The 57,671-nt window shown below is 69.5% G+C and carries 47 protein-coding genes, 1 tRNA gene and 1 pseudogene (2 of these 49 cut by a window edge); 13 read left to right on the forward strand and 36 right to left on the reverse strand.

Features of this window, described 5'->3' with window-relative positions; genetic code table 11:
• Window positions 1-306: the 5' portion of a gluconokinase gene (locus tag KV396_RS01175; protein ID WP_247956578.1), read on the reverse strand. It extends 189 nt beyond the left edge of the window; 306 of the gene's 495 nt are visible here — the first part of the coding sequence; it begins with the start codon at window positions 304-306; its stop codon lies off the left edge, out of view.
• Between the two features lie 40 nt (window positions 307-346).
• Window positions 347-1,375, reverse strand: a complete 1,029-nt coding sequence (locus KV396_RS01180) for a D-2-hydroxyacid dehydrogenase (protein ID WP_407665555.1) — start codon at window positions 1,373-1,375, stop codon at window positions 347-349.
• A gap of 186 nt (window positions 1,376-1,561) precedes the next feature.
• Here KV396_RS01180 and gndA point away from each other — a divergent pair, with 186 nt between their 5' ends.
• Window positions 1,562-3,016: an NADP-dependent phosphogluconate dehydrogenase gene (gene gndA, locus KV396_RS01185; protein ID WP_282185362.1), complete on the forward strand. Its 1,455-nt coding sequence runs from the start codon at window positions 1,562-1,564 to the stop codon at window positions 3,014-3,016.
• 59 nt (window positions 3,017-3,075) lie between these two features.
• On the opposite strand, the gene KV396_RS01190 is transcribed toward gndA, so the two are convergent.
• Complete coding sequence (locus tag KV396_RS01190; protein WP_247956579.1) at window positions 3,076-3,801, reverse strand: ABC transporter ATP-binding protein; 726 nt, start codon at window positions 3,799-3,801, stop codon at window positions 3,076-3,078.
• Window positions 3,802-3,842: 41 nt separating this feature from the next.
• The gene (locus KV396_RS01195; RefSeq protein ID WP_247956580.1) at window positions 3,843-5,330 is read right to left on the reverse strand and encodes an ABC transporter permease; all 1,488 of its coding nucleotides are present in this window, start codon (window positions 5,328-5,330) and stop codon (window positions 3,843-3,845) included.
• Window positions 5,331-5,517: 187 nt separating this feature from the next.
• Here KV396_RS01195 and KV396_RS01200 point away from each other — a divergent pair, with 187 nt between their 5' ends.
• Both KV396_RS01200 and KV396_RS01205 read left to right on the forward strand, forming a co-directional pair.
• Entirely contained in the window at window positions 5,518-6,246 is a 729-nt protein-coding gene (locus KV396_RS01200) for a response regulator transcription factor (RefSeq protein ID WP_247624850.1), read from the forward strand.
• 26 nt (window positions 6,247-6,272) lie between these two features.
• Window positions 6,273-7,769, forward strand: a complete 1,497-nt coding sequence (locus KV396_RS01205) for a sensor histidine kinase (RefSeq protein ID WP_247957547.1) — start codon at window positions 6,273-6,275, stop codon at window positions 7,767-7,769.
• Window positions 7,770-7,915: 146 nt separating this feature from the next.
• Here the strand turns inward: KV396_RS01205 and KV396_RS01210 are convergent, their stop codons facing one another.
• The 7 genes from KV396_RS01210 to KV396_RS01240 all read right to left on the reverse strand — a co-directional run bounded on the left by KV396_RS01210 (window position 7,916) and on the right by KV396_RS01240 (window position 14,615).
• The gene (locus KV396_RS01210) at window positions 7,916-8,734 is read right to left on the reverse strand and encodes a type IV toxin-antitoxin system AbiEi family antitoxin domain-containing protein (RefSeq protein WP_247956581.1); all 819 of its coding nucleotides are present in this window, start codon (window positions 8,732-8,734) and stop codon (window positions 7,916-7,918) included.
• Between the two features lie 231 nt (window positions 8,735-8,965).
• Window positions 8,966-10,540 carry a flavodoxin reductase gene (locus KV396_RS01215; protein ID WP_247634306.1) on the reverse strand — a complete coding sequence of 525 codons (1,575 nt, stop codon included), beginning with the start codon at window positions 10,538-10,540 and terminating at the stop codon, window positions 8,966-8,968.
• A gap of 15 nt (window positions 10,541-10,555) precedes the next feature.
• Window positions 10,556-11,437, reverse strand: coding sequence for an FAD:protein FMN transferase (locus KV396_RS01220; RefSeq protein ID WP_247634305.1), 882 nt, complete (start codon window positions 11,435-11,437; stop codon window positions 10,556-10,558).
• Window positions 11,438-11,486: 49 nt separating this feature from the next.
• Window positions 11,487-11,966 carry an FMN-binding protein gene (locus KV396_RS01225; protein ID WP_247956582.1) on the reverse strand — a complete coding sequence of 160 codons (480 nt, stop codon included), beginning with the start codon at window positions 11,964-11,966 and terminating at the stop codon, window positions 11,487-11,489.
• Window positions 11,967-12,069: 103 nt separating this feature from the next.
• Complete coding sequence (locus KV396_RS01230; RefSeq protein WP_247624857.1) at window positions 12,070-13,104, reverse strand: ribose-phosphate diphosphokinase; 1,035 nt, start codon at window positions 13,102-13,104, stop codon at window positions 12,070-12,072.
• 7 nt (window positions 13,105-13,111) lie between these two features.
• Window positions 13,112-14,542 (reverse strand): bifunctional UDP-N-acetylglucosamine diphosphorylase/glucosamine-1-phosphate N-acetyltransferase GlmU, encoded by a 1,431-nt coding sequence (gene glmU, locus KV396_RS01235; RefSeq protein ID WP_247956583.1) that lies wholly within the window; start codon window positions 14,540-14,542, stop codon window positions 13,112-13,114.
• A 1-nt stretch (window position 14,543) separates the two neighbouring features.
• Window positions 14,544-14,615, reverse strand: a tRNA-Gln gene (locus tag KV396_RS01240).
• Between the two features lie 82 nt (window positions 14,616-14,697).
• On the opposite strand from KV396_RS01240, the gene KV396_RS01245 reads away from it, so the two are divergent.
• The 3 genes from KV396_RS01245 to KV396_RS01255 are packed head-to-tail and all read left to right on the forward strand — an operon-like array spanning window position 14,698 to window position 16,680.
• Window positions 14,698-15,204 carry a GNAT family N-acetyltransferase gene (locus KV396_RS01245; RefSeq protein WP_247956584.1) on the forward strand — a complete coding sequence of 169 codons (507 nt, stop codon included), beginning with the start codon at window positions 14,698-14,700 and terminating at the stop codon, window positions 15,202-15,204.
• Window positions 15,201-15,695, forward strand: coding sequence for a MarR family winged helix-turn-helix transcriptional regulator (locus tag KV396_RS01250; RefSeq protein WP_247624860.1), 495 nt, complete (start codon window positions 15,201-15,203; stop codon window positions 15,693-15,695). The genes KV396_RS01245 and KV396_RS01250 overlap by 4 nt, the downstream gene beginning before the upstream one ends.
• Before the next feature lie 13 nt (window positions 15,696-15,708).
• A complete protein-coding gene (locus tag KV396_RS01255) occupies window positions 15,709-16,680 on the forward strand; it encodes a pseudouridine synthase (RefSeq protein ID WP_247956585.1) in 972 nt (323 codons plus the stop codon).
• Window positions 16,681-16,689: 9 nt separating this feature from the next.
• Here the strand turns inward: KV396_RS01255 and KV396_RS01260 are convergent, their stop codons facing one another.
• The 6 genes from KV396_RS01260 to KV396_RS01285 all read right to left on the reverse strand — a co-directional run bounded on the left by KV396_RS01260 (window position 16,690) and on the right by KV396_RS01285 (window position 25,006).
• Window positions 16,690-17,349: a methionine ABC transporter permease gene (locus tag KV396_RS01260; RefSeq protein WP_247624862.1), complete on the reverse strand. Its 660-nt coding sequence runs from the start codon at window positions 17,347-17,349 to the stop codon at window positions 16,690-16,692.
• On the reverse strand, window positions 17,349-18,392 hold the full coding sequence (locus tag KV396_RS01265; RefSeq protein ID WP_247634301.1) for a methionine ABC transporter ATP-binding protein: 1,044 nt from the start codon (window positions 18,390-18,392) through the stop codon (window positions 17,349-17,351). Before KV396_RS01265 ends, KV396_RS01260 begins: the two co-directional genes overlap by 1 nt.
• A 98-nt stretch (window positions 18,393-18,490) precedes the next feature.
• Window positions 18,491-19,396, reverse strand: coding sequence for a MetQ/NlpA family ABC transporter substrate-binding protein (locus tag KV396_RS01270; protein ID WP_247956586.1), 906 nt, complete (start codon window positions 19,394-19,396; stop codon window positions 18,491-18,493).
• A gap of 146 nt (window positions 19,397-19,542) precedes the next feature.
• A complete protein-coding gene (locus KV396_RS01275; RefSeq protein ID WP_247956587.1) occupies window positions 19,543-21,291 on the reverse strand; it encodes a Na+/H+ antiporter in 1,749 nt (582 codons plus the stop codon).
• A 167-nt stretch (window positions 21,292-21,458) separates the two neighbouring features.
• Complete coding sequence (locus KV396_RS01280; protein WP_247956588.1) at window positions 21,459-23,282, reverse strand: ABC-F family ATP-binding cassette domain-containing protein; 1,824 nt, start codon at window positions 23,280-23,282, stop codon at window positions 21,459-21,461.
• Between the two features lie 32 nt (window positions 23,283-23,314).
• Window positions 23,315-25,006, reverse strand: coding sequence for an alpha/beta hydrolase-fold protein (locus KV396_RS01285; protein ID WP_247956589.1), 1,692 nt, complete (start codon window positions 25,004-25,006; stop codon window positions 23,315-23,317).
• Window positions 25,007-25,206: 200 nt separating this feature from the next.
• On the opposite strand from KV396_RS01285, the gene KV396_RS01290 reads away from it, so the two are divergent.
• Window positions 25,207-26,616, forward strand: coding sequence for an HNH endonuclease signature motif containing protein (locus KV396_RS01290; RefSeq protein WP_247956590.1), 1,410 nt, complete (start codon window positions 25,207-25,209; stop codon window positions 26,614-26,616).
• On the opposite strand, the gene KV396_RS01295 is transcribed toward KV396_RS01290, so the two are convergent.
• Genes KV396_RS01295 through KV396_RS01305 form a run of 3 tightly spaced genes read right to left on the reverse strand, consistent with a single transcriptional unit; the run spans window position 26,562 to window position 29,447 of the window.
• Complete coding sequence (locus KV396_RS01295; RefSeq protein WP_247956591.1) at window positions 26,562-26,999, reverse strand: hypothetical protein; 438 nt, start codon at window positions 26,997-26,999, stop codon at window positions 26,562-26,564. The genes KV396_RS01290 and KV396_RS01295 overlap by 55 nt on opposite strands.
• 52 nt (window positions 27,000-27,051) lie before the next feature.
• Window positions 27,052-28,362, reverse strand: coding sequence for a glycoside hydrolase 5 family protein (locus KV396_RS01300; protein WP_247956592.1), 1,311 nt, complete (start codon window positions 28,360-28,362; stop codon window positions 27,052-27,054).
• A gap of 50 nt (window positions 28,363-28,412) precedes the next feature.
• A complete protein-coding gene (locus KV396_RS01305) occupies window positions 28,413-29,447 on the reverse strand; it encodes a LacI family DNA-binding transcriptional regulator (RefSeq protein WP_247956593.1) in 1,035 nt (344 codons plus the stop codon).
• Between the two features lie 128 nt (window positions 29,448-29,575).
• Here KV396_RS01305 and KV396_RS01310 point away from each other — a divergent pair, with 128 nt between their 5' ends.
• From KV396_RS01310 to KV396_RS01330, 5 genes are read left to right on the forward strand one after another with little or no spacing between them, the layout of a single operon-like run.
• Entirely contained in the window at window positions 29,576-30,859 is a 1,284-nt protein-coding gene (locus tag KV396_RS01310; protein ID WP_247956594.1) for an ABC transporter substrate-binding protein, read from the forward strand.
• 17 nt (window positions 30,860-30,876) lie between these two features.
• Window positions 30,877-31,809 (forward strand): carbohydrate ABC transporter permease, encoded by a 933-nt coding sequence (locus KV396_RS01315; RefSeq protein WP_247624873.1) that lies wholly within the window; start codon window positions 30,877-30,879, stop codon window positions 31,807-31,809.
• A 19-nt stretch (window positions 31,810-31,828) separates the two neighbouring features.
• A complete protein-coding gene (locus tag KV396_RS01320) occupies window positions 31,829-32,680 on the forward strand; it encodes a carbohydrate ABC transporter permease (RefSeq protein ID WP_247634290.1) in 852 nt (283 codons plus the stop codon).
• On the forward strand, window positions 32,677-34,995 hold the full coding sequence (locus tag KV396_RS01325) for a glycoside hydrolase family 3 protein (RefSeq protein ID WP_247956595.1): 2,319 nt from the start codon (window positions 32,677-32,679) through the stop codon (window positions 34,993-34,995). The genes KV396_RS01320 and KV396_RS01325 overlap by 4 nt, the downstream gene beginning before the upstream one ends.
• Complete coding sequence (locus KV396_RS01330) at window positions 34,983-36,269, forward strand: glycoside hydrolase family 125 protein (protein WP_247956596.1); 1,287 nt, start codon at window positions 34,983-34,985, stop codon at window positions 36,267-36,269. Before KV396_RS01325 ends, KV396_RS01330 begins: the two co-directional genes overlap by 13 nt.
• A gap of 84 nt (window positions 36,270-36,353) precedes the next feature.
• Here the strand turns inward: KV396_RS01330 and KV396_RS01335 are convergent, their stop codons facing one another.
• The 7 genes and pseudogenes from KV396_RS01335 to rsmA all read right to left on the reverse strand — a co-directional run bounded on the left by KV396_RS01335 (window position 36,354) and on the right by rsmA (window position 44,564).
• On the reverse strand, window positions 36,354-37,472 hold the full coding sequence (locus KV396_RS01335; protein WP_247634287.1) for a substrate-binding domain-containing protein: 1,119 nt from the start codon (window positions 37,470-37,472) through the stop codon (window positions 36,354-36,356).
• Between the two features lie 59 nt (window positions 37,473-37,531).
• A complete protein-coding gene (mmsB, locus tag KV396_RS01340; RefSeq protein ID WP_247634286.1) occupies window positions 37,532-38,887 on the reverse strand; it encodes a multiple monosaccharide ABC transporter permease in 1,356 nt (451 codons plus the stop codon).
• A pseudogene (gene mmsA / locus KV396_RS01345) lies at window positions 38,884-40,365 on the reverse strand (multiple monosaccharide ABC transporter ATP-binding protein); the annotation flags it as partial. The pseudogene mmsA and the gene mmsB, both read right to left, overlap by 4 nt.
• A gap of 192 nt (window positions 40,366-40,557) precedes the next feature.
• Window positions 40,558-41,589 (reverse strand): LacI family DNA-binding transcriptional regulator, encoded by a 1,032-nt coding sequence (locus tag KV396_RS01350; RefSeq protein WP_247624880.1) that lies wholly within the window; start codon window positions 41,587-41,589, stop codon window positions 40,558-40,560.
• Between the two features lie 113 nt (window positions 41,590-41,702).
• The gene (locus KV396_RS01355) at window positions 41,703-42,635 is read right to left on the reverse strand and encodes a 4-(cytidine 5'-diphospho)-2-C-methyl-D-erythritol kinase (protein ID WP_247634285.1); all 933 of its coding nucleotides are present in this window, start codon (window positions 42,633-42,635) and stop codon (window positions 41,703-41,705) included.
• Window positions 42,636-42,639: 4 nt separating this feature from the next.
• Window positions 42,640-43,707, reverse strand: a complete 1,068-nt coding sequence (gene mgrA / locus KV396_RS01360) for an L-glyceraldehyde 3-phosphate reductase (RefSeq protein ID WP_282185363.1) — start codon at window positions 43,705-43,707, stop codon at window positions 42,640-42,642.
• Window positions 43,704-44,564, reverse strand: coding sequence for a 16S rRNA (adenine(1518)-N(6)/adenine(1519)-N(6))-dimethyltransferase RsmA (gene rsmA, locus KV396_RS01365; protein ID WP_247634284.1), 861 nt, complete (start codon window positions 44,562-44,564; stop codon window positions 43,704-43,706). The genes mgrA and rsmA overlap by 4 nt, the downstream gene beginning before the upstream one ends.
• Before the next feature lie 55 nt (window positions 44,565-44,619).
• On the opposite strand from rsmA, the gene KV396_RS01370 reads away from it, so the two are divergent.
• A complete protein-coding gene (locus tag KV396_RS01370; RefSeq protein WP_247956597.1) occupies window positions 44,620-45,903 on the forward strand; it encodes an MFS transporter in 1,284 nt (427 codons plus the stop codon).
• On the opposite strand, the gene KV396_RS01375 is transcribed toward KV396_RS01370, so the two are convergent.
• From KV396_RS01375 to KV396_RS01415, 9 genes are all read right to left on the reverse strand, one after another.
• Window positions 45,882-46,754 carry a TatD family hydrolase gene (locus KV396_RS01375; protein ID WP_247956598.1) on the reverse strand — a complete coding sequence of 291 codons (873 nt, stop codon included), beginning with the start codon at window positions 46,752-46,754 and terminating at the stop codon, window positions 45,882-45,884. The genes KV396_RS01370 and KV396_RS01375 overlap by 22 nt on opposite strands.
• A gap of 37 nt (window positions 46,755-46,791) precedes the next feature.
• On the reverse strand, window positions 46,792-48,369 hold the full coding sequence (gene metG, locus KV396_RS01380; RefSeq protein ID WP_247956599.1) for a methionine--tRNA ligase: 1,578 nt from the start codon (window positions 48,367-48,369) through the stop codon (window positions 46,792-46,794).
• 30 nt (window positions 48,370-48,399) lie between these two features.
• A complete protein-coding gene (locus KV396_RS01385) occupies window positions 48,400-49,980 on the reverse strand; it encodes a molybdopterin-dependent oxidoreductase (RefSeq protein ID WP_247957548.1) in 1,581 nt (526 codons plus the stop codon).
• 63 nt (window positions 49,981-50,043) lie between these two features.
• On the reverse strand, window positions 50,044-51,213 hold the full coding sequence (locus tag KV396_RS01390; protein ID WP_247956600.1) for a glycoside hydrolase family 1 protein: 1,170 nt from the start codon (window positions 51,211-51,213) through the stop codon (window positions 50,044-50,046).
• 33 nt (window positions 51,214-51,246) lie between these two features.
• The gene (locus KV396_RS01395; protein ID WP_247634279.1) at window positions 51,247-52,971 is read right to left on the reverse strand and encodes an ABC transporter ATP-binding protein; all 1,725 of its coding nucleotides are present in this window, start codon (window positions 52,969-52,971) and stop codon (window positions 51,247-51,249) included.
• On the reverse strand, window positions 52,968-53,882 hold the full coding sequence (locus tag KV396_RS01400) for an ABC transporter permease (RefSeq protein WP_247956601.1): 915 nt from the start codon (window positions 53,880-53,882) through the stop codon (window positions 52,968-52,970). The genes KV396_RS01395 and KV396_RS01400 overlap by 4 nt, the downstream gene beginning before the upstream one ends.
• Window positions 53,879-54,859 (reverse strand): ABC transporter permease, encoded by a 981-nt coding sequence (locus KV396_RS01405; protein WP_247634278.1) that lies wholly within the window; start codon window positions 54,857-54,859, stop codon window positions 53,879-53,881. Before KV396_RS01405 ends, KV396_RS01400 begins: the two co-directional genes overlap by 4 nt.
• Window positions 54,856-56,529: an ABC transporter substrate-binding protein gene (locus KV396_RS01410; RefSeq protein ID WP_247956602.1), complete on the reverse strand. Its 1,674-nt coding sequence runs from the start codon at window positions 56,527-56,529 to the stop codon at window positions 54,856-54,858. Before KV396_RS01410 ends, KV396_RS01405 begins: the two co-directional genes overlap by 4 nt.
• 99 nt (window positions 56,530-56,628) lie before the next feature.
• Window positions 56,629-57,671, reverse strand: partial view of a LacI family DNA-binding transcriptional regulator gene (locus tag KV396_RS01415; RefSeq protein WP_247956603.1) — the 3' portion only. The gene runs 58 nt beyond the window's last position; 1,043 of the gene's 1,101 nt are visible here — the last part of the coding sequence; its start codon lies beyond the right edge, outside the window; its stop codon occupies window positions 56,629-56,631.

The following is a 57,671-nucleotide window of genomic DNA, read 5'->3' on the forward strand; positions in this document are numbered from 1 at the left end:
GACGGTCAGCTCCGCGAAGAACGCATCGGACGACTCCGCCCTGATCGCATCGCGGTAGATGCGACGCAGCGCCGAGCACGCGATGACGATCCGATCGTCGGCCTGGAGCGCCCGTCCCACGACGCCGAGCCACGGCATCCGATCGTCGTCATCGAGCGGGATGCCGGCGGCCATCTTGTCGACGTTCGTGATCGGGTGCAGGTCGTCGGCATCGATGAACCGGGCCCCGATGCTCTCGGCGAGCGCGAGGCCGACGGTCGACTTGCCGCAGCCACTCGGCCCCATCACGATGATTCGCACGGTCATCGAACTCCTCCTCCGTCGAACGCGCTCAAGAGAGTTCCGCTCAGTAGAACTCGACGGTGTCGACGACCGCACGCAGCGGTCGACCGTCGAGCAGCCGGGAGGCGTTGTCGGCGAAGCGGCGCGCGATGCGCTCCTCCTCGTTCGCGTTGATCGCCGCCGTGTGCGGGCTCACAAGGACCCGGGGATGACTCCACAGCGGTGACTGATCGGCGAGCGGCTCCTGCTCGAACACGTCGAGGCCGGCGAACGCCACGCGCCCGTCGTCGAGAGCCGTCAGGAGCGCGGCCTCGTCGACGACCGTGCCGCGACCGACGTTGGTGAGGATCAGTCCCGGCTTCACGGCGGCGAGCACGTCGGCGCCGATCAGGTGGTGGGTCTGCTCGGTGCCCGGCAGGGTCACGACGATCGCGTCGACGTGGGCCACGGCATCCGTCAGCTCGGAGAGCGGGATCAGACGGTCGACGCCATCCACCGGCTCGCCCGAACGGGTCGTGCCCCACACGGTCGCGCCGAGCGCGTGGAAGCGGCGCGCGCACTCCGCTCCGATGCCGCCGAGGCCGACGACCAGCACGGTCATCTCGTCGAGCTGACGCATCTGCCAGCGATCCGGCCAGATGCGGCTGCGCTGGTCGGCGAGGAGCCGCGGAAGCCCCTTCGCCCCGGCGAGCACCGCGAAGACCGAGAACTCGGCCAGCGTGCCGCCGTGCACGCCCGCGCTCGTGGTGAAGACGACGCGATCGAGTTCGGCGCGGTCGAGGCCCGCGGCCTTGACCGACGCCCCTCCGCCCGCCGCCGTCGTCATCACCCAGCGCAGGGCGGCATTCGCACGCACGGTGCGGGCGAGCGCCGCCGCGTCCACGTCGGGGATGCCGAAGAGGACATCGGCGGAGTCGACCATCGCGTCGAAGGCCGTCTGCTGCTCGGCGGTGCGGACGTGGTCCGGATCCCCCGACCAGTCGGCGGGCCAGCGCGCGGGATGCACGAGCGAGTGGTCGCGCACGACCTCCAGCCGGGGCTCGAGTTCTTCGATCAGTCGGCACTGCTCCTCGGGCAACGGCACCGTTACCACCGCTCGCAGTCTGGGTCCGCTGTGCACCACGCTGATTCCTCCTCGAAGACGCCGTCTGCATCCAGCGTAGAGGCCCCCGGAGCGGCGCCCTGCCGGTCGCTGACGCAAACCGAGACACACGCGCACGGGTCCCCGGTGACAGCGATACGCTGAGAACAACCCTTCTTCACGATCGAGGAGCCTTCTGTGCCCGAAGCATCAGCCAACATCGGAGTCGTCGGACTCGCCGTCATGGGGTCGAACCTCGCCCGCAACCTCGCCAGCCGCGAGGGCAACACGGTGGCGATCTTCAACCGCAGCTACGAGAAGACCCAGAGCCTTCTCGACGCGCACCCCGAGGCCGGTTTCATCCCGGCGCAGTCCTACCAGGAGTTCGCCGACTCGCTGCAGAAGCCGCGCACGGCGATCATCATGGTCAAGGCCGGTGGCCCGACGGATGCCGTGATCGACTCGCTCGTCGAGGTCTTCGAGCCCGGCGACATCATCGTCGACGGCGGCAACGCGTACTTCCCCGACACGATCCGTCGCGAGAAGGCCGTGCGCGAGACCGGTATCAACTTCGTCGGCGCCGGCATCTCCGGTGGCGAGGAGGGCGCCCTCACGGGCCCCTCGATCATGCCCGGCGGCTCGGACGAGTCGTGGGTCACCCTCGGCCCGATCCTGAAGTCCATCGCGGCGATCGCCGAGGGCGAGCCCTGCGTGACGCACGTCGGCCACGACGGTGCCGGTCACTTCGTGAAGATGGTGCACAACGGCATCGAGTACGCCGACATGCAGCTCATCGCCGAGGCCTACGACCTCATCCGTCGCGGCACGGGCAAGAGCCCCTCCGAGATCGCCGACATCTTCGCCGAGTGGAACAAGGGCGAGCTCGAGTCGTACCTGATCGAGATCACCGCCGAGGTGCTCCGCCAGGTCGACGCCGAGACCGGTAAGCCGCTCGTCGACGTCATCCTCGACCAGGCAGGCGCCAAGGGCACCGGGGCATGGACCGTGCAGACGGCCCTCTCGCTCGGCGTTCCCGTCTCGGGCATCGCCGAGGCGACCTTCGCCCGTTCGCTCTCGTCGCACCCCGAGCAGCGCGCGGTCGCCGGCGCCCTCCCGGGCCCCGACGAGGAGTTCACCGTCTCGGCCGAGAACACCGAGCAGTTCATCGAGGACGTGCGCCTCGCGCTGTACGCGTCGAAGATCGTCGCGTATTCGCAGGGCTTCGACGAGATCCGTGCCGGCGCCGCCGAGTACGACTGGAACATCGACCTCGGGGCGATCTCGAAGATCTGGCGCGGCGGCTGCATCATCCGCGCACAGTTCCTGAACCGCATCGCCGACGCCTACGCCGAGACCCCCGAGCTGCCGGTGCTCATGACCGCACCGTACTTCGCCGAGGCGCTCACGCGCGGCCAGTCCGCCTGGCGCCGTGTCGTCGTGACCGCCGCGCAGGCCGGCATCCCGGCTCCGGCGTTCTCGTCGTCGCTGTCGTACTACGACGGCATCCGCGCCGACCGGCTGCCCGCCGCCCTCGTGCAGGGTCAGCGCGACTTCTTCGGCGCCCACACGTACAAGCGCATCGACAAGGAAGGCACCTTCCACACGCAGTGGTCGGGCGACCGCACCGAGATCGAGGCAGAGGACACCCACTGACCTCGCGCTGACGCACACGAAGGGCCCCGGCATCACGCCGGGGCCCTTCGTGCGTCCGCCTACTTCGTGATGTCCTGCACGGTGCCCTTCGAAAGCCGCAACCGGCGGGTGGCGCGGCGGGCGACGGCCGAGTCGTGCGTCACGACGATCATCGTGATGCCCTCGGCGCAGAGCCCTTCGAGAAGCGCGAGGATCTCATCGCGCATGCTCTCGTCGAGGTTGCCCGTCGGCTCATCGGCCAGCAGCACGCGCGGGCGCTTGACGATCGCCCGCGCGATCGCGACCCGCTGCTGCTGACCGCCCGAGAGCTCGGTGGGCAGGTGATCACCGCGGTCGGCGAGGCCCACGTGCGCGAGCGCCTCGGTCACGCGACGGCGCCGCTCGACCCGGTCGAGCGAGGCCGGTTCGAGCGCCATGTCGACGTTCTCGGCGGCCGTGAGCGTGGGGATCAGGTTGAATCCTTGGAACACGAACCCGATCTCCTCGGCGCGGATGCGGCTGAGCTCCTTCGGCGAGGCCGAGGCGAGCTCGGTGCCTCCGAGGGTCAGGGAGCCGGAGGACGGGCGGTCGAGCGCGCCGAGCAGCTGGAGCAGCGTGGACTTCCCTCCGCCGGTCGGCCCCTGGATCGTGACGAACTCGCCGGTGCCGATCTCGAGATCGACGCCGGTCAGCGCCTTGACTGTCCGCCCCTTCTGGGCGTAGGTGCGCGTGACGCCGGTGGCGCGGTACAGCGGCACCGCGGCATCCGTCTCCGAAGCGGTGGCGGTGGTGTCGGTGTTGGTCATCTTCTTCTCCTGGTCTGTCGTGGGTGTCGTGGGCGGCGCGATCACGCGACCGACCGCAGAGCCTCGGCCGGGCTGAGGCGGGCGGCGCGCCAGCCGCCGAAGGCACCGGCGACGAGGCCCCCGAGCACCGCGAGACCGACCGCGGCGACGAGCACCCACGGGGTGAAGGGGGCCTGCAGCACGATGTCGGCCGCCTGCGTGGTCTGGAACATCCCTCCCCCGCCCGTCGGACCGCCGCCCATACCGCCGGGGCCGCCCTGCGCACCCTCGGTGGCCGCGGCGCCCGCCGCGACGGTCGGCCGGATGACGTTGATCACGATGATCCCGGCGATGCCGATCACGAGGCCGACCGCTCCCCCGATGAGGCCCTGCACAATGGATTCCCCGGCCACCTGGCGCACGACGCGCCCGTTCGACCATCCGATCGCCTTCAGGGTGCCGAACTCCCGGGTGCGGCGCCCGACGCCCGAGAGGGTCAGCAGGACCGACAGCAGCACGGCGACCGCCAGCACGATGATCGAGAGCCACGTGCCGAGGTTGGTGATGAGCGACGTCGCGCTCGACAACGAGCCCGAGACGCTCGACGCGAGCTCGGCCTGCGAGGTGACGGTCGCATCGGGCAGCTCGTCGGTGAGCGCCGCCTGGACGGCGTCGATCGACGACGCCGAGTCGGCCTGAACGTAGACGGTGGAGATCACGTCGCCGGCGCCCGAGAGCTCCTGCGCGGTGTCGAGGGGCAGGTAGACGTTCGCCGCGGTGTCGGCCGCATCCGAGGTGGAGGTGAGGATGCCGACCACCTCGACGTCCGACCCCGCGACGTCGATCGTGTCGCCGACGGCGATGTCGTTCGTGGTCGCGTAGGTGCTGTCGACGAGGGCGACGAGCGCGCCGCTGTCGTCGGCGTCGAGCGCGCGTCCGTCGCCGACCTCGACCGAGGCGAGCGGTCCGATCGCCGTCGCCGCCGGGTCGATACCGAGGACGGTGTAGGAGTCGACGCCGAACGCGCCGCCGCCCGCCCCATCGGATCCACCCTGCGGAGGAGCCTGGCCCTCTGCGGGCATCTGTCCCTGCTGGCCCTGCGTCGCGCCGTCCTGTTGTCCGAAACCACCGCTGGGGAGTTCGCCCGAGAAGGTGGAGTTGGTGAGGCTGAGTGCGCCCGTCGCGGCCGAGACGCCCTCGGTCGAGGCGACGGTGTCGAGCACCGAGGCCTCCAGCGTGCCGCGCATGAAATCGGTGCTCAGCGTGGACTGGTTGAGGGTAGTCGTATCGCCCTCGGTCTCGCCGGAGTCGGCGTCGAACTCGAAGCGCGGGCCACCGCCCTCCCCGGGCTCCACCGCAGCTCCGGTGACGGTCAGATCGGTGCCGACGCCGTACACGGACTCGAGGGCCTGCGCCTGCGCGTCGCGCACGCCCGCCGTGAGGGCGTTGACGATGATCACGAGTCCGATCGCGATGGCGAGGCCGATCGCGACGATCGTCGTCTGCTTCTTGCGGCCCGCGAGTTCGCGCCGCAGATATGTTCCGTACATCTCTCTCCTTCTGCCGCGGAGGTCGCGGTGCCAGAGACGACGTTAGGAACGCGGTCTATGCGGATTCGAAGGCGAGGTGATGAAGGGGCTATGGATGAAGAGGCCGGGGGTGACGGCATCCGATCTTCACAGGCTATGCATAGCGCGCTCCATAGAAACCCCATAGGAGTTTCCGCAGAATGAGTGCATGACCAGTGATCTCCCCGACCTGCGCCGCCCCGACGGCACCCCGCTGCGCATCCTCGCGGTGGACGACGAGCAGATGCTCACCGACCTGCTCGCGATGGCCCTGCGCATGGAGGGCTGGGAGGTGCGCACCGCGTCATCCGGCATGGAGGCGCTCCAGGTCGCCCGCGAGTTCGAGCCGGACGCCCTCGTGCTCGACATCATGATGCCTGACCTCGACGGGATGGCCGTGCTGCGGCGCCTGCGCGAATCCGGGAGCCTGGTACCCGTGCTCTTCCTCACCGCGAAGGATGCCGTCGGCGACCGCGTCGCGGGCCTCACCGCCGGCGGCGACGACTACGTGACGAAGCCCTTCAGCCTCGAAGAGGTGATCGCCCGCCTGCGCGCGATCATCCGCCGCACCGGCCACGCGATGGCCGACGACGGACAGTCGATCCTGCGGGTCGCCGATCTCACCCTCAACGAGGACAGCCACGAGGTCGTGCGCGATGGCACCGAGATCGAGCTCACCGCGACCGAGTTCGAGCTGCTGCGGTACCTCATGCGGAATGAGCGTCGCGTGCTCTCGAAGGCGCAGATCCTCGACCGGGTGTGGAGCTACGACTTCGGCGGCAAGTCGTCGGTGGTCGAGCTCTACATCTCGTACCTGCGCAAGAAGATCGACGCCGGACGCACTCCCCTGCTGCACACCGTGCGCGGCGTCGGCTACATGATCAAGGCTCCGCAGTGACCCAGACGAGGATGACGCGTCGGCCGATGAGCCTGCAGACGCGGCTGATGACCGCCGTCATCGGGTTCGTCTCGCTCATCCTCGTGATCGTGGCCGTGATCACCAGCGCGACGCTGGGGAGCACTCTCGAACGACAGCTCGACGAGCGGATCTACGGCTATGCGGATTCGGTGTCGCGGATCATCAAGCAGGTCTCGCCCGACCTCGTCACCGCCCAGAACATCATCGGACGCGGTGGCGGCGAACCCGGGCTCCTGGTGGCGATCCAGAACCCGGCGACCGGAATCGACGGTGTCGTGGTGCCGAGTTCGACGGACGATTTCGAGGGTGGGACGGATGCCCTCACCTCGGCGCAGCTCGTGCAGATCGCCGATGCGCTCAACGGCCAGCACGTCGCGAACGTCACGATCGAGGGCCTCGGTTCGTACCGGGTGACGGCGTCGACGGCACCCTCCGGCGTCGTGGTCGTGACCGGTCTCCCCCGCGAGGCCATCCAGAATCAGCTCACCGCGCTGCTCACGGTGATCGCGCTCGCGACCATCGGCGGGCTCATCCTGCTCGCCCTCACGACCGCGATCACGATCCGGGTGGGACTGCGACCGCTCCGGGCGGTCGCCGCGACCGCCACCCGCGTGGCCAACCAGCCCCTCGATCGCGGGGAGGTGTCGATCACCGAACGGATCCCCGCGTCTCAGGCCGATCCGCGCACCGAGGCGGGGCTCGTCGGCGCATCGCTGAACAAGCTGCTCGATCATGTCGACACCTCGCTCGCCGCTCGCCAGAAGAACGAGGAGCGGATGCGGCGCTTCGTCGCCGACGCCAGCCACGAGTTGCGGACTCCCCTCGCCTCGATCCGCGGATACTCCGAACTGTCGCTGCGCGCTCTCGGGCAGGCGCACGGACCGGAGGCGATCGAGGGCACGACCACGTCTCTGGAGCGCATCCAGGCCCAGTCGCTGCGGATGACGCGTCTGGTCGAGGACCTGCTGCTGCTGGCACGACTCGACGAGGGGCGCGAGTTGGTCTACGGCACCGTGGACCTCACGCAGCTCGCACTCGAGAGTCTGGCCGATGCCCGGCCGACGGCCGTCGATCACCACTGGAACATCGAGGTGCCCGGTGAGCCCGTCGTCGTCGTCGGCGACAGCGGGCGTATGCACCAGGTCGTCGCGAATCTGCTCGCCAACGCGCGGACGCACACCCCCGCCGGCACGACGATCACCCTGTCGGTCGCGCAGGAGGACGATGAGGCCGTGCTGCGCGTGCACGACGACGGTCCCGGCATCGATCCGGTCGTGCGAGACGAGCTCTTCGCCCGCTTCGCGCGGGGCGACAGCTCGCGGGCCCGCCAGACGGGAGGCACGGGTCTGGGGCTCGCGATCGCGAAGGCCATCGTCGAGGGGCACGGCGGCTTCATCTCCGTCGCCAGCGAGCCCGGAGACACGACGTTCACGGTGCGTCTGCCCCGGAACCCCGCGGTTGCGGCGGCCGAGGGTGAGACGTCGGAGGCGAGCGAGGCGTAGAGGCGGGCGTCGGGGTCTCACGGCGTCGGGGCCGCTCGGCGTCGGGGCCGCTCGTCTGCACGGAGAAGTCACGTCTGCACGGAACATCCGCCGTGTGCTCCGTGCAGACGTGCGTCGGCCGTGCAGATGAGCGGGGCCACGCAACGTCAGGACGCCCGGGTGAGTGCGGCGATGATCGCCGCCTCGACCACGCGCCAGTCGTGCACGACCTGGGCGTAGTCGAAACGCAGCGTCTCGAATCCTCGCGCGGATGCGGCGGCATCGCGCTGCAGATCGCGATGCCGCTGCGCGGGGTCGCCGTGATGCTCAGCCCCGTCGGTTTCGAGGATGAGTCGCCCGCCGACGACGAAGTCGACCCGCCCCACACCCTCGATCTTCACCTGGCAATCCAGGCGGATGCCGAGGTGGTGCAGCCGCAACCGGAGGAGCGACTCGAGGCCGCTGCCTGCGTCGTACCGAGCGAGGTCGATGAGCCATCGCGCGGACGCCGGCAGCCGCGCTCGCAACAGTCTGGCAGACCCGATCTTGCGCTGTCGCATCGCCGATTCGAGAGCGACGAAGAACGCCTCCGCCCCGCGACAGGCGTAAACATGCACCAGCGCGTCTTCGAGCGGCGCCAGTCCAAGAACTGTCGCCCCCTCGAACCAATGGCTGACACAGTCGCATCCGGTGTGATGGACGCGTCCGTTCTCTCCGAGCCACACATGCAGGTCCGGATCATCATCGGGCACCCAGATCCCGTGCATCCGCAGCGCCGCCGTGCAGGTGAGCGCTCCTCCGTGAGCAGCAGCGGCGACGAGTTCCGGGGCGGTGCGATCAGTCGCGAACACCCCTCGCCGCACGCGCACGACAGTCCCGTCGCGCACGGCTCGCGCAACGTGGAACCGTGTCAGACCGAAACGCTGCAGGAAGGTGCCGCGGGCGATGCCGCCACTGTGGTTGATCACATGTGCAGGCGAGAGCATCCGACCATCGTCACCGATCTGGACGAGCAGCGAAGTGCTCTCCCGCCGCGTGCGCGAAGAACTCTCGTAGCTGCTCCGTAGTGCAGAAAGAGTGCACGCATCACACCTGCACGGAGTGCGCACGTCTGCACGGTGAAAACCGGCATCCACCCGTGCGGACGTGTTTCCTCCGTGCAGGTGCGCACGTGCGGCGGGCTGCAGTCGGCTGAGGCGGCGCGCACCGCGCGCGAGTCAGTACCCGGCGAAGGCGTCGGTGGTCAGGGCACGGGCGCGCTGGAGAGCGGGCGCGAGGTCGGCGATCAGGCGAGGCGGACCCGAGATGAACGCATGACGATCGGCGATGTCGGGCACGAAGCGGTCGAGACCGTCGGCGTCGAGGCGGACGCCGTGCGCCCAGGTCCAGTGCGGCGGGAGGTCGTGCGGCTGGTCTCGGGTGAACACGATCACGCGCGCTCCGGTCGCGGCGAGCTCGTCGCGGAACGCGAGCTCGGCGGCCTCCGCCGCGACGTACACGAGCACGACGTCGCGCTCGATGCCCTGGGCCTGCAGCTGCCGGAGCTGCGAGACGAACGGCGTGACGCCGATGCCGGCGGCCACCATCAGCACGGGGCTCTCGCCGCGCGGGAGCAGGAAGTCGCCCCAGGTGCCGGTGACCGCGAGCGTCGTGCCCGGTTCGGCGGCGGCGAGGGCGCGCTTGTACGACGACGGATGCTGCTGGTCGCCGTTCTTGTACGCGATGCGCAGCGTCGGAAGGTCGGCCGGAGCGGAGACGATGCTGAACTCGCGGCGGGTTCCCCGTGCGTCCGGGCGGTGATGCGGCACGTCGAGTTCGAGGTACTGCCCGGGGAGGAACGACACCTTCCCCTTCGCGCGGAACGTCAGCTCCTGCGCGGTGGGTGTGACGAACCGGCGCTTCTCGAGCACCAGGCGCACCGAGCCGCGCACCGCGAACGCGAAGGCCACCAGGTTACCGATGAGGAGCGCCCGTTCCTGGCCGAGCGTGAACAGCCCGGCGATCGAGATCGGCCAGCCGGCCAGCACGCCCACGACCGCGGCGACCGAGAACTGCTGCCAACGCCGCGGCGGCAGCGTCAGCGGCTCGGAGAGCATGAATGCCCCGAGGAAGAGGAACGGCGACTGCAGCAGCGCGAACGAGAACGCGGTGCCGAGATCGGCGTCGAGGCCGGCCTGCTGGGCCTGTACGAACTGGCGCAGCACCGACGTAGCGAGAGCGATCACGAGGAACAGCAGCACGATCCGCACCTTCTCGGTGCGCCACAGCACGGCGAGACCGAGCAGCACGACCGGGATCGTGAGCGACGGGGTGCCGACCCACCACGATGCCGAGGTGCCGAGCCACGAGAACGCCCCGAACGACCCCACGATCGAGACGACGGCGGCACCGAACGCGGCGGGGTTGAGGATGTGGCGTCCGCGCCAGGCGATCAGGTACTTCGACAGGCTCGCCACGGCGCCCGCGATCGCGAGACCGAGGATCGCCTGCACCTCGACGCCCGGGCGCAGGACGAAGAGCAGGATCAGCGCGGTCACGACCGACGACTCGATACGCCACGGCAGGCGGAGCAGACGCTGCACCAGCGCATCCACGCCCGAGATCACGACGGCGAGCACCAGGAACGACACCACGATCTCGATCGGCGTGGGCGAGACGATGACCCCGAGCGCCGACAGGCCGAGGGCGATGACGGCGAGGGCGATGAGCGCGAACAGCACCAGCCGGTACATCGACAGGGCCCCGAGGAGGGCGAGCACGCGCTGCCGTGCGGCGGTGAAGGAACGGTTCATGAGCTCGACTCTTCCCTATCGGGGCGAACGGGTGGGGGTGAAGATCTCGACGGGGCACCCGGGTGAGCGCTGCGCTCGGCCGTCGGTGCTCATGCGCACCCACTCGACGCCCCAGCGAGCAGCGAGTTCGGGGCCGCCGTCGAAGAAGAGCGCGGTGGCGACGGCATCCGCGGTCATGGCGTCGGGTGCGATCGCCCAGGTCGCCGCCCAGGTACGCACCGGCAGTCCGGTACGGGCGTCGAGCACATGGTGCAGTCCGTCGCCCCAGGCCCGGCGGTTGATGGCCGAGGCGCACAGGGCCTGGTCACGGATCGTGGCGACGCCGATCGCCCGCGACGGATCGAACGGATGCTCCAGGCCGATGCGCACACCGGCGCCGTCGGCACCGGCGCCGCGCACGGAGAGGTCGCCGCCGGCGTCGACGATCAGGTCACCCGCGACTCCGCTCAGCGCATCGCGCACGAGGTCGACGAGACGCCCCTTGCCGAGCGCACCGACGTCGATCAGTGCGGGATGCGCGACCGCCGCCGTTCCCGTCGTCCACCGCACCCGCTCGGTCCACTCGGCCGGCGCGATCACCGGCTCTGCGGCCGTGAGCGAGTAGTCGGCGTCGTAACCGAGGGCTTCGAGGCTCTCCCCCACGAGCGGATTGACCGCCCCGGCGGTCGCATCCGACAGCTCGCGGTACGCATCGAGCATCGCCCCCGCGTCGGGAGAGGCGAGCATGCCGCCCTCGCGCGCGAGGCGCGTGACATCGGAGTCGGAGCGGAACCGCGACCACTCCCGGTCGAAGCGCTCGATCACGGCATCGACGGCGCCGCGGGAGTCCGCCGACAGCTCGTCGGCCGACTCGATCTCCCAGCGCGTGCCGATCGCCTCGAATCGCCAGATCACCATCGCCGGATCACCACGACCACGTCACCATCGCCAGATCACCCGTCGGGGATCAGGCTGCGGCCTGCTCCTTGATGTCATCGACGGCGGCGTTGAACCCACCGCTGGTCAGCGAGGATCCGGCCACGCGGCTGACGTTCAGGTCGTCGAGCGCCTTGCCCTCGACCTCTTCGGAGATGCCGTCGATGAACGCGCCCTGGTACTGCTCGGTCTCGCGCGCCTGCGGGTCACCGGTCACCTCGACGTCGGTGACGACGCCGTCGGCGAGGGTGAGGGTCACCGAGATCGTCTCGACCGATTCGGGGGTCTGGTACGAGCCCTCCGCCGTGTAGGTGCCGTCGGCGTACGACGACGACGCATCGGCGCCCGAGGAGGACTCCGAGCCGGTCGCGCTGTCGGTGCCGGAGGTGCTGTCGGTCGTCCCGCCGGTGCCGGTCGGCGTGGTCGCGCATCCGGCAAGGACGAGGAGTCCGGCGATGCCCACGAGGGCGGATCCCTTGCGGACGGAAGTCGGTACGGTCGTGCGGATCATGGTGGTCCTCCCGGCTCGGTGTCGTCGACGCGGTGTCGATGATCCGAGCGTAGGAAGGGTGGCTATGTGCCCGCTGTGCCGTGTCGAGGCGACGGCTATGGGCCTACGCGTCGCCGCCGAACATGCTCGTGACCGAGCCGTCCTCGAAGACCTCGTGGATCGCGCGGGCGAGCAGCGGAGCGATCGGGAGGATCGTGAGCTTGTCCCAGCGACGCGACTCGGTGAGCGGGATCGTGTCGGTGATGACGACCTCGTCGATCGAGGAGTCCTGCAGACGATCGGATGCCGGGTCGCTGAAGATCGCGTGCGTCGCCGCGACGATGACGCGGTGCGCGCCGGCCGCCTTCAGCGCCTGCGCGGCCTTGACGATCGTGCCGCCGGTGTCGATCATGTCGTCGACGAGGAGGCAGGTGCGGCCCTCGACCGTACCGACGATCTCGTGCACGGAGACCTGGTTCGCGACCTTCGGATCGCGGCGCTTGTGGATGATCGCGAGCGGGGCGCCGAGGCTGTCGGACCACGTGTCGGCGACGCGCACGCGCCCCATGTCGGGCGAGACGACCGTGAGGATCTCGCGGTCAGCGGCCGAGAGCGTGCGCTCGAAGTAGTCGAGCAGCACGGGCTTGGCGAAGAGGTGGTCGACGGGACCGTCGAAGAAGCCCTGGATCTGGGCTGCGTGCAGGTCGACGCTCATCACGCGGTCGGCGCCGGCGGTCTTGAGCAGGTCGGCGACGAGACGGGCGCTGATCGGCTCGCGACCGCGGCCCTTCTTGTCCTGACGCGAGTACGGATAGTACGGGGCGACGACCGTGATGCGCTTGGCCGAGGCGCGCTTGGCGGCGTCGATCATGATGAGCGTCTCCATGAGCCACTCGTTGACCGGCTCGCCGAAGGTCTGCACGAGGAAGAGATCGACGCCGCGGATCGACACCTCGAAGCGCGCGTAGATCTCGCCGGAGGCGAAGGTGCGGTGCTCGACCGGAGCGATCTCCGTGCCGAGGGCCTCGGCGACGGCCGCCGTGAGCTCGGGGTGCGAGCGCCCACCCGCGACGACGAGCCGCTTCTTGGTCTTCGCGATGATGCCGGGGGCTACCCCGTTGTCGCGATCCAGATCGACCGTCTTCTTCTTCCGGGCCATGGCCTGCCTATTCCGCCGCTCGCTCTCGGGCCACGGCATCCGCCGCGCCCGTCCCTGCTCTGTTCTTCTCGACCCAGCCCTCGATGTTGCGCTGGGGTGCGACGGTCATGGCCAGTGCACCGGCCGGAACATCCTTGCGGACGACCGCGCCGGCGCCGGTCTTCGCGCCTGCACCAAGCCTAACGGGCGCGACGAGCACCGTGTGCGACCCGGTGTGCACCTCGTCGCCGATCTCCGTTCGGTGCTTATTCACGTCGTCGTAGTTCGCCGTGATCGTGCTCGCGCCGAGGTTCACGCCGCGGCCGATCGTGGCGTCTCCCACGTACGACAGATGCGGCACCTTGCTGCCCTCGCCGATCTCGGCGTTCTTGGTCTCGACGTACGCGCCGATCTTTCCCTTCGCGCCCAGGATCGTCCCGGGGCGCAGGAACGAGAACGGCCCGACGGTCGCCTCGGCTCCGATCACCGCGAGGGTGGCATCGGTGCGGCGGACGATCGCGGCCTCGCCGACCTCGCAGTCCACGAGAGTCGTGTCCGGGCCGATGATCGCGCCCTCGGCGATCGTCGTGGCGCGCAGGATGTGCGTGTTCGGGAGGATCGTGACGTCGGGGGCGAGCACGGCGTCGTCGTCGATCCACGTGGTGGCCGGGTCGACGATCGTGACGCCCTCGCGCTGCCAGCGGCGAACGATGCGGTCGTTGAGCACGCGTCCCGCCTCGGCGAGCTGGATGCGGTCGTTGATGCCGAACGTCGATGCGGTGTCGACCGCGATCTCCGCCGCGACACGGTGCTGCGCACCTCGCAGCAGTTCGATCACTGTGGTCAGGTACATCTCGCCCTGTGCGTTGTCCTGACCGACCTGTGCGAGGAAGCTGCGCAGTTCGGGCGCGCGGAAGACGTAGACGCCGGCGTTGATCTCGGTGACGGCGGCCTCGGCGTCGGTGGCGTCCTTCTGCTCGACGATGCGCTGCACGGTGCCGTCCGCGTCGCGGATGACACGGCCGTATCCGGTGGGATCGTCGAGGCGCGCACTCAGCAGCGTCGCGGCGGCGGCGGCCGCTCGGTGTCCATCGATGAGGGCGCTGAGCGTGTCCGCCTCCAGGAGGGGAACATCACCCGACAGCACGAGCACGTCGCCCGTGAAGTCGTCGGGGAGGGCGTCGATCGCGACCTGCACGGCGCGACCGGTGCCCGGCACTTCGTCCTGATCGATGAACACGGCGTCCGGGTAGTCCTCGGCGAGGGCCGCGACGACCTGGTCGCGCTCGTGCCGCACGACGACCTCGACGTGCGCGGCGCCGAGCCGGGCGGCGGTCGTGAGCACGTGGCCGACGAGCGGGCGACCGCCGATCGGGTGCAGCACCTTCGGCAGCCGGGACTTCATGCGCGTGCCCTGCCCTGCGGCGAGGACGACGATCGCGAGGTTGTTCTCCGTCATGCTCCGCCGCCAGGACTCGAACCTAGACCTCACAGCTCCAAAGGCTGTCGTGCTGCCATTACACCACGGCGGACCGCAGCCTCCGCGAGGAAAGCCGCCCGCTCATTCTGCCACGCCGACATCGGCGCGAAACACGGCTCTGGGATGCTTCGACCATGAGCATCCTGATCGACCGCGTCGCGGGCCCGACCCCCGGCCTCGCCGCGTTCCTCCTCGCGCACCACGACGACATGGCCGGCACCGCGCCGCCCGAGAGCCAGCACGCGCTGTCGCTCGATCGGCTCCTCGCCCCGGGCGTGCGGCTGTTCGTGGCGCGCGACGGCGACGATCTCGTCGCCACGGGAGCACTCGCCCCTCTCGCCGAGGGTCACGAGGAGCTCAAGTCGATGCGCACCGAGCCCGCCCGCCGGGGACAGGGTCTGGGGCGGGCGATGCTCGATGCCCTGCTCGCCGACGCCCGCAGCCGCGGCACCCGCCGAATCTCGCTCGAGACCGGCAGCGCGGAGTTCTTCCGCCCGGCGCACGCGCTGTATGCGCGAGCCGGGTTCGTGGAGTGCGCCCCGTTCGGCTCCTACCTGCCCGACCCGCACAGCACGTTCATGACCGTCGAGCTCGGCGACGAAGCGCAGTCGGGGCCCTCGGGCGCGATAATGGAGGGATGAGCGCAACGGACGAGGTCGATCGGATCGTCGGCGCCTGGAACACACAGCGCCCCGACCTCGACTTCTCGCCCCTCGAGGTGCTCTCCCGCATGGACCGGCTCTCGCGCCACCTCGACCGCGCGCGACGCGACGTCTTCCGCCGCAGCGACCTCGAGCCCTGGGAGTGGGACGTGCTCTCGGCGCTGCGGCGCGCGGGGGCGCCGTTCCAGCTCTCCCCCAAGCAGCTGCTGCAGCAGACGCTCGTCTCGAGCGGCACGATGACCAATCGCATCGACCGCCTCGTCGGGCGTCGTCTGGTGCGACGCGAGGCCGATCCCGGCGACGGCAGGAGCATCCTGGTCACGCTGACCGACGACGGACGCACGCGGGTGGATGCCGCGATCACCCGCCTCGTCGACGTCGAGGCCGACCTGCTGCAGGCGCTGTCGCGGGGCGATCGCGATCGGCTGGCCGGGTTGTTGCGCAAGCTCAGCCTGAGCTTCGACGCGTGAGCGGGGTACGCTGATGGGCATGCCCTCGCCCCTTCCCGTGCGCGACGGCGTCGGCGCGACGCGCCTGCACGTGCCGCTCACCGGGCCATGGCCGACGATCGCCGACTACATGGTGGAGCGCTTCTTCCACCTCGAGCCGGAACTGCTGCGGGTGCGCTTCGACCGCGGTGAGATCGTCGACATCGACGCCCGCGCAGTGCCGCGCGATGCGCCCCTGGGGAGCGTGGAGTTCGTCTGGTACTACCGTGAGCCCCCGGTCGAGAGCGTCATCCCCTTCGAGATCGAGGTCCTCCACCGCGACGACGACCTCGTCGTGGTCGACAAGCCGCACTTCCTCCCGACCACGCCGGGAGGCAAGTTCCTGCAGAACTCCGCCCTGGTGCGGCTGCGCAACCTCCTCGACAACCCCGACCTCGCTCCGATCCACCGCCTCGATCGAGCGACGGCCGGCCTGCTGATGTTCTCCGCGCGCCCCGCGACGCGCGGCGCCTACCAGCTTCTCTTCGAGACCCGCCGGGTGCAGAAGACCTACGAGGCGGTGTCGGCCCGCCCCGAGGGCTGGGATCCCGAGCGTCCGGCCCTGGCGGGGCATCCGCTCCCCCTCGTGTACCGCACCCACATCGACAAGCATCGCGGCGAGCTGCGCGTGCGGGTCGACGACGAGCGCGAGCCGAACTCGGAGACGCTGATCGAGCTCATCCGTGCCGATGACCGGGTCGTGCACACGCTGCTGCGCCCGCACAGCGGCAAGATGCACCAGTTGCGCGTGCACCTCTCGGCTCTGGGCGCCGGCATCCTGAACGATCCGTTCTATCCCGAGCTGCGTCCGGAGGCGCCCGACGACTTCGCCCGTCCCATGCAGCTGCTCGCGCGCGAGCTGAGCTTCACCGACCCGCTGTCGGGCGAGGATCGCGTGTTCACGACGCGTCGTCGCCTGCAGGACGCTCCCGCCGGCGACGCGGCAGAAACCCCCGCAGGCGACTGACGGGCGCGCTCAGCGGCGCATGATCTTGCGCGCCAGGCGCGTACCCAGCATCTGCACGAGATGCACGAACACGACGATGAGGGCGATCGCCGCCCACATCACGACCGGTTCGAACTGACGGAAACCGTAGATCTGCGCGAACGCTCCGAGGCCGCCGCCACCGATCAGACCGGCCATCGCGGTCATGTCGATGAGCGCGACCACGATGAACGTGTAGCCGAGGATGAGCGGGCCCAACGACTCGGGGATCGCGACGGTGAAGAGGATGCGGAGAGGGCCCGCGCCCATCGCGCGCGCCGCCTCGATGACACCGGGCGACACCGAGACGAGATGCTGCTCGACGATGCGTCCGATCGCGAAGGAGGCGGCGAGGGCGATGATGAAGGCTCCGGCCGTGGTGCCGATGCCGACGCCCACCACGACGCGGGCGAACGGTTGCGCGACGGCCATGAAGATGACGAACGGGATCGGACGGAAGATGTTCACCGCGAGGTTCGCGAGCATCGACACGGCGCGGTTCGGCAGCAGACCACCGGGGCGGGTGACGTAGAGGATGACGCCGATGAGGAGTCCGAGCACGCCGCCGAGGACGAGCGCGAACGACGTCATGTACAGCGTCTCGAGCGCGGCGGCCCAGAACTCGGGCATCAGTTCCTGCAGACGATCCATCAGCGGGCCTCCTCTCGTGCGATCTCGGTGACTTCGACGCGTTCGGCGATGGCCGCGAGGGTGCGGTCGATGGCGGCGCTCTCGCCGCGGATCGCCAGGGTCAGGTGACCGAAGGCGCGCCCGCGGATGTCGTTGATGCCGCCGTAGACGAGTTCGAAGTCGAGGCCGGCCGCAGCGAGATCGAGGAAGACCTGCGCCTGCGAGGAATCGCCGTCGCGGAACGAGAAGGTGACCAGGCGTCCGCGGTGGCGCTCACGCAGCACCGACAGCTCGGCCGGCGACGGAACGCCCTTGACCACCGTGCCGACGAAGCGCTGCGACGCAGGGTTCTGCGGGGCGGAGAAGACGTCGAAGACGTCGCCCTGCTCGATCACGCGGCCGTTCTCCATGACCGCGACCTTCGTGGCGATCGTCTGGATCACGTCCATCTCGTGCGTGATGACGACGATGGTGACGCCCTGCTCCTGGTTGACCCGCTTGAGCAGATCGAGCACCTCATGGGTCGTCTGCGGGTCGAGCGCGCTGGTCGCCTCGTCGGCGAGCAGGATCGCGGGGCCCGTGGCGAGGGCGCGGGCGATGCCCACGCGCTGCTTCTGACCTCCGGAGAGCTGCTCGGGGTAGGCCTTGGCCTTATCGGACAGACCGACGAACGAGAGCAGCTCGGTCACGCGGGCCTCGATGTCGGCCTTCGACCAGCCCGCGAGCTTGAGCGGATAGGCGACGTTCGCGCGCACCGTGCGCGAGGAGAACAGGTTGAACTGCTGGAAGATCATGCCGATGCCGCCGCGCACCTTGCGCAGTGCACTCTCGGAGAGCGAGGTGATGTCGACGCCGTCCACCAGGATCGTGCCGCCGGTGGCGGGTTCGAGGGCGTTGATCAGGCGCACCAGCGTCGACTTGCCGGCCCCCGAGTATCCGATGATGCCGAACACGTCGCCCTTCTCGATCGACAGGGTCACGTCGTCGACGGCGATGATCTCGGCGTCTCCCGGCACGCGGGAGGGATAGGCCTTCGACACGTTGGTCAGGCTCACGATCGGCATGGAAGCTCCGGTGGGTGGGATGTCGGGAAACGACGAATCGGGTGACGCACGAGGCGCCACCCGATTCTCTCGCATCAGGCGGGGTGTCCCCGCCGTGATCACTTGTTCGCTGCGGTGTCCTTCTGGACCTTCTCGAGCGAGGCGACGAGGTCGGCGACCGGCGTCTGCAGCGGCACCGCGGTGTCACCCGACGACTCGAGGAGTCCGGCCTGGACGGCCTCGTCGGTCTGGAAGATCTCGACGAGCTTGAGGTAGGTCTCGTTGTCGGCGTCTTCGGCGCGGGCGGCGAAGATGTTCACGTACGGCAGCGCGTTGGGGTCTTCCGGGTCGTCCTGGGCGATCGCGTCGCTGAAGGTGAGACCGGCGTCCTCGACGAAGTCGTTGTTGATGATCGCGGCTGCGACATCGGGCAGCGAGGTCGGGATGAGGGCGGCCTCGAGCGCGGTGACCTTGACCTTGCTCTTGTCGGTGTCGACGTCGGCGAGGTCGGAGAAGATGGTTCCGCCGCTCTTGAGCTCGACGAGGCCGGCCGACTGGAGCACGAGCAGGGCGCGTGCCTGGTTCGAGGCGTCGTCCGGAACGGCGACGGTCTCGCCCTCGGGGATGCTGTCGACGTCGTCGTACTTCTTGGAGTACAGGCCCAGCGGGTAGATCGCGGTGGAACCGATCGGGGTGAGATCCGAGCCCGAGTCCTCGTTGTAGCCGGCGAGGTACACGATGTGCTGGAACTGGTTGAGGTCGATCTCGCCCTCGGTCAGCGCGGGGTTCGGCTGCTCGTAGGAACCGAAGTCGACGAGCTCGACCGTGATGCCCTCTTCCGCAGCCGCCTCGACGAAGGCGGGCCACTGCGGGTCGCCCTTGCCGACGACGCCGATCTTGACGACCTCGTTCTCGGACGAACCCGAGTCGGAGCCGGCATCGGTGGACGTGGCGCATCCGGCGAGCGCGACGAAGAGCGGGACCGCGGCGAGCGCGGCGATGATGGACGTGGTACGACGGGACATGATGTGTGCGAGTTCCTCTCTCAGGGACTCCCATACGTTAGGCAGGTGCGACGCCGGGCGCGGAATCGACTGTCACACAGCGTCACCGGGCCCGACGGCCGCGCGTGTCGGGCCCGTACGGAGCGCGTCGTCTCCTCCGACGTCGGTCAGTCGAACTCCTCGATCCCCTGCAGGCGCACCTGCTCGAGGTCGAGGCGGGCGGCGATGCGCCGCACCACGATGTCATCGACGGTGCCGGAGCGGCGCAGGCCGATCAGCACCTCGCGCTTGCGGTCGAGGAGAGCGAGCTTGAGCCGGGTGTGCTCCTCGTGGCGCACGAGGGGCGAGCGCTGCAGCACGTCGACGTCGGTGGAGGTCGCGATCATCTGCAGGGTGGTGCCGTCGACGGCATCCGTCACTCCCCCGACGCCCAGTGCATCGTCGAGGGCATCGGATACCGGGGCGCCGGGCACCGTCGTGTCGGGGGCGTCGAGCAGGGCGTCGAGTTCGCGCGCCTCGGCGTCGACGAGCGCCTGCTCGCGGGCCAGCGCCTTCGCGTTGGCGAGCTCGAGCATCTGGTATCCCTCGGAGCGCACGCGATCGCGCACCTCCTGACCGATGCCGTGCTCGGCGGCGAGATCATCGAGCGCCGAGAGCGCGGCGCCCGAGATCGCTCGTTCGGCGAGCTCGTACTCCTCCTGCTCGGCGTGGTCGACCGGCATCCGCGCCCAGCGCACGACCGCCGGCAGCAGCGGGCCCTGCACGAGCAGGCTGAGGAGGATGACGCCGGCGGTCACGAACACGACCTCGTCACGACCCGACGACCCCTCGGCGAGACTCGTCGGCACCGACAGCGCGATCGCCAGCGACACCGCGCCGCGCATACCGGCGACGGTCGAGACCACGCGCGACCGGGCGCGCAGACCGCGCGGCGGTCGGGTGGCGGGCCGTTGGAAGAACCCGGTGAAGAACTGGAAGAGGTAGCGCACGACCACGAGTGTCGCCCAGACGGCGATCGAGGTGAGCACGAGCCAGCCGATCATCGCGGCCGAGATCTCGTGGACGACGTACTGCACCTCGAGACCGATGAGGATGAACAGCGCGCCGTTGAGCAGGAACACCCCGAACGGCCAGACCGCGTCGGACTGGCGGCGGGAGGATGCCGTCGTCACGCGCGGCGAGACGTACGAGGCGATGAGTCCCGCGACGACCACGGCGAGCACGCCCGAGGCGTGGATCAGCTCGGCGACGAGGAACGCGGAGAACGGGATGAGCAGCATCGTGACGTTGATGACCGCCGTGCGATTCGACTGGCGCAGCACCAGTACGCCGAGCATCGCGATCACGACACCCGCGGCGATGCCGCCCACGTAGGAGACGAGCACCGTCCAGGTGACCGACCACGGGGTGACCTGGCCGCCGACGGCGAGCGAGACGGCGATGGCGTAGAGCACCAGCGCGGTGCCGTCGTTGGTGAGGCTCTCGGCCTTCAGCTTCATGAACATGCGCCGCGGCAGCAGGCGGCCGAGGGCCGCGACCGCGGTGGCGTCCGGCGGGGCGACCGCGGCACCGAGGATGAGGGCGATCTCCCACGGCATGCCGAACAGCACGCCGACGCCGGCGACCGCGAAGGCGGAGGCGACGACCAGGAGCGTGCTCATCGGGAGGATGTACCGGAAGTCGCGGCGGATCGACCGCAGCGACGTCGTCAGGCTCTCCCAGAACAGCATCACCGGCAGGAACAGCAGCAGCACGGTCTCGGGCGGCAGCTGCACCTCGCGCAACGCCGGCACGAAGCCGAGCAGAAGCCCGAAGACGACGAGCACCAGTGGGAGCGCCAGCCGCACCCGCGGTGCGATCAGAGTGCCGACGAGAATCGTGAGTCCGAGCAGGACCGTGACCTCGAGTCCTTCCATGTGTACCTCCCGGTGCCGCAGAATCGTGCTGTGCGACACCGGCCGGCGTCAGACCCCGCCCAGAGCACAGCGCGTCGCAAGGCAAAGGTATTCCCGCAGCACCGAGATCACCAGGTACTGACGGTCCCTGGTTCGCACGCCCGGTTCCGATGCGGGTCGGGCGGGCGTCAGCCGATCTGCTCGGTGAGCTCGAACCAGCGCAGCTCGAGCTCTTCGATCTCCGCCTCCTGCGCGCTGATCTTCGACATCTTCTCGCCGAGACCCGCGTAGTCGGCCTGGTCGTGCTCCGCGAGTGCGTGCTTGGCGGCATCCACCTGCTGCGTCAGCTTCTGGATGCGGCGCTCGAGGGCGGAGACCTCCTTCTGCGCGGTGCGCAGGGCGGCACCGTCGAGAGCGGATGCCGTCGACGCGGCCGTGCTCGTCGCGGCCTTCACCGCCTGACCCTTCTCGGCATTCGAGGTCTGGAGGTGGCGCAGACGCAGGTACTCGTCGACGCCGCCGGGCAAATGACGCAGGTGCCCGTCGAGGATCGCGAACTGCTGGTCGGTGACGCGCTCGAGGAAGTAGCGGTCGTGGCTGACCACGAGGAGGGTGCCCGACCAGGAATCGAGGAGGTCTTCGATCGCGGCGAGCATGTCGGTGTCGAGGTCGTTGGTGGGCTCGTCGAGGATCAGCACGTTGGGCTGGTCGAGGAGCACGAGCAGGAGCTGCAGGCGGCGCTGCTGGCCACCCGAGAGGTCCTTGACCGGCGTCGAGAGCTGGGCGGACGAGAAGCCGAGGCGCTCGAGGAGCTGCCCCGGCGTGAGGTCCTGCGCCTTCGAGCCGGCACCCAGCGTGTACGAGGTGCGCAGGCCCGAGATGATCACGCGCACCGGGTCGTTCCAGTACTGGTCGAGCTCGTCGAGGCGCTGCGTCAGCGTCTGCACCTTCACGGTCGTGCCGCGCTTGACGCGGCCGACCGTCGGCTCGACGGTTCCCGAGATCAGGCCCAGCAGCGTGGACTTGCCCGCGCCGTTCACGCCCAGGATGCCGGTGCGCTCGCCCGGAGCGATGCGCCATTCGACATCGCGCAGCACCGTCTTCTCGCCGCCGTCGACGGTCGGGTACGTCACGCCCACGTCGAGGAGGTCGACGACGTCCTTGCCGAGCCGCGACACGGCGAGCGACTGCAGCGATACCTTGTCGCGGATCTCCGGCACGTCGGCGATGAGCTCGTTGGCCGCGTCGATGCGGAACTTGGGCTTGCTCGTGCGCGCGGGGGCTCCGCGGCGGAGCCACGCGAGCTCCTTGCGGGCGAGGTTCTGGCGCTTCGCCTCGGTGGCGGCGGCCATGCGGTCGCGCTCGACGCGCTGCAGGATGTACGCCGCGTACCCGCCCTCGAACGGCTCGACGATGCGGTCGTGCACCTCCCAGGTCTCGGTGCAGATCTCATCGAGGAACCACCGGTCGTGGGTCACGACCATCAGGGCGCCCGAGTTGGTGGCCCAGCGCTTCTTGAGGTGCCCGGCGAGCCACGTGATCGCCTCGACGTCGAGGTGGTTGGTCGGCTCGTCGAGGGCGATGACGTCCCAGTCGCCGGCGAGGAGGCGGGCGAGCGAGACGCGGCGGCGCTGACCACCGCTGAGGGAGCCGATCTCGGCATCCCACGGGAGGTCGGTCAGCAGTCCCTCGATCACGTCGCGGGTGCGAGCGTCGCCCGCCCACTCGTACTCGGGGGTGTCGCCCACGACGGCCTGACTGATCGTGAGGTCGTCGGGGAGCGTGTCTGCCTGATCGAGCACGCCGATCGTGGTTCCGCCGCGCACCGTGACGCGACCCGAGTTCGGTTCCTTGATGCCCGCGAGCATGCCGAGCAGGCTCGACTTGCCGTCGCCGTTGCGGCCGACGATGCCGATGCGATCCCCCTCCTCGATGCCGAGCGTCACGGAGTCGAAGACGACCCTCGTCGGATATTCGAGGTGCAGGGCCTCGGCCCCCAGAAGATGTGCCATGTCACTGTCCAGGGTAACCGGGTGCGCGGGGGTCAGCGCACGCTGCTGCGTCGCCGGCGGGCGAGCAGCGCGGCCCCTCCGCCGAGGAGCACTGCGGCGCTCGCGGCGAGGGCGATCGGGGCGATGGCCCCGGCGTCCGCTCCCGTGTCGGCCAGGCGGTCGTCCGGAGCGGTCGCCCCGCCGGACGGGGCCGCGACGACCTCGACCGGCGCCCAACCGATGAGGGCGCCGTCGGTGGCGTAGACGGCGACGCGGTGCGCCCCGAGCGCGGCATCCGTCGGAACGATCGCCTGCACGATGCCGGCAGACGAGGCCGCGAGCGTGCCGAGGTGGGCGGGGTCGGAGAAGAGGTAGACGTCGACGGTTGCGCCCGCGAGGTCGGTCCCGAGCGAGAGATCGAAGGGCGCCCCCTGCGCGACGGTGGCCGGTGCGGTGACGGGGCCGCGGTTGTCGTCGGTGAGGTCGTGGGCCGACGGGGAGGCGGGCGCCTCCGGGGCGACCGTCACGGTGAGCGTGGCGGGCTCGGTCGCGGACTCGCCCACGGCGTTGGTGAAGACCGCGCGATAGCGGGTGCCGGAGGCGGATGCCGGGACGGCGTCGATCGAGAGGGTGGGGGCGGCGGCATCCGGGATCGTCACCCAGTCACCGGCATCCGGCAGCTGCGTCTGCCAGATCACCGTGGGTTCGGGGGTTCCCGTCGCCATGGCGGTGAAGGTCGCGGTCGCGCCCTCGGGGATCTCGGCATCCGACGGCTGCGTGACGATCTGCGGGGCGACGTCCTGCTGCTCCGGCAGGGAGGTTCCCGGAATGTCGGTGCCGGGCGCTGCGTAGATGAATCGCAGGCCGCGGCTGAACGCCGCTCCGATCACCGAGAGGTGGGTCTCGTCGTCGAAGACCGTGGCGCCCAGTTCGAGTCCGTCGTAGGCGCGGGCGGCGAGCGTGTGCGCGAAGCTCGTCATGTCGCTGGTCATCGGGAACCCTGAGGTCGTCTCCTCGAGCTCTCCGACCGAGAGGAAGACGCGCGCGTCAAGCGCGTCGTGCGTCTCGGCGTAGTCGGCCTCCATGTCGAGGATCGTGCGGTCGTCCCACCAGATCGATGGGCTCGCGATGACGAACCGGTGGAAGAGTCCGTCGTTGTGGAGCAGTGCATAGGTGGCGAAGAGACCGCCGAAGGAATGGCCCATGAGTGCGCGGTCGGCGGGGTCGGCTCGGAACTCGCTCTCGATCTGCGGGACGAGTTCGGATCTCAGGAAGTCGAGGAACTCGGGAGCACCGCCGGTGGGCACGTCGGCCGTGATCTCGGTCGGGGTGAGATCGAGCGTGCGGCGCACTCCGGAGGCCGCGAAGCCCTGGCCGGGGTCGTCGTACCCGATGCCGACGACCATCGTGCCCGGCGCGTTCAATCGGGCGGTCTCGACGGCCATCCCGAACTCGGCGTTCGCGTCGGTGACGTAGAGGACGCGGTACGGATCGCCGTTCTCGTCGTAGTTCGCCGGGAGGGCGACCGAGATCTTGTAGTCGCGGCCGGCGGCGGAGGTGGTCGTCCACGTCTGGACGTCGCGGATGAAGTCGTCGGGGCTTTCGGCCGAGGCGGCTACGGTGTGGGTGACGGGTGGGGAGGACGACGCGGGCGTGTCGGTCGCGGCGGCGAGCGCCAGGGTCGCGCCCGCCGTGAGTGCGATCGCGGTCGGGATGCCGAGCAGTCGGCGGAGGTCGAATCTCATGTCGTTTTCCCCTTCATCGGATGCCGCTGGATACCGCTGGATACCGCTGGTGGGAAGCCACGGTAGAGGTGGCTGCGCTCGTCGGACATGTGAGGTCGGCCCAGAGCTGCGGTGCGGCGCTGTGGGGAACCTCCGGTCCGATTGGCGACGATTCTTGGTCTATATGTTCGAATGTCGGTGGTCTGTGATGGGCTGTTCGCATGACGGAACTGCTCGACGCGACGGACTCCCAGACGGCGATGATCGCCGATCTGGTGGGCTCGGTGCGGGCGGTCGAGGAGACGATCGCTCGGCTGTCAGCCGTGCGCGACGGGATGCTCGCCGTCGCCGCTCGCGTCGCGGTCGACATCGCGCGGCAGGCGGCGCATCCCGATCACGGCGACATGGCCCTGCGGGCGGTGGCGGCGGAGATCGGGGCGGCAGTGCGGGCGAGCGACCGCACGATCGAGCGGCGGATGGACGAGGCATCGTGGGCGGTCGAGCGATTCGCCGAGGTGTGGGCGGCGCAGGGCGCGGGGCGGATCAGCGCCGCCCACGTCCGGGTCATCGTCGACGCGGGCGCACATCTGGACGACCCGGCCGATCGAGCGCGTTATGCGGCGCGAGCGGTGGAGGCGGCGGTGGTCGAGTCGCCGAACAGGCTGCGGCGGGTGGCGCGGCGGATCGCGGAGCAGTACCAGGCCCGCACGGTCACCGAGCGTCACCGCGACGCGCGGGAGTTGCGGCGGGTGTGGGTGAAGGACCTCGACGACGGGATGGCCGAACTCGGGATGCTCGGGCCCGCCGTCCTCGTCCACGGAATCCACGACCGGCTGACGCGCATGGCGCGGACGATCACCGTGGAGAACGGGCGGGCCCGGAAGGCGGCGAAGGGGACCGCCCCGGACATCGACTCCCCCACCGACACGGACCGCGACTCCGACACCCGCACGACCGATCAGCTGCGCGCCGACCTGCTCGCCGATATCGCACTCACCGGCGCTCCGACCGGGCACGACACCGAGGCGGGACTGCTCGGCGAGATCCGCGCACGGGTCGAGGTCACCGTCCCCGTCTTCACCCTCATGGACGACGACAACGGCGGCCACAACGGCGGCAGCGCCTCCGGCGCACCCCCGGCAGAGCTCGACGGCCGCTCCCCCATCGACACCCGCACCGCACGCCTCCTCGCAGGCGACGCGACCGGATGGGAACGGGTGCTCACACACCCGATCACCGGCGCACTCCTCGCCGTCGACCGCTACCGCCCGTCGGATCAGCTCACCCGACACCTCCGGGCTCGTGATCAACGCTGCCGCTTCCCCGGCTGCAACATCGCCGCACGACGATGCGACATCGAGCACACCCACGCCGCGTCCGACGGCGGTGAGACCTGCGCCACCAACCTCGCGCACCTCTGCCGACGACACCACACGCTCAAACACCACTCGCTCTGGCGCGTCCAACACCGACGCCCCAGGGAGGACGACGTCGGGCTCCATCTCGTAGGCGGAGGAGCAGATCAGACCATCAGAACCACCGGCGATCTCGTCTGGACCAGCCCGACCGGAACGACCTACATCGACCGCCCGCCTGAGCAGAACACGGTCAGGTTCACCGACAGCCGGTGAATCGCCCTCCGGCGCGATGCCGTCAGGCGCGGTGCCGTCAGGCGCGGTGCCGTCAGGCGCGGTGCCGTCAGGCGCGGTGCCGGCAGGCGCGACACCGTCAGGCACGATGCCGTCAGGCGCGATGCCGTCAGGCGCGATGCCGTCAGGCGCGATGCCGGCAGGCGCGACACCGTCAGGCACGATGCCGTCAGGCGCGATGCCGTCAGGCGCGATGCCGTCAGGCGCGATGCCGGCAGGCGCGATGCCGGCAGGCACGACGCCGTCAGGCACGATGCCGTCAGGCACGATGCCGTCAGGCGCGATGCCGTCAGATGCGCTGCCCTCCGGCCCTCCGGCGAGATGCCGTCAGCCACGACGCCGTCAGGACCGGTCCCGTCAGGCACGACGCCATCAGGCATGATCCCGTCAGGCACGATCCCGTCAGGCACGACGCCGTCAGGCGCGCTGCGCGACCTCGACGACGGTGTCGATTCCGCGAGTGGCGAGGGATGCGGCATCCTGAGCGGTGCGCGAGGTGACCACGGTCACGGGCTCGCCCTGCTCCCGCAGCTCGTGCCAGCGCTCGAACACCCGCCCGCCGGGGGCGAGGTCGGTGCGCGAGAGCGGAAGGTCGTCGGCATCCACGTCGATCACCACACCCACGGTGCGCGGCATGACCGGAGAGTCACCGGCACCCGCAGCATCCGCCCGCGCCTGAGCGACCAGCTCCGCGAACCGCCGACCCAGCGGCTTGACGACGTTCTCGGTGTCGAGCAGTCCGAGCGAGTACTCGAGATCCTTGTAGTCCCCGAGTGAGCGCGATACGTCATGCGAGCACCACCACGTGATGCCGTAGAGGCCCTCGGTGGTCAGCGCCGCCTCGACCGTGCGCGTGGCGAACTCGGGCATCTCGTCGTCGGCGAGATTCATCGACGGCGCACCCACCTCCTGCAGCCACACCTTGCGCTGCGGATCGGTCGCGAACGCCTTCGAGAGCTCGATCATCCACTCGGCGTGGCGAACCGACGGCGACGAGAGGCCGCCGTAGCGCGCCGCGGTGCCGTTGAAGATCCACGAATGCACCGTCGTGACATCACCGAGACGGGACGCGTGCTCGGGCAGGAAGGGATGCCCGTCGCGGTACCAGAGGTGGTCGTTCTCGCTGTGCGCGATGAGGTGGCGCGGATCACGATCGCGCGGCGCCCCCAGCAGGCTCTCGAGCCAGTGCGTGATCTGCGCGCTCTCGGCGGGCATCGCGGCGGGGTTGGGCAGCTGGAACTGATTGAGCTCGTTGCCGAGCGTCAGACCGATGAGGTTCGGCTTGTCGCGCACAGCGTCGTAGACCGCGGCGACGAGCGCCGCCTGCGCCTGGATCGCCTCCTCGTCGGTGAACATGTTGCCGTCGTGCCAGTTGACCAGCCACGCCGGCACGAAGTCGAAGCCCGACATGTGGCCCTGGATGACGTCGACAGCGATGTCGAGCTCGAACTCGGCCGCGATGTCGGCCACGAGAGCGATGTCGTCGAGCGCCTTGCGGCGGATGAGCGTCCGGTTCGGCTGCAGCACGGGCCACAGCGGGAACACCCGCACATGATCGAGCCCCAGCCCGGCGAGCGCCTCGAAGTCCGCGCGCACGACATCGGCGTCGATCCCCATCCACTGGAACATCCAGTCCTGGGAGGGGGTGTAGTTCGCCCCGAAACGCGGTGTTTCGAAACGCGGTGCTTCGAAACGCGGGGCATCGGAGCGCGGAGTGTTGTCAGTCACTGATCTGTGGTCCTTCTCGATCGTGGGCAGGAAGTCTCGGGGATCGGGGATCATGCATCCGTCGGCGCGGGGCCGCTCGATTCGCGCACGATCAGGCGCCGCGCCGACACGCTCTGCGACCCGACGTCCTCTCCGCTCACGAGCTGTGCGAGCAGCGCCACCGCGGTGCGAGCGCTCTCCTCGACCGGGGCGTCGAGCGCGGTGAGCCGCGGGCGCACCAGGCTCGAGACCCAGGAGTCCTCCCACGCGATCACCGACAGCTGCTCGGGCACGCGCACACCGATCTCGGGCGCATGCGCGACGATCTCGGCCGCGAGGGCCTCACTGTCGACGAGCAGGGCCGTCGTCGCTTCGGCGCGCGCCAGCAGATCGGCCACCGGATCGGATGCCGCGCGATCCCAGCGCAGCACGAGCGAGGTCATGCCGCGCTTCTCTGCGGCATCCACGAACCGACGATCACGATCGCGGGCGTGCACGAGACCGGGCGAATCGCTCACGCGCGCGACGGCGCAGTGGCCGAGACCGTGAAGGTGCTCGAGCACCTCCTCGTACGCGGCATCATCATGCACGGTCACGGCCGGCACGGCGTCGTCGACCGGCGCTCCGAGCAGCACGGCGGGTGCGCCGAGCTCGCGAACGAAGCCGATGCGGGGGTCGTCGTCGCGGAGGTCGACGAGCAGGAACGCATCCACTCGCTGCTCGCTCCACCACTCGCGGTACACGCGCTCCTCGTCGTCGGCGCGCACGAGGGTGAGCGAGAGCGACCATCCGATCTCGGCGAGCGGTTCGGTCAGGCCCGCGATCAGCCGCATGAAGAAGGGATCGCGCTCGAACGTGTCACCCGAGCGGGCGATCACGAGACCGAGGCTGCGTCCACCCTGACCGCTCACCTTGCGGCTCGCGTAGTTCGGACGCCAGTGCAACTCGTCGGCCGCCTGACGGATGCGCGCGGCCGTCGCCGCAGACACGTTGGGCCGTCCGTTGAACACGTGCGACACGGCGGAGGGCGACACCCCGGCGCGCGCGGCGACCGCTGCGATCGTCGCGCGGGCGGGCTTCTTCTCGTTCGTCACCTTCTCGCTCACACCACCGAGATTAGGGTGTTGACCCTCCGTTGTAAAGCGGTATACATTAATCGCACGTTGACGTGTACCGCTTTACAAAGCGCGCCGCGACACATCCATCCGTAGCACTGCAGCTCTCAGGAGGGCTCATGACCGAAGGCATCAGCAGGCGCACCTTTCTCGGGGCGGTGATCGGAGGGGGCGTGATGATCCCCCTGCTCACCGGATGCGGCCCCCTCATGCCGACGTCCAGCGCGGCGGGCTCGATCTCCGTGCACACCCAGCTCAGCGGCGCCGTCTCGGGCGCCCAGGTGTTCTCGGACGTCGTCGCCGCCTACTCGCGGGCGAACGATCGTCCCGTCGCCCTCCTCAAGAACGGCTCCGACCTGCCGATCGTCTTCGAGACCAGCTCGCTGGCCGGCAAGGAGGCCGACATCGCGATGGTCAACCTGCAGGGCCGCACGCTCTCGTGGACCCGCCTCGGTGCCACCATCCCGGTGCAGGATCTGCTCGACGAGTGGGGCCTGCGCGACAAGATCATCCCCGAGGCGCTCGAGGAATGGACGGATGCCGAGGGCAACCTGCGCGCCTTCCCGTTCACTCGCACCAACTGGCCGGTCTCCTTCAACACGGGGCTCCTCGACGAGGCCGGCGTCGGCATCCCGACGACCTCGGACGAGCTGATCGCCGTGGCCGACGCACTGCGCTCGAAGGGCATCGGCCCCGTGACCGTCGGCGGCTCCGACTGGAGCGGCCAGAAGATGTTCCTGCAGATCCTGCAGGGCTTCCTCACCCGCGACGAGGCGAAGAAGGCGTTCTCCTCCGGCAAGCTCTCGGAGTTCCCGGGCGCCGTGGCCGGCGTCGAGCACTTCGTCGAGCTGCGCGACGCGGGCGTGTTCGTCGACAACGTGCAGGGCTACACGTCCGACTCCGAACTCACCCAGTTCAACACCCGCAAGGCGGCGATCGTCCCGGCGATGTCGTCGGCGCTCGCCCTCGTGCCCGCCGAACGCGCTGCCGAGGTCACGGTCGGCGGCTGGCCCGCCCCGTCGCGCGGCGGCGTCGTCGCCCATCCCACCGTCATCCAGAGCTTCAACGGCCACGGCATCTGGATCAGCGCGAACGGCGCCGAGAAGCTCGACCTGCTGAAGCCCTTCATCCAGAACCTCTACACGCCCGAGGTCACGAGCGAGTTCATCCTCGGTTCCGGCCGCGACATGAGCCGGATCACCGATGTGGTCAGCCGCGACTTCCCCCTCGTCGCACAGGCCTCCCAGCTCACGACCGATCAGGTCACCCCGGTGATGCTGCCCGACCTGCTCATCCCCGACGCCGTCTTCGAGCCGATGATCCGCGCGACCGCGATGGCCTACGGCCGCGCCTCCGCCGACCAGATCATCGACACGTTCGAGAAGGCCTACGCCGCGGCCTGAGGGCCCGAGAGGACACCATGACCGCGCTCGCCCCCGCCCCCACCACCGAACAGCTCGTCACCGCCCTGCCCCCGAACCGACGCCCCCGTCGCTCGTCGTTGCGCGAGCGGTTCCCCGGCCTCGCCCTGCCGGCGCTCATCTGGTACGCCGTGTTCATGATCGGCCCCGTGGTCGCGATCTTCGTGATCTCGTTCCTGCGCTGGCCCGGCATGCTCGAGACGCCGACCTTCGCGGGCTGGGACAACTTCCGCGCGGTGTTCGCCGATGCGACCTTCTGGGCCGCACTCGGCAACTCCGCCATCCAGATCGTCGTCGGCCTGCCGATCATGATCATCCTCGCGTTCCTGCTCGCGTTCTACGTCGTGCAGAAGCCGCGCGGTCACCGCGTGCTCCGCTACCTGCTCTTCATCCCGGCCCTCATCTCCGCCCCGGCGACGGCGATGGTCTTCTACGCCATGCTCAACCCCGACGGCCTGATCAACGGCATCCTCGCTCCCCTGGGCCTGGGAGGGAACGCCTGGCTGGCCGACCCGAGCACGGCGCTCGGCGCGATCATCGCCGTCGAGCTCTGGAGCGGCATCGGCTACTCGGCGGTGCTGATCGCCGCGCGCCTCGACGGCGTCGACACCGAGATCGTGCAGGCCGCCCGCGTCGACGGCGCCGGAGACTGGCGGGTGGCGTGGCGCATGTACTGGCCGATCGCCCAGGACTTCATCGGCGTCGTGACGATGCTGCAGTTCCTGTCGCTGCTGTTCAACTCGGCCCAGACCGTGCTGCTGCTCACCCAGGGCGGCCCCGGCACCTCGACCATGACGCTGTCGTACCTCATCTACAGCAAGGCGTTCGTCGAGACGAACCTCGGCTACAGCCAGGCCGTCGGCGTCATCCTGTTCATCCTCGGACTGCTCGGCATGTGGCTGATCCGCCGCACGCTGCGCGCGACCCACTGACCGGACGAAGGAGCATCCCATGGCATCACGCACCGTCCTCCCCCTCCGCGACCGGGTCGGATCGATCACGAGCGGCACGCTGGCCTGGCTGTACGCGGCCATCCTGATCATCCCCTTCTACTACTTCATCGCGTCGTCGTTCAAGACGAACGAGGAGATCTTCGAGTCGCCCCTCGCGCTCCCCACGAGCTGGGACCTCTCGAACTTCACCACGGCGCTGCGCCAGGCCGATCTGGGCCTCGCCGTCGCCAACTCCGCCCTCACGACCGTGGCCGCGCTGATCCTGACGCTGCTCCTCGCGCTCCCCGCCGCGTTCGCGCTGGCCCGTGCCACCGGCAGGATCGGCCGCATCATCGAGACCGTCTTCAGCCTGGGCTTCCTGATCCCCTCGTTCGCCGCGCTGTTCCCTACCTTCCTGCTGGCGGCATCGCTCGGCCTGTTCCACACGCGCACCTTCGTGGTGCTGCTGCTCCCGGCGACCGCGCTGCCACTGTCGATCGTCATCCTCACCGCCTTCATGCGCACCATCCCGCGCGAGCTCGAAGAGGCGGCGTCGATGGACGGCGCGACGACGCTGCAGGTGCTCCGCCAGGTCTACCTGCCGATCTGCATCCCCGGTATCGCGACCGTGCTGCTGCTGAACTTCCTCTCGTTCTGGAACGCGTACCTGTACCCGCTCATCCTCATCGGACCCGACACCGCCCAGCGCACGATCCAGGTGGCGCTGCCGACCCTCAAGGTCGACGCGGGAACCGACTACGGTGTGCTGATGGCCGGAACCCTCCTGACCCTGCTGCCCGTCTATCTCGTCTACACCGTGCTGCAGAAGCAGATGCAGAAGGCGCTGGTCTCCGGGGCGATCAAGGGATGACGGGCTCTGCACATCTGCCCCTGCGCGAGCGCGTCGGCCAGATCAATCAGCGTCTCAAGGGCTGGGAAGCGGTGCGCTGGGTCGACGGCGCACCCCGCATCACCGACGTCCTGCGCCGCGAGGTCGACCGCTGGGGTGGGATCGGCGCGATCTACGGCGTGCTGCGCGCCGACCCGTGGTCGCAGGTGCGGTGGAGCAACGGCATCCCGCCCGAGCGCAGCGCCGAGGCCTATCGGGCCGTGCAGGAGTACATCGTCACGCACGGCGGGGGCCTGCCGACGCTGTTCGTCGAGGAGGTGCCGCACGGGCTCATGGCCCTCGGCGGCACGACCCTCCCCGTCAACCTGGCCCTCGGCGCGGGTATGGATCCCGCCCTCACCGAAGAGCTCGCGGTGCACGTCGCCGCCGAGACGCGCCTGCGCGGCACGCACGTCGCGCTGGTGTCGGGACTCGACGTGCTGCGCGACCCGCGCTGGGGCCGCGCCGAAGAGTGCTTCGGCGAGGATCCGGCGCTCGCCGCCCTGCTCGTCGAGGCGACGGTGCGCGGGATGCAGGGCACGGATGCCGCGGCTGCAGCATCCGTGATCGCCCCCGACCGCGTCGCCGTCGTCGCCAAGCACCTGGCGGCGCAGGGCGCGGGCATCGGAGGCCGCAACGGCTCCGGCGCACCGATCGGGCGCCGGGAGCTGGGCGAGATCCATCTGCGTCCGGCTTACGCCGCCGCCCGGGCCGGAGTCGCCGGCTTCATGGCCGCGTACAACGACATCGACGGCATCCCCTGCAGTGCGAATCGTGAGCTCTTGACCGGCACGCTGCGCGAGGGGTGGGGCTGGGACGGCCTCGTGATGGCCGACGGCACGGCGATCGATCGTCTGCGCGACAGCGCCCCCGATCCGGCGACGGCCGCGGCGATCGCTCTCGACGCGGGTGTCGACCTCAGCCTGTGGGACGAGGCCTTCACGCACGTCGAGGAGGCCGTCGATCGCGGCATCCTCGACGAAGGGGTCGTCACGCGGGCCGCCGACCGCGTGCTCGCGCTCAAGCGCCGCCTCGGTCTGCTCGGGGAAGCCGACGTGCCGGCCGCGATTCCTGCCGACCCCGAGCGCGAGCGCGCGTTCCTCTCCCTCGCCGCGCGTGCCGCCGCCCAGTCCGTCGTCGTCGTGCACGACGCGGGGGCGCTCCCGCTTCCGGCTGCCGGAGATCACGCGGACGCCGGCCCCGTGATCGCCCTCCTCGGACCGAACGCCTCGGACCTCGACGCCCAGCTCGGCGACTACACGCCCCCGCGTCCGGTCCCCGACCCGACCTCCTCCACCGTGCACTCCGCACTCGTCACCCGATACGGCGCGGAGCGGGTGCGCGTCGCGCAGGGCTCCACGCATCGCGGCGAACTCTCCGATCCCACCCGCGCCCGGGATGCTGTGAGCGCAGCCCTCGACGGCGCCGACGTCGCCCTCGTGGTGCTCGGCGGTACGAGCCGCCGCAGCTACGACGACGAGTTCGCCGACAACGGCGCGATCGATGCGCCGGCACCCGACACCACCAATGGCGAGGGCGTGGATCTCGCGCACCTCGGGTTGCCGGACGCGCAGCTCGCCCTGCTCCGCGCCGCACGCGCCTCGGGGGCACCACGGGTGATCGCGGTCGTGATCGACGGGCGCCCGCGCCCGCTCGACGACGTCATCGCGCTCTCGGATGCCGTGATCCTCGCGCCCTTCCCCGGTCCCGGCGGTGGAGAGGCGATCGTCACCGCCCTGACCACCGGTGTCGGCGGAGGCCTGCTGCCGGCGACGCTCCCCTCCGCCGACGGAGTGCTGCCGGTCGCGCACGACGAGCGCCGCGAGACGGCGCGCGGCTACCTCGATGCACGCCACCCCGCCGGAGTGCTCTTCGGCACCGGCACACCGTCGACGGTCGAGGTCCGTCTGCGCCCCGCTGCTCCCGGCGAGTCCCCCACCATCCCGGCCGCCGGCCTGGGCAGCGGCGAGCGTGTCACGGTCCTGATCGACGTCGCGAACGCCTCGGCATCCGAGATCTCCCTCGCCGTTCCGCTCTACGGGCGGCGGCACGAGCACGGCATCCGTCCCCGACGTCGGACGCTGCTGGCGGTGACCCGGGTGACCGTCGCAGCGGGCGGCCGCACCACGGCCCCGGTCGACCTCGGACTCGACGCGCTGGGCTCCTGGGCGAGCGGGCGACCCGAGGCCCTGCCCGCTGAGATCCTCGCGTGGACGGCATCCGTGCACGATCCCACCCACGACGCGATCACGATCCGCATCACCGACGAGGAGGGCCGCACCGGATGGACGAGCTGACGGCGTTCACGCCCGATGTCCGCACGCGGAATCTGATCGCGGACGCCGCCGACGGCGTGCGGCGCACCAGTGGTGAGCGCATCGGCGACCTCGTGGAGGCCGCCCTGCTGCGCACCCTCACCGAGACGGTGGGTATCGACCAGGAGGGACGGGTGTTCATCATCACCGGCGACATCCCGGCGATGTGGCTGCGCGATTCCACGACGCAGCTCACCCCGTACCTGCGCTTCCTCGACCGGAGTCCGCAGCTCGCCGACCTGGTCGAGGGGGTGGTGCGTCGGCAGTTCGGATTCCTCGCGCACGACTCCTACGCCAACGCGTTCAACGACGGCCCCACCGGCGCCCACTACGACCCGGACGACGTCTGCGACGACCCCGAGGTCTGGGAGCAGAAGTACGAGGTCGACAGCCTCTGCTACCCGCTCTCGCTGGCCCACACGCTCTGGCGCAGTACAGGGCGCACCGCCGTCTTCGACGAGCGCGTGCACGCGGTCCTCCGCACGATCGTCGATCAGCTCCGTGCCGAGCAGCACCACGAGGAGTCCGCCTACCGGTTCGAGCGCGACACCCCGATCCCCACTGAGACGCTCCCCCGCGGCGGCCGCGGCTCCGCCGTCGCGCACACGGGGATGACCTGGAGCGGATTCCGCCCCTCGGACGACGCGTGCACCTTCGGGTACAACGTTCCCGCGAACCTCTTCGCCGCCCAGGCGCTGCGCGCCCTCGCCGAGATCGCTCGCGAGGTGCTCCACGACGAGGTGCTCGCCGCTGACGCGCTCGCCCTCTCCGCCGAGTTGCGAGCCGGTGTGAGTGCGCACGGCATCATCGACGGGCCCGACGGCGAGCCGATCTACGCGTACGAGGTCGACGGCCTGGGCGGCGCGCTCGTCATGGACGACGCGAACACCCCGTCCCTGCTGTCGCTCCCGCTGATCGCCCCCGAGGTGATCGACCGTGAGATCTGGGAGGCGACGCGTCGCGTCGTACTGAGCCCCGCGAACCCGTACTGGTTCGCGGGCACCGCCCTCCGCGGCATCGGCAGCCCCCACACCCGCGAGCGGCGCGTCTGGCCGATCGCCCTCGCCGTCGAGGGGCTCGTCGGCACTCCGGACGACCGCATCCGCCTGCTGCGCATGATCGCCGAGACGGATGCCGGCACCGGGCACGTGCACGAGAGCATCGACGTCGACGATCCCGCCGTGTTCAGCCGCCCGTGGTTCTCGTGGGCGGAATCGATGTTCTGCGAGCTCGCGCTGCAGGTCGCCGCGGACTGAGCGCCCCTGCGCACTCGCACACCCGCGAACGCACGAACCGCCCGGGTCGGATGACCCGGGCGGTTCGTTCAGCACAGAAGGTGCTTACTCGTACGACTTCACGATCTCGAGCAGGCTCGGGACGTTCGCGTACGCGTCGGCAGCGTTCTCCTTGGTGACGATCAGCGGCTCGAGGAGGTACGCCGGAACGACCTTCGCGCCGTTGTCGTACTGCTCGGTGTCGTTGACGTCGACTTCTTCGCCCTTCTGGAGCTGCTCGACCATCTTGATGGTCTGCGCAACGAGGAGCGAGGTGTCCTTGTTGATCGTGGAGTACTGGATGCCCTCCATGATCGACTTGACGGACTCGACCTCGGAGTCCTGACCCGTGACGACCGGAACCGGCTTGCCGGCCTGCTGCACCGAGGTGATGATGGCGCGGGCGAGGGTGTCGTTCGGGGACAGGACGCCGTCGAGGACGGTGTCACCGCTGTACGAGCCGGTCAGGAGCGTGTCCATGCGGTTCTGGGCGTTCTCCGCGAGCCAGCCCTCGGTCGCGGTCTGGGCGATCGCGGTCTGACCCGAGACCACGTTCAGCGTGCCGTCGTCGATCTTCGGCTGGAGGACGTCCATCGCACCGTTGAAGAACACGGCCGAGTTGGCGTCATCCGGCGAACCCGAGAACAGCTCGATGTTGTACGGGGCCTCGTGACCGGCGCGCTCGGCGAGGCCGTCGAGCAGAGCCTGGCCCTGGAGCTGGCCGACCTTGAAGTTGTCGAACGCGACGTAGTAGTCGACGGCCTCGGTGTTCTCGATGAGACGGTCGTACGCGATCACCTTGGCGCCGGCATCCTGAGCCGCCTGCACCTGCGTGGCCAGCTGCTTGCCGTCCTTCGCACCGATGATGATGACCTTGGCGCCGTTGGTGACCATGGCCTGGATCTGGTTCTGCTGCTCGGCGACCGTGTTGCTGGCCGGGGCGTACTGCACGTCGGCCTTGAAGCCGGCCGACTCGAGTCCGTCCGTGAACAGCTTTCCGGCGAGCACCCAGTTCTCCGACGTCTTGTCGGGGAGTGCGACACCGATCGTCGAACCCGCCTCGAAGCCGCTGGTGGCCTCTTCGCCGCCGGATCCGGTGTCACCGCCGCGCTCCGATGAGCAGCCGGTGAGGGCGAAGGCGCCCGCGACGACAAGCGCTGTCGCCGTAACAAGGATCTTCTTCATGTGATCTCTTTCTCTGGTGTGTGAAGGCCTGAACGCGCGTGGGCCACGCGATCCGACCCCTACTTTCCGCTCGTCTTGTCGACGGGTGGGGCTTGGTAGGTCTTGTTGGGCTCGAAGGTCTCGGTGGCGGGATCCACCTGACGCCCGAAGCGGCGCGTCATGAAGCCGATGAGCGAGGGGCGGCCCTGCTGCTTGTTCCACACGTCGATACCGACGGCGAAGAGGAGCACGATGCCCTTGATCATGGAGACGACGTCGGCGCCCTGGCCGAGCAGTGCGAGGCCGTTGTTGAGGAACGCCATCACGAGACCACCGATGATCGATCCGATCACGGTGCCGATACCACCGGCGACGGCCGCGCCACCGATGAAGACCGAGGCGATCGCGTCGAGCTCCCACCCGGTGCCGTCGTTCGGGCCGGAGGCCTGCGAACGGGCAACGAAGATCATTCCGGCGAGGGCGGCGAGCACCGACATGTTCATCATGACGAAGAAGTCGACCCAGCGGTCCTTCACACCCGACAGCCGTGCGGCCTGGCGGTTGCCACCGACGGCGTAGATGTGACGGCCGAAAACGGTCTTGCTCGTGACGAAGGTGTACAGGATGACGAGGGCGAGGAGGATCAGACCCGGGACCGGGAAGCTCGTGCCCGGACGGCCGGTCGCGAACATCCACGCGGCGACGAGCACGACGACCGACAGGAGCACGACCTTGGTGATGCTCACCCAGAGGGGCGCGCTCTCGGAGCCCATCTTGTGCTGGACGCGGCGGGTGCGGATCTCGAAGAACACGAGCCAGGCGACCGCGACGAGCGCGAGGAGCATGGTCGGCACGTTGAACGGCAACGGCAGGCCGATCTCGGGCAGGTAGCCGGTGCCGATGATCTGGAAGCCCTTGGGGACCGGGATGGTCTGCGCATCGCCGATCCACTGCTGAGCACCGCGGAAGAGCAGCATGCCCGCGAGCGTCACGATGAACGCCGGCACTCCGACGTACGCGACCCAGAAGCCCTGCCAGGCGCCGACGGCGGCACCCACGGCCAGGCCGAGCAGGATCGCGAGCGGCCAGGGGAGGCTCCAGTCCTGCATGGACTTCGCCACGATGATGCCGGTGAACGCCGCCACCGAGCCGACCGACAGGTCGATGTGCCCCATGATGATGACCATCACCATGCCGATCGCCAGGATCAGGATGAACGAGTACTGGTTGATGACGTTGATCAGGTTGCCCGAGGTCAGCGTCGCGCCGTTGGGCCCGTTTCGGATGAGCGTCAGGATCTCGAACAGCACGATGATGACGATCAGGCTGCCGAGGATTCCGAACTGGCGCAGGGTCGAGGTGCCACCGCCGCCGAACATCTTGGTGATGTCCTTGAAGTGGAACCCGCGCTTCGCGGTCGTGGTGTCGGTGGTCATGCGGATGCTTTCTGGGTAGCGGAGGTCATGCTGCGCATGAGGGCCTCGGGTGTCGCCTGGTCGGCCGGGATGCAGTCGGTGACCCGACCTTCGAAGACGGTGTAGATGCGGTCGCAGATGCCGAGCAGCTCGGGCAGCTCACTGGAGATCACGATGACGCCCTTGCCCTGCGCCGCGAGCTCGTTGATGATCGCGTAGATCTCGTACTTCGCTCCGACGTCGATGCCGCGGGTGGGCTCGTCGAGGATCAGCAGGTCGGGGTCGGTGAACATCCACTTGGCGAGGACGACCTTCTGCTGGTTGCCGCCCGACAGCTTGCCGACGCCCTCCTCGACCGAGGGGGTCTTGATGCGCAGCGCCTTGCGGTACTGCTCGGCGACCGCGAACTCCGCACGGTCGTCGACGACGCCCCGCTTGGTGATCTTGGAGAGCTTGGCGGCGACGACCGATCGCTTGATCGTGTCGAGCAGGTTGAGGCCCAGCACCTTGCGGTCCTCGCTCACGTAGGCGAGGCCGTGCTTGATCGCCGAGGCGACGTCGGGCAGCGAGATCTCCTGGCCGTCCTTGACCATGGTGCCGCCGAGGAACGTGCCGTAGGAGCGTCCGAACATGCTCATCGCGAACTCGGTTCGCCCGGCGCCCATGAGTCCGGCGATGCCGACGACCTCACCACGGCGCACGTTGAGGCTGGAGCCCTTGACGACCATGCGCTCGGAGACGGTCGGATGCTGCACCCACCAGTCCTTGACCTCGAAGAACACCTCGCCGATCTCGGGGGTGCGGTCGGGGTAGCGGCTCTCGAGCGAGCGACCGACCATGCCGCGGATGATGCGATCCTCGTTGATCTCGCCGCGCGAGATGTCGAGGGTCTCGACCGTGCGGCCGTCGCGGATGATCGTGATCTCGTCGGCGATCTGCTCGATCTCGTTGAGCTTGTGGCTGATCATGATCGACGCGATGCCCTTGGCCTTGAGGCCGAGGATCAGGTCGAGCAGGTGCTGCGAGTCGTTCTCGTTGAGCGCGGCGGTCGGCTCGTCGAGGATGAGCAGCTTGACGTCCTTGTTGAGCGCCTTGGCGATCTCGATGAGCTGCTGCTTGCCGACGCCGAGGGTCTTGATCTGCACGTCGGGGTCTTCGTTGAGACCCACGCGGGCGAGCAGCTCGGTGGCGCGCTTCGTCTGCGCCTGCCAGTCGATCGTGCCGAAGCGGCGGATCTCGTTGCCGAGGAAGATGTTCTCGGTGACCGAGAGCTCGGGGATGAGCGCGAGCTCCTGGTGGATGATCGCGATGCCGGCGGCTTCGCTCGCCGCGATGTCCTTATAGCGCTGCTCTTCGCCGTAGAGCAGGATCTCTCCGTCGTAGGTGCCGTACGGGTACACCCCCGACAGCACCTTCATGAGCGTCGACTTCCCGGCACCGTTCTCGCCGCAGATCGCATGGATCTCGCCGGCGCGGACAGTGATCGAGACGTCGGCGAGAGCCTTGACCCCCGGGAACTCCTTGGTGATGTTCTTCATCTCCAGGATCGGGCCAGACACGGTAGGCAACGTTGCTGTGGTGCTCACGGATCTTCCTCGCGACGTGCGGTCACCTTCGATGTGACCGTTCACATTGGTACATACAACTCCGGCATACCGGGCCTGTCAAGTCCGGCGCGGATTTTCGTGTCGCTACCGTGACCTGCGCGGCGCGTGGGGCCCCGCGGACTCGCGATCGCGCACCGTGGTCTGGATCGGACCGAACTCCGGAGCCTGCTCTCCGCGGATCTGCGCGAGCAGGATCTTCACCGCGCGACGGCCCAGTTCGGGGAAGTCCTGGTGCACCGTGGTGAGGGTCGGTGCGACGTGCGCGGCCACCGGAACGTCGTCGAACCCGACGACGCTGATGTCGTCGGGTACGCGCACCCCGGCATCGCGGAACCCGTGCATGAGTCCGATCGCCATGAGGTCGTTCGCCGCGAACACCGCCGTGAAGTCGCGCCGGCGCGACAGTTCCTGCCCGGCGAAGTAGCCGAAGTCCGCGGTCCAGTCGCCGCGGATCGGCGGGAAGGTCGGCAGATCGGCCTCGCGCAGGCCGTCGAGGTATCCGCGCATGCGCGACTCCGCCTCGATCCAGTCCTGCGGGCCGGCCAGATGCAGGATGTCGCTGTGTCCGAGGCGGATGAGATGCTCGGTCGCGGCTCGCGCCCCGGCGACCTGATCCGCCGACAGACTCACCCCGTCCGACCCCGACGCGGTCTGCAGCGTGACGAACGGGAAGTCGACCGCCATCCCCCGCAGCACGTGGAACACGCGCACCTGAGGGGCGAGCACCACGATTCCGTCGACCTGTTCGCGCGCGAGCTGGCGCACGGCGCTGCCGATCGCCTCCGGGGTGGTCGCCGCGAGGTTGAGCGTCGAGACCGAGTACCCCTCCTCGCGAGCGGCATCCTCGATGCTCGCGATCGACGAGGTCGGCCCGAACTCCCCGATCGTGGCCGAGAGCACGCCGAGCATGTTCGATCTGCTCGTGACGAGCGCACGGGCGGCGAGATTCGGGCGGTAGTCGAGCACCGAGATCGCGTCGAGCACCTTCGCCTTCGTCTCGGGGCGGATGCTCGGATGATCGTTGAGCACACGGGAGACGGTCTGATGCGAGACCCCGGCAAGACGGGCGACATCGCGGATGCTGGGCATCCGGGCGCGCTCGGAGGCAGTGGACATCACGGCCTCCTTGCATGTGCACCCTTATGTGCACGGTCACATCGTACGTACATTATGACCCTGAGCGCACGAAAGCGCCTAGCGCGGGAACGGAGCGCGGGTCGGGAATCGGGTCAGACCAGGATGCGTGCGCCCGGCACGGGGCCGTGCACGTGCAGCGCTTCGCGACCCGCCTGCTGCAACGCCGTCTGCACCGCCTGTGCGGACTCCGGGTCACCGCACAGGAGGGCGACCGTGGGTCCGGAGCCCGACACGATGCCGTGGAGCGCACCCGCGCGGATGCCGCGCCGGATGGTCTCCTCGAGGTCGGGACGCCGGTGCACCGCGGCCGCCTGCAGATCGTTGTGCAGGCTCGCCGCGAGCTGCACCGCATCGCCCGACCGGAGCGCCTGCAGCACGGGGATCGGCACGTCGAGGCTCAACGGCGGATCGTCGGCGAGCGCCCCCTGCTCCTCGCGGAGCAGGTCGAGCTGCTCGTACACGACGGGGGTCGAGAGGCCTTCGTCGCTGGTGACCAGCACCCAGTCGAACCGGCCGCGGGCGAGCGCGGGGTTGAGCTGATCGCCGCGCCCCGTGCCGACGGCGGTGCCCCCGTGCAGGGCGAAGGGCACGTCGGCCCCGAGCCGCGCAGCCAACTCGTGCAGCCGCGCGGGCGAGAACCCGGTGCCCCACAGCGCATCGCACGCCACGAGGGCGGCTGCGGCATCCGCCGATCCCCCGCCCATGCCGCCGGCGACGGGCACGCTCTTGCGGATCTCGAGCGCCACTCCCCCGTGGTAGTCGGCGGCGGCGGCGAGCAGCTTCGCCGCACGCATCGCGAGGTTGCGGTCGTCGAGCGGAACGGCATCCGCGTCCACCGCTCCCCTGACCGTCACCGAGAAGTCGTCCGCCGCCCGTGCGATCACGTCCTCGTACAGCGACACCGCCTGGAAGACGGTCGCGAGGGCGTGATACCCGTCGTCGTGGCGCCCGCCGACCCCGAGGAAGACGTTGATCTTCCCCGGGGCGCGGACGTGCACCCGTTCGACGGACGCGGCAGAGCTCATCGGCTCACAGCTCCGAGGACTTGGCCCACAGGTTGACGTCGACCTTGCCCGAGAGGGAGTCGATGCGGGCGAGCTGCTCGGAGGTGAACTCCGGACCGTTCACCGCGGCGATGTTCTCGTCGAGCTGCGAGACGCGCGAGGCGCCGATCAGCGCCGAGGCGACGACCGGGTTGCGCAGCGTCCACTGCAGGGCGAGCTGGGCGAGCGACTGTCCGCGCTCCTTCGCCACCTCGTTCAGATCGCGCAGGGTCTGCACGGCCTCGTCGCTCAGACGCCCCTCGGGCAGCGAGCCGCGCTTCTGCGCGCGATCGGCCGTGCCGTCGCCGAGGTACTTGTCGGTGAGCAGGCCCTGGGCGAGTGGGGTGAACGCGATCGCGCCGAGGCCGTTCTGCGTGAGGGTGTCGTCGAGGCCGTCCTCGACCCAGCGGTTGAGGATCGAGTACGCGGGCTGGTGGATGACGAGCGGGGTGCCCAGCTCCTTCGCGACGGCGACGGCCTCGGCCGTGCGCTCGGCGCTGTACGAGGAGATGCCCACGTAGAGCGCCTTACCCTGGCGGACCAGGGTGTCGAGCGCTGCGACGGTCTCGGTGATCGGGGTGACCGGGTCGACGCGGTGCGAGTAGAAGATGTCGACGTAGTCGAGGCCCATGCGCGTGAGCGACTGCTCGGCGCTCGCGAGGATGTACTTGCGGCTCGCGAAGTCTCCGTAGGGCCCGGGCCACATGTCCCACCCGGCCTTCGACGAGATGATGAGCTCGTCGCGGTACGGGCGGAAGTCCTCGGCGAAGATGCGACCGAAGTTCTTCTCGGCCGAGCCGTAGGGCGGGCCGTAGTTGTTGGCGAGGTCGAAGTGCGTGATGCCGCGGTCGAACGCGTGGCGCAGCAGTGCGCGCTGGTTGTCGAGCGGGATGTTGTCGCCGAAGTTCCACCACAGGCCGAGCGAGATCGGCGGGAGGTACAGGCCGGACGAGCCGACCTGGCGATAGGCGAACTCGCTGTAGCGGCCTTCGGCGGCGGCGTACGGGCGGTGCAGTTCGGGGACGTTCGGGCTGAAGCGGGGGGAGTCGGTCACGGTGCCAGATTAGTCGTTGCGGCCTGCGCGGCGATCCTCTGATAGTCATCGACCGTAAGATCCTCGCCCCGGGCGGTCGGCGCGACACCGGCGGCGGTCAGGACCTCGGATGCCGCGGCCGAGCTGCCGAAGATCCCCGACAGCGCCTGGCGCAGCATCTTGCGGCGCTGGTTGAACGCGGCATCCACGATCTGGAACGTGCGGCGGCGCTCGTCCTCGCTCCCCCGCTCGCCCTCGGACCGGTCGAAGCCGACCAGCAGGCTGTCGACGTTGGGCACCGGCCAGAAGACCTGGCGCGAGACGTTTCCGCTGAGCTTCCACTCGCCGTACCAGGCGGCCTTCACGCTCGGGGAACCGTAGATCTTCGATCCCGGCTTCGCGGCGAGACGCTCGGCGACCTCGGCCTGCACCATCACGACGCCGCGCTGCAGGTACGAGAAGTTCTCGAGGAAGTGCAGCAGCACCGGCACCGAGACGTTGTACGGGAGGTTGGCGACGAGCACCGTCGGCTCTCCCGGCAGCTCGGTGATGCGCAGGGCATCGGCATCCACGACGGTCAGCATGCCCTCGGGAACGCCGCGCTCCGCAGCCGTCTGCGGCAGGCGGGCGGCGAGCCGGTGATCGATCTCGACGGCGGTGACCTTCGCCCCCGCTTCGAGGATCGCGAGCGTCAACGACCCGAGGCCGGGTCCGACCTCGACGACCCGCTCCCCCGGCTGCACGCGCGCGGCGTGCACGATCTTGCGCACCGTGTTGGCGTCGACCACGAAGTTCTGGCCGAGCTTCTTGGTGGGGGTGACGTCGAGCTCGGCGGCGAGGCGGCGGATCTCGGTGGCGCCGAGCAGGGTGACGGTCATTGCTCCATTCTCCCCTACGGCGGACGATGTCCCCGGCTCCCAGTACTCTCGGGTGGTGCCCACCCTCGGAGAACTCGTCGCCCCGCGCCGCATGGGGCGCGATTTCCGGTGGCTGCTGGCATCGTCGTGGACCAGCAACGTCGGCGACGGCGTCGCTCTCGCGGCCGCTCCCCTGCTGATCGCCTCCATGACCTCGTCGCCGATCCTCGTCGCGGCCGGCGCCATCCTGCAGTTCCTCCCGTGGCTGCTGTTCGGTCTGCACGCGGGAGCGATCGCCGACCGCTTCGACCGGCGGCGACTGGTGATGCTCGCCAACGCCGCCCGCGCCGTCGTCCTCACCGCGCTGTGCGTCTTCCTCGTGACCGGCACCGCCAACATCTGGATCGTGCTGGCGGTGGCCTTCCTCTACGGCACGGCCGAGGTCTTCGTCGACACCGCCGGCAGCACGCTGCTGCCGATGCTGGTGCAGCCCGCCGATCTCGGCATCGGCAACGCACGGCTCCAGGCGGGCTATCTCGTGGCCAACCAGTTCGCCGGCCCGCCGCTCGGCGCCTTCCTCTTCGCGGCCGGCAGCGCCTGGCCCTTCCTCGTCGAGATCGTCTGCGTGCTCGCGGCCGTCGTGCTGATCTCGCGCCTGGCCCGCACCCCGGTGCCCCCGCGTGAGAGCGCCGACGGCGGCGGCTCCGCGCACCCTCCCGTGCACACCGACATCGCCGAGGGTCTGCGGTGGCTGTGGCGCAACCCTCCGGTGCGGATGCTGGTGCTCATCATCCTGCTCTTCAACGTCACCTGGGCAGCGCCCTGGGGTGTGCTCGTGCTCTACGCGACCGAGCACCTGCACATGGGAGCGGTGGGCTACGGAGCGCTCACCACGGCCTCGGCCGTCGGCGGTATTCTCGCGACGCTGAGCTTCGGGTGGCTGGAGCGGCACATCTCGTTCGCGAGCCTCATGCGCATCGTGCTGACGCTCGAGGTGCTCATGCACCTGGCCTTCGCGCTCACCACCGTGGGGTGGGTGGCGCTCGTGATCATGTTCTTCTTCGGCGCCTATGCCTTCGTCTGGGGCACGATCTCGACCACCGTGCGCCAGCGGCTCGTGCCTGCCGAACTGCAGGGCCGCGTCGCCTCGGTGAACATGGTCGGCGTGTTCGGGGGCATGGTGATCGGCCAGGCCCTCGGCGGCGTGATCGCCGAGATCTGGGGCCTCACGGCCCCGTGGTGGTTCGCCTTCGCCGGAGCGGCGCTGACCCTGCTGTTCGTCTGGAAGCCGATCAGCGCGATCGTCAGCGCAAGGCCGGTCTCACAGGACGACCCGGCTCAGCCCTCGAACGAGCCGTAGACCCGCTGCGTGTTCGCGGCGATCCGCGCGCAGAGCTCGTCGACCTCGAGATCGAGTTCGGCGGCCATGAAGCGCACCGTGATCGACACGAGGTACGGCGCGTTCGGCCGTCCGCGCAGCGGCACGGGAGTGAGGAACGGGGCATCGGTCTCGACCAGGATGCGGTCGAGCGGCGTGACCTTCAACGCATCGCGCAGGTTCTGCGCGTTCTTGAACGTCACGTTGCCGGCGAACGACAGGTAGTACCCGGCGTCGGCGCAGACGCGGGCCATCGCGTCATCGCCCGAGAAGCAGTGGAACACCGTCGTCTCGGGCGCGCCGACCCGCGTCAGCGTCTCGAGCACCGCATCGTGCGCATCGCGATCGTGGATCTGCATCGCGATGCCGTGCCTCTTCGCGATCGCGATGTGCGCCTCGAACGAGGCGTGCTGCGGGCCCCGGCGTTCGGGCTCGGTGCGGAAGAAGTCGAGGCCGGTCTCGCCGACGGCCCGCGTGCGCGGGTGCGCGGCGAGCTCGTCGATCACCGCGATGGCCTCGTCGAGGCGCCCCTCGTCGGCGTAGGTGGGCGCGTCGTTCGGGTGGATCGCGACCGCGGCGAGCACACGGGGATCGGATGCCGCGGCATCGACCGCCCAGCGCGACGACTCGATATCTCCCGAGGACTGCACGACGCCGGCGATCCCGACCGCCTGCGCGCGATCGAGCTGCTCGCCGAGCGTCAGCGGCTCATCGCCGTCGACGATGTCGAGGTGCGCGTGGTTGTCGTACACGGCCACCGCGAGCGGCTCGGGAGCCGCCGGATACCGCAGATCCTTGCGCCCGTCGTTGCTTCGCTGCTGCACGTACGTCATGCTCGCGCGCCCCTCCTGTTCAGGCGGTCGTCGATTCTCAGGCGGTCGTCTCCACGCGCGGGAACAGCGGCGCGAGACCGTTGACGCTCGTGCCCGGCTTCAGCGCACCCCAGGTGCCCGCCTCGCGGATCGGCTGATCCTGCAGGCGGCCCAGGTCGTCTCCGGCGCCGAGCGCCTCCCAGAGCTTCTCGGTGGACTGCGGCATCACCGGCGACAGCAGCACGGCGAGCGCGCGCAATCCCTCGGCGCACGTGTACAGCACGGTGCCGAGCCGCTCGCGCTGAGCCTCGTCGCGGGCCAGCGCCCACGGCTCGTTCTCGGTGATGTAGCCGTTGAGCGCGTCGACGATCTTCCAGATCGACGAGATCGCCTCGTCGATGCGGAACTGCTCGATCGCGGCATCCGCCTTCGTCGCGGCATCCGCCACGATCTGCTGGATCGCGAGGTCCTTCTCGGTGTACTCGCCCGCGGGCGGCACGATCCCCTCGAAGTACTTCTCGATCATCGCGGTCGTGCGCGAGGCGAGGTTGCCGAAGCCGTTCGCGAGCTCGGCCTGGTAGCGCGCCGCGAGGTCCTCCCACGAGAACGAGCCGTCCTGACCGAAGGCGATCGCCGACAGGAAGTAGAAGCGGTACGCGTCGGAGCCGAAGACATCGGTGATCTCGGTCGGCGCGATGCCGGTGAGCTTCGACTTCGACATCTTCTCGCCGCCGACCAGCAGCCAGCCGTGCGCGAAGACGCCCTTGGGCACATCGACGCCCGCGGCCATCAGCATCGCCGGCCAGATGACCGCGTGGAAGCGCAGGATGTCCTTGCCGACCACGTGGTAGGCCGGCCAGCGCCGATCGAAGTTCGCGTCGTCGTCGCCGTAGCCGACCGCGGTCGCGTAGTTGAGCAGTGCGTCGACCCACACGTAGATGACGTGCGCGTCGTCCCACGGCACCTCGATGCCCCAGTCGAACGCCGACCGCGAGATCGAGAGGTCCTTGAGACCCTGGCGCACGAACGAGACGACCTCGTTGCGTGCCGACTCCGGGCGGATGAAGTCGGGCTGCTCCTTGTAGAGCTCGAGCAGACGGTCCTGGAACTCGCTGAGCTTGAAGAAGTAGTTCTTCTCCTGCAGCAGCTCGAGGGGCTTGGAGTGGATCGCACAGACCTTCAGCCCCTCGAAGGGACCGGTGCCGTCGAGGATCTCGGACTCGGGCTTGAACTCCTCGCAGCCCACGCAGTAGAGCGCCTCGTACTCGCCGGCGTAGATGTAGCCGCGGTCGTAGATCGCCTGCACGAACTTCTTCACGCGCTCCTCATGACGCTCCTGCGTCGTGCGGATGAAGTCGTCGTTGGCGACATCGAGGGTCTTCAGCAACGGGAACCACGCCTCGGTGACGAGCTTGTCGACCCACTCCTGCGGGGTGACGTTGTTCGCCGCCGCCGCGCGCAGCATCTTCTGGCCGTGCTCATCGGTGCCCGTCAGCATCCAGGTGTCGTCGCCCGCCTGGCGGTGCCAGCGCGCGAGCGTGTCGACCGCCACCGAGGTGTACCCGTGGCCGATGTGGGGCACGTCGGAGGGGTAGTAGATGGGCGTGGTGATGTAGAACGATTCGCCTGCGGGCATGGAGCAATTCTAGGTGCCCGCAGGGCGACGTTACGCCGGTCCCACCGTCACGTCGATGCGGTGCCAGCCCTGGGCGCCGTCGGGTGCGGGGGCCGCGCGCTGCTCGGTCTGCGTGTCGCCGTCGGCACCGATCGCCCGGCACTCGATGCTGTGCTCACCGACCTGCGCCGACCACGGCATGCTCCACTGCACCCAGGTGTCGTCGGAGATCCCGGTCGCGAGGTCGGCAGCCTGCCACGACCCGCCGTCGACGCGCACCTCGACGCCCGCGACGCCCGTGTGCGGAAACCAGCCCATGCCCGCGATCATCGTCTCCCCCGCAACGACCGTCCGTCCATCGCGCGGCACGTCGATGCGCGACTGCAGCTTGATCGGTCCGTGGTCGGACCAGCCGCGCGGGGTCCAGTACCCCATCGCCCGGTCGAAGCGCGTGACCTCGAGCTCGGTGACCCACTTCGTCGCCGAGACGTATCCGTAGAGCCCCGGCACCACCATCCGCGCGGGGAAGCCGTGCTCCAGGGTCAAGGGAGCACCGTTCATACCGATCGCCAGGAGCGCATCGCGATCGTCGGTGAGCGCCTCGATCGGCGACGAGGCGGTGAACCCGTCCGCCGAGGTCGAGAGCACCATGTCGGCGTCGGACTGCACCCCGGCGCGGGCGAGCAGTTCGCGCAACGGATAGCCGAGCCAGCGGGCGTTGCCGATCAACGAGCCGCCCACCTCGTTCGACACGCACGAGAGCGTGACGTAGGACTCGGTCATCGGCAGCGACAGCAGTTCGTCCCAGATGACCACCACCTCACGATCGACCATGCCGTGGATGCGGAGCGACCAGTCGGCGGGGTCCACGCGCGGGACCACGAGGGCCGTGTCGATCCGGTAGAACTGCTCGGTCGGAGTGACGACGGGGGCGAGGCCCGGCAGATCGAGCTCGGCGCCGCTCGGCACCGCCGCCGCCGCGGTCGTCGGCTTCGGCAGCGTCAGAGCCTTGCGCACCGCCTCGAGAGATCGTGAGGCGCCGCGGGCCGCATTCCCGATGAGCAGGGAGACCACGCCCGCGGCCGCGACGCCGCCCGTCCACAGCAGGAAGCGGCGGCGATCGTCGGGGTCGGGCGCGACGCCCACGATCGGGCGGAGCCTGCGGATCAGCAGCCGCAGGACGAACGCCGAGACCCCGCCCGCGACGATGCCGGGCACCCACGCGTACGGGCCCGGGTTCGCCCGCGTCAGCGCCACCAGCACCGCCACCGCGCCCAGAACACCGAACATCGTCGCCCCGAGGCCGGAGATGCGCCGTTCGACCACGCCGGCCAGAGCTGCGACCGCGGCGAGGACCACCCCGATGCCCACCAGCAGCGCGACCTTGTCGGCAGTTCCGAAGAGCGCGATCGCCGTGTCCTTCGCCCAGGCCGGTGCGAGATCGATGAGCCCGCCGCCGATGACCGCGAACGGACTCGCCTCCGGAGCGATGAGGGCGGCGACGAGTTCTGCCGCGCCCACGCCCAGGGTGGCGGCGGCGAGCCCGGCGGCCGCCACCCGGACGCGCTCCGCCGAGCCCCGATCGCTCGGAGCCACGAGCGCGTTCGGCGGCGTCTGCGGCGGCGTCTGCATCATCTCCTGATCGTACGCCGCCGCGCACGCCCGGCGACCGGACGGCCTCTCGTGCGCCGGCTCTCAGAGAGCGTTCCGCCGCGCGACCTCTCCGAGCCACGCGAGCGAGGGCTTCGGTGTGCGCGCGAACGTCTCGCGATCGAAGGCGATCAGCCCGAACGTCGGGGCGAAACCGCTCGCCCACTCGTAGTTGTCGAGCGCGCTCCAGTGCTGGTAGCCGCGCACCTCGATGCCGTCGGAGATCGCCCGGTGCAACCCTTCCAGCGCCCCCTGCGTGTAGGCGATGCGGCGGGTGTCGTCGGCGGTCGCGATGCCGTTCTCGGTCACGATCACCGGCACCCCTCCGCTGCGCTCCCAGGCGCTGCGCACGCCGAGCTCCAACGCCTGGGGGAAGAACTCCCATCCGGTGAGCGTCGTCTCGACATCGGGCGAGACCGGCAGCGGCCCCTCCGGACCGATGAAGGTGCGGGTGTACGCCTGCACGCCCACGAAGTCGTCGCCCGCGGACTGCTCGAGGTACCAGTGGTCGCGCGGATCGCCGTACTGCGCGACCATCTCGTCGGCGCCCGGCTCGCCGGTCGAGTGGAACGCCTGGGTGGCGATGGTCCACCCCGCCTGCGCGCCCGACACCGAGTGCACGATCTCGGAGGCGCGGTGGTGGGCGTCGAGCAGGGTGTCGGCGACCGCGGGATCGGGGTTCGGCAGACCGTAGGCCACGAGGTTCGATGCGTCCTCGCCGCCCGCGAGCATGGCCGCGATGTTCGGCTCGTTGATCGTGCAGACGTACCGCACCCCGTCGAGGATCGGCAGGACGGTCTCGACGTAGCGCGAGAAGAGGTCGACCGCGTCATCCGCGCGCCAGAAGCCGTCGCGCTGGAACCACTCGGGCACCGTGAAGTGCATCAGCGTTACCGTCGGATCGAGACCGTTCTCGCGAGCGGTGTCGATCATGCGCCGGTAGTGGTCGAGCATCGCCCGCGAGACGAACCCGCGCTCCGGCTCGATCCGCGCCCACTCCAGCGAGAAGCGGTACGAGTTGAGCCCCGCATCGGCGAGCAGCCGCATGTCCTCGGGATAGCGGTGCAAGTGGTCGGCGGCGTCTCCGGATGGCTCCACCATCGTCGAGTCCGGCGCATGCTCCATGCGCCACCAGTTGCTGGTCGTGTTGTTGCCTTCGACCTGGTGGGCGGCGGTCGCGGCGCCCCAGAGGAAGCCGTCGGGGAATGCGAGCACGGATGCTCCTTTCATGAGGGGTCTTGTGGGGTCTCAGCGCGAACGCGCGGGGTTGGGGACGGCATCGAGCAGCTCGACCGTGTAGGGGTCCTCGGGATGCTGCAGCACCTGCGAGGTCTCGCCGCGCTCCACGACGCGGCCGCGGTTGAGCACGAGGATGTTCTCGGTCACGAGACGGGCGCTGAGCAGATCGTGCGTGATGTAGAGCATGCTGATGCCCCAGCGCTCGCGCAGATCCTCGAGCAGGGCGAGCACACCGGCCCGCAGCGAGACATCGAGCATCGACACCGGCTCGTCGGCGATCAGCACCTGCGGGTCGCTCGCGAGAGCCCTCGCGATCACGACGCGCTGACGCTGACCGCCCGACAGCTGGTGCGGCAGCTTCGCCGCGAACTGCTCGACGGGGGTGAGTCCGACGGTCTCGAGCAGTTCGAGCACCCGGGCGCGCGCCTCCGCCCCGCGCAGCGGCGTGTAGTTGCGGATCGGTCGGCTGAGCGCGTACTCGACGGTGTGCAGCGGATTGAGCGCGGCGTACGGATCCTGGAAGACCATCTGCACGTCCTTGCGCAGATCGCGCAGACCCCGACGCTTCAGCGACGCGACGTCGGTCTCGCCGAAGCGCACCGTGCCCGCGGTCGGCTTCTCGATGCCGGTGAGCAGCTTCGCGATCGTGGATTTGCCCGACCCCGAGGCGCCGACGAGCGCCAGGGCCTCCCCCGGCTCCAGCCGGAACGACACGTCGTCGACCGCGGTGACGGCATCCTGTCCGCGACGCGGAGCGGGATAGCGCTTGCTCACGCCGTCGACGACGATCGCGGCATCCGCCCGCCGCGTCTCGCGCTGCGACACCGTCGGCAGCGTCTCGGTCACATCGGTGCGCGAGCGCCCCTCGCGCCGGCGGGTGCCGGCATCCACGAACCCGGGGATCGAGAGGGTCTCGGCGCGCGGATCGGCGTAGTGGCTGAGCAGCATGCGCGTGTACTCGTCCTGCGGGGAGTGCAGGATGTCGGCGCTCGCCGCATCTTCGACGATGCGGCCCTCGTGCATCACCATCACGCGGTCGGTGGCCTCGAGCACGATGCCGAGGTCGTGGCTGATGAGGATCGCGGTGAACCCCTCGGCGCGCTGCAGGTCGCGGATCGTGTCCATCACGGCGTGCTGCACGAGCACGTCGAGCGCGGTCGTCGGCTCGTCGAACACCATGAGCTGCGGCTCGAGCGACAGGGCGAGGGCGATCGAGGCGCGCTGGCGCATGCCGCCGGACAGCTCGCCCGGGTAGCGCGCGAGCACGGCCGGGTCGAGCCCCACCTTCGCGACGAGCTCGCGGGCGCGGGCGTCGCGGTCGTCGCGCGGCACGTGGCCGTGGGCGGCGAAGATGTCGGCGAAATGGTGGCCGACCGTGCGCACCGGGTTCAGCGCGTTCATGCCCGACTGCAGCACCATCGCGAACCCGCCCTGACGCTGGCGGCGCAGCCCCTCGGCGTCGAGGTCGCGGATGTCCTTGCCGTCGAACAGGATCCGTCCGCCGCTGATGCGCGCCGGGGGCTTCTGCAGCCGGGTCAGCGCGAAGCCGAGCGTCGACTTGCCCGACCCCGACTCGCCGACCAGTCCCACGAACTCGCCCTGCCGCAGCGTGAACGACACGTCGTGCACGGCCTGCACCGGTTCGGTGCCGGGAGAGGCGTACTCCACCGACAGTTGCTCGACCTCGAGAAGGATCGGGTTCTCGGTCGTCTCTGACACGGTCATGGCGGTCATCGCCCCTTCCCTTCCCGCAGGCGCGGATTGGAGATGCCGTCCACGCCGAAGTTGATGAGTGTGAGGCTCAGCGCCAGCAGCGCGATGCACAGACCGGGGGCGAACAGCAGCAGCCACTGGCCCGTGAGCAGGGAGTTGGAGTTCTGCGCCCAGTAGAGCATCGTGCCCCAGCTGACGATGCTCGAGTCGCCGAGTCCGAGGAACTCCAGGCCCGCCTCCGCGAGGATCGCCGCCGTGGCCGCCCCGAAGAGCGTGCCGGCGATGATCGACGTCATGTTCGGCAGGATCTCGCGGAACACGATGCGTGCCGGGCTGTCGCCCGAGAACTGCGCCGAGGCCACGAAGTCGTTGCCGCGCAGCGACTGCGTCTGGCTGCGCAGCACGCGCGCTCCCCACGCCCAGCCGGTGATGACGATCACCGCGATGATCATCAGGATGCCGCCGTTCTGCAGGTAGGCGGCGATCACGATCATGAGGGGCAGGCCGGGGATCACCAGGAACAGGTTGACGACGAAGCCGACGACCTCGCCCGAGAACCCGCGCATGTACCCCCAGCTGAGACCGATCAGCACGGCGACGATGGTCGAGAGGATGCCGGCGGCGAAGCCGACCAGCAGGCTGACCTGCGCGCCGTAGATGAGCTGACTCAGCACGTCCTCTCCCGCCGCGGTGGTGCCCAGCCAGTGCGCGGCCGAGGCATCCGCGTTGCGTTCGAAGCCGTTCTCCTTCGCGCCGTAGGGAGCCAGGAGCGGGGCGAACACGGCCACCAGCACGAAGAAGGCGAGCAGGCACAGCCCGATGCGGGCCTTGCCGTTCGACCACAGCGTGCCGACCATGCGGCCGACCGAGCGCCAACGGCTCGGCTGGGCGACGCGATCGGAGGGGATCTTGACGTTCATGGTGGAAGTCATCGGCGGGTCCTTGGATCCAGCACGCCGTACAGGATGTCGACGAGGAAGTTGGCGATGAGCACGCTCACGGTGATCATCAGGAAGAGCGCCTGCATGAGCGGGTAGTCCTGCCCGATCACGGCGTTGAAGAGCAGGTACCCGATGCCGGGATAGCCGAACACCTGCTCGACGAGGATCGACCCGCCCACCACGCCGCCGAGCGTGAGCCCGAAACCGGTGAGGTTGGGGAGGATCGCGTTCCGCGCCGCGTAGCGCACGGCGATGGTGCGCCCGTGGAGACCGTTCGCCTCGGCGAAGGTGATGTAGTCCTCGCCGAGCGTGTTGATCATGGCGTTGCGCATGCCGATGATCCATCCGCCCAGCGATGTGAGCAGGATCGTCAGCGCGGGCAGCACCGCATGCCGGGCGAGATCGCCGATGAACTCGAGGGTGAACCCCGGGGTCGTCGTCGCCGAGTAGGCGCCGGTCGTCGGGAACCAGTGCAGCACGTAGCCGAGGAAGAACAGCAGCAGCAGCGCCGTCCAGAAGTACGGGAACGTGCTGAGGAAGGATCCCGTCAGCGTCGGCAGGGAGTCGAGCCAGGTGCCGCGGCGCCAGGCGGCCGCGACGCCGATGAGCGTGCCGATCACGAACGCGAGGATCGTGACGATCCCGACGAGTCCGATCGTGTACGGCAGTGCGGTCGAGACCATGCTCGCCACCGACTGCGGATAGAAGGTGTACGAGACGCCGAAGTCGAGCGTCGCGACCTGACCGAGGTAGGCCACGTACTGGTCCCACAGCGATCCGCCCGGAACACCGAGCTGGGCTTCGATGGCGGCCCGGGTCGCGTCGGACACCGGTCCGTTCTGCGAGAGCTTCGCGATCGCCGCGTCGGCGGGAGAGCCGGGCATGAGCCGCGGCAGGAAGAAGTTCAGAGTGATCGCGGCCCACAGCGTGAGCACGAACAGGCCGAGCTTCTGCAGGAGGTACTTCATCGATCGCCCTCCTTCACGGGATTCACGGGCTTCAGCTTCGTGAAGATCATGAGGGGCGCCGAGTCGTAGTTCTGCGGGATCATGTACGGGTCGTCCGCGCTCGGCCAGCCGGTGAACTTCGCATCGCTGAACAGACCCCAGATGCCGCCGTAGTAGAGCCCGATCACGGGCATCTCGTCGTAGACGATGTTCTGCAGCTCGCGCACGATCTCGGCCTGCCGGTCGGGATCGACCGTCTCGCGGTACTCGAGCAGCAGCGCATCCGCCTCGTCCGAGCGGTAGCGCTCGAAGTTGTTCGCGGTCGGCTCTCCGGAGGGAACGTAGAACTCGCTCGAGAGCAGGTTGTTGTAGGCCTGGTAGGCGTCACCGTTGCCCATGCCGCCGATCGCCATCTCGAAGTCGCCGTTGCTGATCGCGCTCTGGTATCCGGCCGGCTGTGGCAGCTTCAGCGTGACCTTCACGCCCACCGCGGCGAGCTGGCTCTGCACGCTCTGGGCCGCGCGGGTCCAGTCGGTGAAGCCGTTCGCGGTCGTGAGGGCGAACTCGAGCTGCGCACCGTCGGGGCCCACGAGACGATCGCCGTCGAGGGTGTACCCGGCCTGCTCGAACGCCGCGAGGGCGGCATCCGTGTCCTGCGTGATCATGCCGGAGTCGGGGATCGACGGGTCGAGGTACTTCTCCTGGTTGGGCAGGATGAGGCCGGTCTGGCCGGCGGGCTCCATGTACCCCTCGGATGCCGTCTCGGCGATCTCCTCGCGGTCGAGCGAGAGGGCGATGCCGCGCCGGACGTTCACGTCGTCGAACGGCGCGACCTCGAGGTTCGGCATGAGCGCGATCACCCCGCCCGGCGGGAACCACCAGGAGTTGTGCTCGCTCGCCGCGCCCCACGTGCCCTCCACGTCGGAGATGAAGGCGTACGCCCAGTCGTATCCGCGGCTGACGGTGTCGAGCTGGTTGTTCGTGGCGGGCAGGACGATGTGCTCGATCTCGATCGAGTCGGCCTGCCAGTAGTCGGGGTTGCGATCCATCGAGTACTGCTGGTCGTTGTAGTTGCCGAGCACGAAGGGCCCGCTGCCGACCGGCTCCTCGTTGCGATAGGTGCCCGGGTCCTCGACGTCGGCCCAGAGGTGCTCGGGCACGATCATCGTGAGGCCGATGATCGACAGCGACGGGGCGTCCTCGCTCAGCAGGTGGAAGACGACGTCGTTCCCCTGGGTCTCGACGCTCTCGATGTGCTGCCAGGCGCCCTTGATGTCGAGCGTGGGCTCGTCCTTCAGCAGCTGGAACGTGAACGCGACGTCATCCGGGGTGAGCGGCTCGCCGTCGCTCCACTCGACGCCGTCGCGGATCGTCATGACGATCGTCTTCGCGTCGGGCTGCGACCACTCGGTCGCCAGCCACGGGTTCAGTTCGCCGTCGAGCGGGTTCACCAGGATGAGCGGCTCGTAGATCCAGCGCGACGCCGTGCGCGTGTTCGTCAGGTACGGGTTGAAGTTCCGGGTGAAGAACGGGTTTCCGTGGTCGGCGTTGATGAGCATCGTGTCGTCGCCGATCGTGGGATCGGGCTGGGATGTGATCTGGATGCTGCATCCGCTCAGCGCCACGGCCGCCGCCGCGAGCGCGACCACCGCCGTCCTGCGCCAGCGTCGGAGCATGTGCGTCTTCGCCACGCGTCCACCTCATGTCGTCGTCGTCATGGAGGGACCCGGTGGCCCCTCGAGAAGCCACTGTAAGCGCATACATTTCGATCGCGCAAGGGGGTGACGAATTCAGGACGGGCGCTGAGAGCTCTCCCGGAGCAGGATCTGCAGGGGCAGGCGCACGACTGCGGGCGGGGCATCCGGATGTTCCAACCGACGCGCGAGCACCTGCACCGCCGCGCGACCGAGGTCGATCATCGGCTGCCGGATCGTGGTCACCGCGGGCCGCGAGAGCGCCGCCGCCTCGATGCCGTCGAACCCGGTCACGAGCACGTCCTCCGGCACGCGCAGCCCGGCGTCGCGGAGCACGTCAATCGCACCGAGCGCCATCTGGTCGTTGGCCGCGACGAGGGCGTCGGGGGCTCCCCCGACCAACAGGCCCTCCGTTGCTCGGCGCCCGGACTCTCGGGTGAAGTCGCCCCGTACCACGGTCACGGCATCCGTTCCGATTCCCGCGGCGCGCACGGCCTGCGAGAAGCCCTCCCACCGCTGCCCGCCGTCCGGCGAGTCCTCGGGGCCGGCGAGGAAGGCCACGCGTGCCCCCTCCGGCACCTGCGCGAGCACGTGCCGGGTGAGCTCGGCCATCGCCTCGCTGTTGCTCACCGTCACGTGGTCGTAATCGTCTCCGCGGGGAGGCCCGGAGAGCACGACCACGGGGATGCGACGCGACAGTCGGGCGAGCACGTCGTCGGGCACGCTCCGAGCGAGCACGACCAGACCGTCGACACGCCCTGCCATGTCGCGCACCGTCGAGCGGTCGGGGTCGTCGCGGCCGACGCCGATCATGAGTACGAAACCGCGCTTCCACGCCTCGAGCTCGGCCCCGCGCAGCACCTCGTCGAGGAAGAGCGACGTCGGATGCACCTCGCCGTCGTCGTGCGCCAGGGTGAACGTCGGGACGGATGCCGGGTCGTCCACGAACACGTCGAGATCCGGGGCCTCCTCGGCCGCGTCGAACCCCGGGAAGTACAGCCCCAGCACTCCCGTGCGCCGCTCGGCGAGCCCGCGCGCGCTGCCGCTGGGCACGTAGCCGAGTTCGGCGACCGCCTCGCGCACCCGCTCGCGCGTGGTCGCACGGACGGCATCCGGCGAGCGCAGCACCCGCGAGACCG

This window comes from Microbacterium galbinum (assembly GCF_023101185.1).
In the GTDB taxonomy this organism is placed as follows: Bacteria; Actinomycetota; Actinomycetes; order Actinomycetales; family Microbacteriaceae; genus Microbacterium; species Microbacterium galbinum.

What these genes read in the sequence shown, in the direction of transcription:
- KV396_RS01190 (WP_247956579.1), bottom strand. Translation starts at nt 3,801, where the DNA reads ATGACCAACACCGACACCACCGCCACCGCTTCGGAGACGGATGCCGCG.
- KV396_RS01195 (WP_247956580.1), bottom strand. Translation starts at nt 5,330, where the DNA reads ATGTACGGAACATATCTGCGGCGCGAACTCGCGGGCCGCAAGAAGCAG.
- KV396_RS01200 (WP_247624850.1), top strand. Translation starts at nt 5,518, where the DNA reads ATGACCAGTGATCTCCCCGACCTGCGCCGCCCCGACGGCACCCCGCTG.
- KV396_RS01205 (WP_247957547.1), top strand. Translation starts at nt 6,273, where the DNA reads ATGAGCCTGCAGACGCGGCTGATGACCGCCGTCATCGGGTTCGTCTCG.
- KV396_RS01210 (WP_247956581.1), bottom strand. Translation starts at nt 8,734, where the DNA reads ATGCTCTCGCCTGCACATGTGATCAACCACAGTGGCGGCATCGCCCGC.
- KV396_RS01215 (WP_247634306.1), bottom strand. Translation starts at nt 10,540, where the DNA reads ATGAACCGTTCCTTCACCGCCGCACGGCAGCGCGTGCTCGCCCTCCTC.
- KV396_RS01220 (WP_247634305.1), bottom strand. Translation starts at nt 11,437, where the DNA reads ATGGTGATCTGGCGATTCGAGGCGATCGGCACGCGCTGGGAGATCGAG.
- KV396_RS01225 (WP_247956582.1), bottom strand. Translation starts at nt 11,966, where the DNA reads ATGATCCGCACGACCGTACCGACTTCCGTCCGCAAGGGATCCGCCCTC.
- KV396_RS01230 (WP_247624857.1), bottom strand. Translation starts at nt 13,104, where the DNA reads ATGGCCCGGAAGAAGAAGACGGTCGATCTGGATCGCGACAACGGGGTA.
- glmU (WP_247956583.1), bottom strand. Translation starts at nt 14,542, where the DNA reads ATGACGGAGAACAACCTCGCGATCGTCGTCCTCGCCGCAGGGCAGGGC.
- KV396_RS01245 (WP_247956584.1), top strand. Translation starts at nt 14,698, where the DNA reads ATGAGCATCCTGATCGACCGCGTCGCGGGCCCGACCCCCGGCCTCGCC.
- KV396_RS01250 (WP_247624860.1), top strand. Translation starts at nt 15,201, where the DNA reads ATGAGCGCAACGGACGAGGTCGATCGGATCGTCGGCGCCTGGAACACA.
- KV396_RS01255 (WP_247956585.1), top strand. Translation starts at nt 15,709, where the DNA reads ATGGGCATGCCCTCGCCCCTTCCCGTGCGCGACGGCGTCGGCGCGACG.
- KV396_RS01260 (WP_247624862.1), bottom strand. Translation starts at nt 17,349, where the DNA reads ATGGATCGTCTGCAGGAACTGATGCCCGAGTTCTGGGCCGCCGCGCTC.
- KV396_RS01265 (WP_247634301.1), bottom strand. Translation starts at nt 18,392, where the DNA reads ATGCCGATCGTGAGCCTGACCAACGTGTCGAAGGCCTATCCCTCCCGC.
- KV396_RS01270 (WP_247956586.1), bottom strand. Translation starts at nt 19,396, where the DNA reads ATGTCCCGTCGTACCACGTCCATCATCGCCGCGCTCGCCGCGGTCCCG.
- KV396_RS01275 (WP_247956587.1), bottom strand. Translation starts at nt 21,291, where the DNA reads ATGGAAGGACTCGAGGTCACGGTCCTGCTCGGACTCACGATTCTCGTC.
- KV396_RS01280 (WP_247956588.1), bottom strand. Translation starts at nt 23,282, where the DNA reads ATGGCACATCTTCTGGGGGCCGAGGCCCTGCACCTCGAATATCCGACG.
- KV396_RS01285 (WP_247956589.1), bottom strand. Translation starts at nt 25,006, where the DNA reads ATGAGATTCGACCTCCGCCGACTGCTCGGCATCCCGACCGCGATCGCA.
- KV396_RS01290 (WP_247956590.1), top strand. Translation starts at nt 25,207, where the DNA reads ATGACGGAACTGCTCGACGCGACGGACTCCCAGACGGCGATGATCGCC.
- KV396_RS01310 (WP_247956594.1), top strand. Translation starts at nt 29,576, where the DNA reads ATGACCGAAGGCATCAGCAGGCGCACCTTTCTCGGGGCGGTGATCGGA.
- KV396_RS01315 (WP_247624873.1), top strand. Translation starts at nt 30,877, where the DNA reads ATGACCGCGCTCGCCCCCGCCCCCACCACCGAACAGCTCGTCACCGCC.
- KV396_RS01320 (WP_247634290.1), top strand. Translation starts at nt 31,829, where the DNA reads ATGGCATCACGCACCGTCCTCCCCCTCCGCGACCGGGTCGGATCGATC.
- KV396_RS01325 (WP_247956595.1), top strand. Translation starts at nt 32,677, where the DNA reads ATGACGGGCTCTGCACATCTGCCCCTGCGCGAGCGCGTCGGCCAGATC.
- KV396_RS01330 (WP_247956596.1), top strand. Translation starts at nt 34,983, where the DNA reads ATGGACGAGCTGACGGCGTTCACGCCCGATGTCCGCACGCGGAATCTG.
- KV396_RS01335 (WP_247634287.1), bottom strand. Translation starts at nt 37,472, where the DNA reads ATGAAGAAGATCCTTGTTACGGCGACAGCGCTTGTCGTCGCGGGCGCC.
- mmsB (WP_247634286.1), bottom strand. Translation starts at nt 38,887, where the DNA reads ATGACCACCGACACCACGACCGCGAAGCGCGGGTTCCACTTCAAGGAC.
- KV396_RS01350 (WP_247624880.1), bottom strand. Translation starts at nt 41,589, where the DNA reads ATGTCCACTGCCTCCGAGCGCGCCCGGATGCCCAGCATCCGCGATGTC.
- KV396_RS01355 (WP_247634285.1), bottom strand. Translation starts at nt 42,635, where the DNA reads ATGAGCTCTGCCGCGTCCGTCGAACGGGTGCACGTCCGCGCCCCGGGG.
- rsmA (WP_247634284.1), bottom strand. Translation starts at nt 44,564, where the DNA reads ATGACCGTCACCCTGCTCGGCGCCACCGAGATCCGCCGCCTCGCCGCC.
- KV396_RS01375 (WP_247956598.1), bottom strand. Translation starts at nt 46,754, where the DNA reads ATGACGTACGTGCAGCAGCGAAGCAACGACGGGCGCAAGGATCTGCGG.
- metG (WP_247956599.1), bottom strand. Translation starts at nt 48,369, where the DNA reads ATGCCCGCAGGCGAATCGTTCTACATCACCACGCCCATCTACTACCCC.
- KV396_RS01385 (WP_247957548.1), bottom strand. Translation starts at nt 49,980, where the DNA reads ATGCAGACGCCGCCGCAGACGCCGCCGAACGCGCTCGTGGCTCCGAGC.
- KV396_RS01395 (WP_247634279.1), bottom strand. Translation starts at nt 52,971, where the DNA reads ATGACCGCCATGACCGTGTCAGAGACGACCGAGAACCCGATCCTTCTC.
- KV396_RS01400 (WP_247956601.1), bottom strand. Translation starts at nt 53,882, where the DNA reads ATGACTTCCACCATGAACGTCAAGATCCCCTCCGATCGCGTCGCCCAG.
- KV396_RS01405 (WP_247634278.1), bottom strand. Translation starts at nt 54,859, where the DNA reads ATGAAGTACCTCCTGCAGAAGCTCGGCCTGTTCGTGCTCACGCTGTGG.